Origin of the sequence: Nocardia concava NBRC 100430 (assembly GCF_000308815.1) — a bacterium.
GTDB classification, from domain to species: domain Bacteria; phylum Actinomycetota; class Actinomycetes; order Mycobacteriales; family Mycobacteriaceae; genus Nocardia; species Nocardia concava.
This window is the reverse complement of record NZ_BAFX01000088.1, coordinates 1-55,897: the sequence shown is the minus strand read 5'-3', so window position 1 is coordinate 55,897 and position 55,897 is coordinate 1. Positions and strand designations below refer to the sequence as shown.

The 55,897-nt window shown below is 68.2% G+C and carries 59 protein-coding genes (1 of these 59 cut by a window edge); 26 read left to right on the top strand and 33 right to left on the bottom strand.

All coding sequences use genetic code 11. The features are described 5' to 3' along the window. A protein-coding gene (locus ON43_RS20780) for an alpha/beta fold hydrolase (RefSeq protein WP_040809901.1) crosses the window boundary here: on the top strand, positions 1-681 show its 3' portion. It extends 183 nt beyond the left edge of the window; only the last 681 of its 864 coding nucleotides appear in the window; the start codon falls outside the window, past its left edge; its stop codon occupies positions 679-681. Here ON43_RS20780 and ON43_RS20775 read toward each other — a convergent pair. The 3 genes from ON43_RS20775 to ON43_RS20765 form a co-directional block, all read right to left on the bottom strand. Further along, positions 647-1,057, bottom strand: coding sequence for an ArsR/SmtB family transcription factor (locus ON43_RS20775; protein ID WP_051178803.1), 411 nt, complete (start codon positions 1,055-1,057; stop codon positions 647-649). The genes ON43_RS20780 and ON43_RS20775 overlap by 35 nt on opposite strands. Further along, positions 1,057-1,713, bottom strand: a complete 657-nt coding sequence (locus ON43_RS20770; RefSeq protein ID WP_040809899.1) for an SRPBCC family protein — start codon at positions 1,711-1,713, stop codon at positions 1,057-1,059. The genes ON43_RS20775 and ON43_RS20770 overlap by 1 nt, the downstream gene beginning before the upstream one ends. Positions 1,714-2,007: 294 nt before the next feature. Next, a complete protein-coding gene (locus tag ON43_RS20765; protein ID WP_040809897.1) occupies positions 2,008-2,985 on the bottom strand; it encodes a LysR family transcriptional regulator in 978 nt (325 codons plus the stop codon). Between the two features lie 137 nt (positions 2,986-3,122). On the opposite strand from ON43_RS20765, the gene ON43_RS20760 reads away from it, so the two are divergent. Both ON43_RS20760 and ON43_RS20755 read left to right on the top strand, forming a co-directional pair. Continuing rightward, positions 3,123-3,917 carry an alpha/beta hydrolase gene (locus tag ON43_RS20760; protein ID WP_040809895.1) on the top strand — a complete coding sequence of 265 codons (795 nt, stop codon included), beginning with the start codon at positions 3,123-3,125 and terminating at the stop codon, positions 3,915-3,917. Positions 3,918-3,932: 15 nt separating this feature from the next. Then, complete coding sequence (locus ON43_RS20755) at positions 3,933-4,718, top strand: SDR family oxidoreductase (protein ID WP_040809894.1); 786 nt, start codon at positions 3,933-3,935, stop codon at positions 4,716-4,718. A 20-nt stretch (positions 4,719-4,738) separates the two neighbouring features. Here the strand turns inward: ON43_RS20755 and ON43_RS20750 are convergent, their stop codons facing one another. Further along, positions 4,739-5,464 (bottom strand): TetR/AcrR family transcriptional regulator, encoded by a 726-nt coding sequence (locus tag ON43_RS20750; RefSeq protein WP_040809892.1) that lies wholly within the window; start codon positions 5,462-5,464, stop codon positions 4,739-4,741. Between the two features lie 95 nt (positions 5,465-5,559). On the opposite strand from ON43_RS20750, the gene ON43_RS20745 reads away from it, so the two are divergent. From ON43_RS20745 to ON43_RS20735, 3 genes are all read left to right on the top strand, one after another. Continuing rightward, positions 5,560-6,684 (top strand): FAD-dependent oxidoreductase, encoded by a 1,125-nt coding sequence (locus ON43_RS20745; protein WP_040809890.1) that lies wholly within the window; start codon positions 5,560-5,562, stop codon positions 6,682-6,684. A 115-nt stretch (positions 6,685-6,799) separates the two neighbouring features. Then, positions 6,800-7,408, top strand: a complete 609-nt coding sequence (locus ON43_RS20740) for a hypothetical protein (protein ID WP_157514126.1) — start codon at positions 6,800-6,802, stop codon at positions 7,406-7,408. Further along, positions 7,408-7,992 (top strand): hypothetical protein, encoded by a 585-nt coding sequence (locus ON43_RS20735; RefSeq protein WP_040809886.1) that lies wholly within the window; start codon positions 7,408-7,410, stop codon positions 7,990-7,992. The genes ON43_RS20740 and ON43_RS20735 overlap by 1 nt, the downstream gene beginning before the upstream one ends. Before the next feature lie 33 nt (positions 7,993-8,025). On the opposite strand, the gene ON43_RS20730 is transcribed toward ON43_RS20735, so the two are convergent. The 3 genes from ON43_RS20730 to ppgK form a co-directional block, all read right to left on the bottom strand. Next, positions 8,026-8,409 (bottom strand): hypothetical protein, encoded by a 384-nt coding sequence (locus ON43_RS20730; protein ID WP_040809884.1) that lies wholly within the window; start codon positions 8,407-8,409, stop codon positions 8,026-8,028. Between the two features lie 169 nt (positions 8,410-8,578). Next, the gene (locus ON43_RS20725) at positions 8,579-10,144 is read right to left on the bottom strand and encodes an RNA polymerase sigma factor (protein ID WP_373283466.1); all 1,566 of its coding nucleotides are present in this window, start codon (positions 10,142-10,144) and stop codon (positions 8,579-8,581) included. Between the two features lie 22 nt (positions 10,145-10,166). Beyond that, positions 10,167-10,925: a polyphosphate--glucose phosphotransferase gene (gene ppgK / locus ON43_RS20720; protein WP_040809880.1), complete on the bottom strand. Its 759-nt coding sequence runs from the start codon at positions 10,923-10,925 to the stop codon at positions 10,167-10,169. 111 nt (positions 10,926-11,036) lie between these two features. Between ppgK and ON43_RS20715 the strand changes: the two genes are divergently transcribed. Continuing rightward, a complete protein-coding gene (locus ON43_RS20715) occupies positions 11,037-11,978 on the top strand; it encodes an inositol monophosphatase family protein (protein WP_040809878.1) in 942 nt (313 codons plus the stop codon). Positions 11,979-12,153: 175 nt separating this feature from the next. Here the strand turns inward: ON43_RS20715 and cei are convergent, their stop codons facing one another. Continuing rightward, positions 12,154-12,831 (bottom strand): envelope integrity protein Cei, encoded by a 678-nt coding sequence (cei, locus tag ON43_RS20710; protein WP_063712585.1) that lies wholly within the window; start codon positions 12,829-12,831, stop codon positions 12,154-12,156. Between the two features lie 472 nt (positions 12,832-13,303). Between cei and ON43_RS20705 the strand changes: the two genes are divergently transcribed. After that, positions 13,304-13,606 carry a DUF4193 domain-containing protein gene (locus tag ON43_RS20705; RefSeq protein ID WP_033087954.1) on the top strand — a complete coding sequence of 101 codons (303 nt, stop codon included), beginning with the start codon at positions 13,304-13,306 and terminating at the stop codon, positions 13,604-13,606. Positions 13,607-13,680: 74 nt separating this feature from the next. Here ON43_RS20705 and ON43_RS20700 read toward each other — a convergent pair whose 3' ends face one another. Further along, the gene (locus tag ON43_RS20700) at positions 13,681-14,175 is read right to left on the bottom strand and encodes a DUF3093 domain-containing protein (RefSeq protein ID WP_040809987.1); all 495 of its coding nucleotides are present in this window, start codon (positions 14,173-14,175) and stop codon (positions 13,681-13,683) included. 79 nt (positions 14,176-14,254) lie between these two features. Here ON43_RS20700 and dut point away from each other — a divergent pair, with 79 nt between their 5' ends. Next, the gene (gene dut / locus ON43_RS20695) at positions 14,255-14,755 is read left to right on the top strand and encodes a dUTP diphosphatase (protein ID WP_040809872.1); all 501 of its coding nucleotides are present in this window, start codon (positions 14,255-14,257) and stop codon (positions 14,753-14,755) included. Between the two features lie 5 nt (positions 14,756-14,760). After that, on the top strand, positions 14,761-15,627 hold the full coding sequence (locus ON43_RS20690; RefSeq protein WP_040809985.1) for a DUF3710 domain-containing protein: 867 nt from the start codon (positions 14,761-14,763) through the stop codon (positions 15,625-15,627). A gap of 163 nt (positions 15,628-15,790) precedes the next feature. Here the strand turns inward: ON43_RS20690 and ON43_RS20685 are convergent, their stop codons facing one another. After that, positions 15,791-16,483, bottom strand: coding sequence for an alpha/beta fold hydrolase (locus ON43_RS20685; RefSeq protein WP_040809983.1), 693 nt, complete (start codon positions 16,481-16,483; stop codon positions 15,791-15,793). Positions 16,484-17,045: 562 nt separating this feature from the next. On the opposite strand from ON43_RS20685, the gene ON43_RS20680 reads away from it, so the two are divergent. From ON43_RS20680 to ON43_RS20670, 3 genes are all read left to right on the top strand, one after another. Next, positions 17,046-17,438 (top strand): OB-fold nucleic acid binding domain-containing protein, encoded by a 393-nt coding sequence (locus ON43_RS20680; protein ID WP_040809981.1) that lies wholly within the window; start codon positions 17,046-17,048, stop codon positions 17,436-17,438. A gap of 5 nt (positions 17,439-17,443) precedes the next feature. Further along, a complete protein-coding gene (locus tag ON43_RS20675; protein ID WP_373283465.1) occupies positions 17,444-18,310 on the top strand; it encodes a DUF3159 domain-containing protein in 867 nt (288 codons plus the stop codon). Positions 18,311-18,615: 305 nt separating this feature from the next. Continuing rightward, positions 18,616-19,197, top strand: a complete 582-nt coding sequence (locus tag ON43_RS20670; protein WP_083913579.1) for a sigma-70 family RNA polymerase sigma factor — start codon at positions 18,616-18,618, stop codon at positions 19,195-19,197. A gap of 120 nt (positions 19,198-19,317) precedes the next feature. On the opposite strand, the gene ON43_RS20665 is transcribed toward ON43_RS20670, so the two are convergent. Beyond that, positions 19,318-20,013: a potassium channel family protein gene (locus tag ON43_RS20665; RefSeq protein ID WP_040809868.1), complete on the bottom strand. Its 696-nt coding sequence runs from the start codon at positions 20,011-20,013 to the stop codon at positions 19,318-19,320. A gap of 1 nt (position 20,014) precedes the next feature. Continuing rightward, positions 20,015-20,680 carry a potassium channel family protein gene (locus ON43_RS20660; RefSeq protein ID WP_040809866.1) on the bottom strand — a complete coding sequence of 222 codons (666 nt, stop codon included), beginning with the start codon at positions 20,678-20,680 and terminating at the stop codon, positions 20,015-20,017. A 220-nt stretch (positions 20,681-20,900) separates the two neighbouring features. Here ON43_RS20660 and ON43_RS20655 point away from each other — a divergent pair, with 220 nt between their 5' ends. The 3 genes from ON43_RS20655 (at position 20,901) to ON43_RS20645 (ending at position 25,417) form a co-directional block, all read left to right on the top strand. Next, the gene (locus ON43_RS20655) at positions 20,901-22,892 is read left to right on the top strand and encodes an APC family permease (protein WP_040809864.1); all 1,992 of its coding nucleotides are present in this window, start codon (positions 20,901-20,903) and stop codon (positions 22,890-22,892) included. Further along, on the top strand, positions 22,889-24,517 hold the full coding sequence (locus ON43_RS42650) for a class I SAM-dependent RNA methyltransferase (RefSeq protein ID WP_051178801.1): 1,629 nt from the start codon (positions 22,889-22,891) through the stop codon (positions 24,515-24,517). The genes ON43_RS20655 and ON43_RS42650 overlap by 4 nt, the downstream gene beginning before the upstream one ends. Positions 24,518-24,610: 93 nt before the next feature. Then, positions 24,611-25,417 (top strand): hypothetical protein, encoded by an 807-nt coding sequence (locus ON43_RS20645; protein WP_157514125.1) that lies wholly within the window; start codon positions 24,611-24,613, stop codon positions 25,415-25,417. A gap of 9 nt (positions 25,418-25,426) precedes the next feature. On the opposite strand, the gene ON43_RS20640 is transcribed toward ON43_RS20645, so the two are convergent. Beyond that, positions 25,427-26,113 (bottom strand): SIMPL domain-containing protein, encoded by a 687-nt coding sequence (locus tag ON43_RS20640; RefSeq protein WP_245568678.1) that lies wholly within the window; start codon positions 26,111-26,113, stop codon positions 25,427-25,429. 149 nt (positions 26,114-26,262) lie between these two features. Further along, the gene (locus ON43_RS20635; RefSeq protein WP_040809860.1) at positions 26,263-26,874 is read right to left on the bottom strand and encodes a winged helix-turn-helix transcriptional regulator; all 612 of its coding nucleotides are present in this window, start codon (positions 26,872-26,874) and stop codon (positions 26,263-26,265) included. Positions 26,875-26,967: 93 nt separating this feature from the next. Between ON43_RS20635 and ON43_RS20630 the strand changes: the two genes are divergently transcribed. Beyond that, on the top strand, positions 26,968-28,179 hold the full coding sequence (locus ON43_RS20630) for a pyridoxal phosphate-dependent aminotransferase (protein ID WP_040809974.1): 1,212 nt from the start codon (positions 26,968-26,970) through the stop codon (positions 28,177-28,179). A gap of 81 nt (positions 28,180-28,260) precedes the next feature. Here the strand turns inward: ON43_RS20630 and ON43_RS20625 are convergent, their stop codons facing one another. The 3 genes from ON43_RS20625 to ON43_RS20615 are packed head-to-tail and all read right to left on the bottom strand — an operon-like array spanning position 28,261 to position 30,793. After that, positions 28,261-28,995, bottom strand: a complete 735-nt coding sequence (locus tag ON43_RS20625; protein WP_040809972.1) for a glucose 1-dehydrogenase — start codon at positions 28,993-28,995, stop codon at positions 28,261-28,263. A gap of 17 nt (positions 28,996-29,012) precedes the next feature. Then, positions 29,013-30,212 (bottom strand): NADH:flavin oxidoreductase, encoded by a 1,200-nt coding sequence (locus ON43_RS20620; RefSeq protein ID WP_040809857.1) that lies wholly within the window; start codon positions 30,210-30,212, stop codon positions 29,013-29,015. Next, positions 30,209-30,793: a TetR family transcriptional regulator gene (locus ON43_RS20615; protein ID WP_245568677.1), complete on the bottom strand. Its 585-nt coding sequence runs from the start codon at positions 30,791-30,793 to the stop codon at positions 30,209-30,211. The genes ON43_RS20620 and ON43_RS20615 overlap by 4 nt, the downstream gene beginning before the upstream one ends. Positions 30,794-30,905: 112 nt before the next feature. Here ON43_RS20615 and ON43_RS20610 point away from each other — a divergent pair, with 112 nt between their 5' ends. Next, the gene (locus ON43_RS20610; protein WP_040809856.1) at positions 30,906-31,517 is read left to right on the top strand and encodes a DedA family protein; all 612 of its coding nucleotides are present in this window, start codon (positions 30,906-30,908) and stop codon (positions 31,515-31,517) included. On the opposite strand, the gene ON43_RS20605 is transcribed toward ON43_RS20610, so the two are convergent. From ON43_RS20605 to ON43_RS20590, 5 genes are all read right to left on the bottom strand, one after another. Continuing rightward, entirely contained in the window at positions 31,518-31,865 is a 348-nt protein-coding gene (locus ON43_RS20605; protein ID WP_040809854.1) for a hypothetical protein, read from the bottom strand. Between the two features lie 41 nt (positions 31,866-31,906). Beyond that, on the bottom strand, positions 31,907-33,085 hold the full coding sequence (locus tag ON43_RS44925) for a DUF8017 domain-containing protein (RefSeq protein ID WP_157514124.1): 1,179 nt from the start codon (positions 33,083-33,085) through the stop codon (positions 31,907-31,909). Positions 33,086-33,165: 80 nt separating this feature from the next. Further along, positions 33,166-33,339 (bottom strand): hypothetical protein, encoded by a 174-nt coding sequence (locus ON43_RS45585; protein WP_167333447.1) that lies wholly within the window; start codon positions 33,337-33,339, stop codon positions 33,166-33,168. A gap of 17 nt (positions 33,340-33,356) precedes the next feature. Continuing rightward, positions 33,357-33,800 (bottom strand): DUF1707 SHOCT-like domain-containing protein, encoded by a 444-nt coding sequence (locus ON43_RS42640; protein ID WP_051178794.1) that lies wholly within the window; start codon positions 33,798-33,800, stop codon positions 33,357-33,359. A 92-nt stretch (positions 33,801-33,892) separates the two neighbouring features. After that, positions 33,893-34,870: a LysR family transcriptional regulator gene (locus ON43_RS20590; protein ID WP_051178793.1), complete on the bottom strand. Its 978-nt coding sequence runs from the start codon at positions 34,868-34,870 to the stop codon at positions 33,893-33,895. A 65-nt stretch (positions 34,871-34,935) separates the two neighbouring features. Here ON43_RS20590 and ON43_RS20585 point away from each other — a divergent pair, with 65 nt between their 5' ends. After that, complete coding sequence (locus tag ON43_RS20585; RefSeq protein WP_040809852.1) at positions 34,936-35,502, top strand: UbiX family flavin prenyltransferase; 567 nt, start codon at positions 34,936-34,938, stop codon at positions 35,500-35,502. Between the two features lie 22 nt (positions 35,503-35,524). After that, positions 35,525-37,015, top strand: coding sequence for a UbiD family decarboxylase (locus ON43_RS20580; RefSeq protein WP_040809850.1), 1,491 nt, complete (start codon positions 35,525-35,527; stop codon positions 37,013-37,015). A 104-nt stretch (positions 37,016-37,119) separates the two neighbouring features. Here the strand turns inward: ON43_RS20580 and glsA are convergent, their stop codons facing one another. Continuing rightward, positions 37,120-39,036 carry a glutaminase A gene (gene glsA, locus ON43_RS20575; protein WP_040809848.1) on the bottom strand — a complete coding sequence of 639 codons (1,917 nt, stop codon included), beginning with the start codon at positions 39,034-39,036 and terminating at the stop codon, positions 37,120-37,122. Between the two features lie 144 nt (positions 39,037-39,180). Between glsA and dxs the strand changes: the two genes are divergently transcribed. Both dxs and ON43_RS20565 read left to right on the top strand, forming a co-directional pair. Beyond that, positions 39,181-41,127 carry a 1-deoxy-D-xylulose-5-phosphate synthase gene (dxs, locus tag ON43_RS20570; protein ID WP_040809846.1) on the top strand — a complete coding sequence of 649 codons (1,947 nt, stop codon included), beginning with the start codon at positions 39,181-39,183 and terminating at the stop codon, positions 41,125-41,127. Positions 41,128-41,245: 118 nt separating this feature from the next. Continuing rightward, positions 41,246-42,049 carry an enoyl-CoA hydratase gene (locus ON43_RS20565; RefSeq protein ID WP_040809844.1) on the top strand — a complete coding sequence of 268 codons (804 nt, stop codon included), beginning with the start codon at positions 41,246-41,248 and terminating at the stop codon, positions 42,047-42,049. 48 nt (positions 42,050-42,097) lie between these two features. On the opposite strand, the gene ON43_RS20560 is transcribed toward ON43_RS20565, so the two are convergent. From ON43_RS20560 to ON43_RS20540, 5 genes are all read right to left on the bottom strand, one after another. Beyond that, positions 42,098-42,586, bottom strand: a complete 489-nt coding sequence (locus ON43_RS20560) for a hypothetical protein (protein ID WP_040809843.1) — start codon at positions 42,584-42,586, stop codon at positions 42,098-42,100. 49 nt (positions 42,587-42,635) lie between these two features. Continuing rightward, a complete protein-coding gene (locus ON43_RS20555) occupies positions 42,636-43,118 on the bottom strand; it encodes a hypothetical protein (protein WP_157514123.1) in 483 nt (160 codons plus the stop codon). A gap of 33 nt (positions 43,119-43,151) precedes the next feature. After that, positions 43,152-43,625, bottom strand: a complete 474-nt coding sequence (locus tag ON43_RS20550) for a hypothetical protein (RefSeq protein ID WP_040809839.1) — start codon at positions 43,623-43,625, stop codon at positions 43,152-43,154. Between the two features lie 121 nt (positions 43,626-43,746). Then, positions 43,747-44,991, bottom strand: coding sequence for a ribonuclease D (locus ON43_RS20545; RefSeq protein WP_040809962.1), 1,245 nt, complete (start codon positions 44,989-44,991; stop codon positions 43,747-43,749). Between the two features lie 202 nt (positions 44,992-45,193). Continuing rightward, the gene (locus tag ON43_RS20540; protein ID WP_083913568.1) at positions 45,194-45,820 is read right to left on the bottom strand and encodes a DUF3000 domain-containing protein; all 627 of its coding nucleotides are present in this window, start codon (positions 45,818-45,820) and stop codon (positions 45,194-45,196) included. 73 nt (positions 45,821-45,893) lie between these two features. Here ON43_RS20540 and hemE point away from each other — a divergent pair, with 73 nt between their 5' ends. Next, positions 45,894-46,961, top strand: a complete 1,068-nt coding sequence (gene hemE, locus ON43_RS20535) for a uroporphyrinogen decarboxylase (RefSeq protein ID WP_040809837.1) — start codon at positions 45,894-45,896, stop codon at positions 46,959-46,961. A 675-nt stretch (positions 46,962-47,636) separates the two neighbouring features. Then, a complete protein-coding gene (locus tag ON43_RS20530) occupies positions 47,637-48,983 on the top strand; it encodes a protoporphyrinogen oxidase (RefSeq protein WP_040809958.1) in 1,347 nt (448 codons plus the stop codon). A gap of 157 nt (positions 48,984-49,140) precedes the next feature. On the opposite strand, the gene ON43_RS20525 is transcribed toward ON43_RS20530, so the two are convergent. Further along, a complete protein-coding gene (locus ON43_RS20525) occupies positions 49,141-50,088 on the bottom strand; it encodes a threonine/serine dehydratase (protein WP_245568676.1) in 948 nt (315 codons plus the stop codon). Between the two features lie 75 nt (positions 50,089-50,163). Here ON43_RS20525 and ON43_RS20520 point away from each other — a divergent pair, with 75 nt between their 5' ends. Together ON43_RS20520 and hemQ are read left to right on the top strand one after the other, a co-directional pair. Next, on the top strand, positions 50,164-50,838 hold the full coding sequence (locus ON43_RS20520) for a TetR/AcrR family transcriptional regulator (RefSeq protein ID WP_040809833.1): 675 nt from the start codon (positions 50,164-50,166) through the stop codon (positions 50,836-50,838). A 61-nt stretch (positions 50,839-50,899) separates the two neighbouring features. Continuing rightward, the gene (hemQ, locus tag ON43_RS20515; RefSeq protein WP_040809831.1) at positions 50,900-51,595 is read left to right on the top strand and encodes a hydrogen peroxide-dependent heme synthase; all 696 of its coding nucleotides are present in this window, start codon (positions 50,900-50,902) and stop codon (positions 51,593-51,595) included. Between the two features lie 174 nt (positions 51,596-51,769). Here the strand turns inward: hemQ and msrB are convergent, their stop codons facing one another. The 4 genes from msrB to ON43_RS20495 form a co-directional block, all read right to left on the bottom strand. Beyond that, on the bottom strand, positions 51,770-52,225 hold the full coding sequence (gene msrB / locus ON43_RS20510; RefSeq protein WP_051178791.1) for a peptide-methionine (R)-S-oxide reductase MsrB: 456 nt from the start codon (positions 52,223-52,225) through the stop codon (positions 51,770-51,772). A gap of 9 nt (positions 52,226-52,234) precedes the next feature. Next, complete coding sequence (locus tag ON43_RS20505; protein ID WP_083913567.1) at positions 52,235-53,521, bottom strand: glycosyltransferase family 87 protein; 1,287 nt, start codon at positions 53,519-53,521, stop codon at positions 52,235-52,237. A 305-nt stretch (positions 53,522-53,826) separates the two neighbouring features. After that, entirely contained in the window at positions 53,827-55,389 is a 1,563-nt protein-coding gene (locus tag ON43_RS20500) for an alpha/beta hydrolase (RefSeq protein WP_040809827.1), read from the bottom strand. Positions 55,390-55,421: 32 nt separating this feature from the next. Beyond that, positions 55,422-55,897: dihydrofolate reductase family protein (locus ON43_RS20495; RefSeq protein WP_040809825.1), on the bottom strand; the 476-nt coding region annotated here is incomplete at its 5' end.

Here is a 55,897-nt window from a genome sequence, read left to right as displayed (position 1 = left end):
GGGTACTCGCCGGGTGCGCGGCCGCGGGGTCGCTACGCCTATCGCATGAGCGTTCTGGTCGGCGACATCGTCGCCTTGATCGAAGCGCTGGGCGGCGAGCCCGTCCATCTCGTCGGCCACGACTGGGGTTCCGCGGTGGCTTGGTCCACCGCCACCGCCCACCCCGAACTGGTGCGCACGCTGACCTCGGTGTCCGTCCCGCATCCCATGGCGTTCATGCGCACGATGCTGACCACGACGCAGTTCTTCCGCACGTTCTACATGGTTTTGTTCCAGGTCCCGTGGATCCCCGAGCTGGTGATCTCGCGAGTTCTTCGCGTCGCACGCCACCCCGATCGCCGTGCCCGCGCCCTCGCGCTCTCCGGCATGGATGCCGAGCAATTCGACCGGATCCTGCGCGACATTCTCGATTCCGGTGCGCTGAAGTATTCGATCAACTGGTACCGGGCGATGCTGATCACCAACCCGCTGGCGGCATCCCGAAAGGTCAGTGCGCCAACGACTCACGTCTCCAGCACCCGCGACCCGTTCATGGTCGCCAAGAACGCGACCCTCGCGGGCAACTACGTGACCGGCCCCTTCGCCCACGAGGTTCTCGACGCCACCCACTGGGTCCCCGAGGAACGCCCGGCCGAACTGGCGGCGCTCATCCTGTCGCGGACCGCCGCGTCGATTCGCTAGCCCGCCGTTCCCGCTTGCCGCACGCGACCTCGGTGCCGAGTGCGTCGAGCGGATTCGCGAAGTACCGCAACGGATCCGCGAGCGCGGTCAGCCACATGCTCGCCGTCTCGACCCCCGCCGGATCCAGGCTGTAGAACCGCCGCGTTCCCTCGGCGCGCACGATCACCAGCCCGGCCTCCCGCAGCACCTTCAAATGCTGCGAGACGCCGGGTTGGGAGATCGGGTGCCGGTCCCGGACCGTCTCGACGATCGTGCCCGCGGGCTGCTCGCCCGCGGCGACGAGTTCGAGGATGAAGCGGCGGATCGGATCGCCGAGCGCCTCGAAAATCCTTGGATCACCGCCTGGCTCGAAAGTCTGTGGGGGAGAAGGGGTCATCAGGATTCGGGGCTGTCCTCGGGTTCGATCGTGTAGAACCCGAACGTAGCCTCTGCCGCCGCCCGCGCGGCACCGGGGTCATCCCCGTCGGCGATCGCCGCGGCACCCCACGCGTCTACGGCGGCTCGAATGAAGGCGAGCCCCTCCGGAGTCTTGTGCAGGGTTTGCCCCACTTCGGGATCCACCGCCTCGCCGGTGGACACGTACGCGTCCAGCCCCAGGAATGCGAGATCCCACCCGACCCCCACCGCGCCGGGACCGAACTGGCCCCAGAAGACGGGATCGAACGGCATCTCGTGCCGCAACTCCAACTCGGTGCCTTCCCCGGCTGGGCGCAGGCTGACCTCGACCCAAGAAACCTGCCCCGCGAATTCCCAGGTGATGGCAAACGTTTTCGGCGCATCACACCGCTCGATCGTCCCGCCGGCCTGCCCCTCGAGCTGATACTTCCCGCCCTCTTCGAGCGTCCCGCTGATCGGCAGGAACCACCGCGGAATCCGTTCCGCACTGGTCAACGCCTCCCACAGATCCGCCTGATCGGTCGGATACTTGCGCCTCGCGACGGCGATCCGGGTCGGCCCGCCATCGCGCGTACTCGTCCGCACTTCGCGGGTAACCATCCCCGCCTGTCGCACAGGATCTGGCAACAACGTCACGACAACCTCCTTTGATAAGTTGCCACTTATATTACCCCGCGAGCCTGACGGATGCGGGGAGGGTCTATTTCGGCCGCATGCGGGCCGCTTCAATCCGGGTGGCGAGCTCCAGCAGGTCCGCTGCAGGACCGTTCGGCGGAGTCCGTCGATGCCAGATGGCGCGGAACTTTCTGGCCCCGATCCAATCGGTGACGGCGTCAGCGCAACCAGTCTCGGCTCTCTGGGAGTAGACACCCCCTACGTTCGCGACTACCAGCCCTGACCGCCACGCCGACGACCTCGCGCCCCGGCGATCTACTCCGGCCGGGTCTGTGGGGCATCGATCGGGGTATCGGGAGGGAACCAGGCGGGGGCGAATCGCGAAGAGGGTGAACACCACTGGCGATCACTGGCCGTCTTCTCCGCGATCTCCAGGAATTCGGCGACGGGAGGGGGGAGTGGTTCGTCGCGCCAGGCTATGGACCACGGATAGTAGGGCTGGAATTCCGACGGGCGGTGGGTAGGGACTCCCAACTCCTCGTATCGCAGTGCGTAGCTTTCGAATTCGAGGATGTGCGCGGGTGTGGTGGCGCGTTTCAGGGCGGCCAGGCAGTGGCCGAAGGTGCCCGGATTCCCCAGCCATCGCAGCGAAACACCGGCTTGGCGTTCGAATGTCGTCAGGTATTCGCCGTGGACGTTGTAGAGGCCGGAGTCCGGTCCGTCGGCGAAGGCCTCCAGCGGACGTTCGTGCAGCGAGACTTCCGGCCGCGGTGGATCGCCGGGGCGCCCGACCAGGAGCAGCGGTTCCAGGCGCAGGCGGCGGAAACACCATCCGGTCGGATGCTGTGCCGTCATGGCCGCGGTGACCCGGAGCATGGCGATGTCGAGGCGGTTCTCCAGCAGTGCTTCGAGCTGCCGGGTGCTGTCGAGGGACCGCTCGACAATGCGAACCGCGGGATGGACTGCCGCGAATTCGTCGGCCACGGTCCGGCTGGTCTGCAATTCGAAGATGTGCGCGATCCGCACCACATCGGAGTCGGCCGTCCCGCGCCCGATACGCGTTGCGAGCGCGATCATCTCGCGCGCGTCGGCGAGTACCCGCTGCCCGCGCGCAGTGAGTGTGACGTGGCGACTGTCGCGTTCCAGCAGCGCGCCGCCGAGTCGCTCCTCGAGCTTGCGGATCTGCTTGGACAGCGCGGGCTGGGTGATGAACAGCTTGGCGGCGGCCCGGCCGAAATGCAGTTCCTCGGCGAGGACGACGAAGTAGCGCAGCTGTCGCAGATCGAGATCCATTGCCCGCCCCCGCTTCTCCGCCGGTCCATCCGCAAGTCACCTGCAAGTATGCGGTTCCGGTTATCGATCGTGGTCCATTACGACTTGGACGCGCCGCGAGTCGCGATGCTGAAGTGAATGAGCCGAAAGGGAGTGATATGTCGCCGACACCGGTTCTCTTCATCCATGGACTCTGGCTGCACGCCACCAGCTGGGGGCCGTGGCTCGACCACTTCCGGGCCGCCGGTTACGCCCCCATCGCCCCGGGCTGGCCCAACGAGCCCGACACCGTCGCCGCGGCCCGCGCCCACCCCGAGGCCGTCGCGGACATCGGAATCGATGATGCGGCAGCGCATTTCGCATCGATCATCCAGACCCTTCCGTCCCCGCCGATCATCATCGGCCACTCCTTCGGTGGCCTGCTCACCGAGAAGCTGATGGGCCAGAACCTCGGCATCGCCGGTGTCGCCATCGATCCGGCCCAGATCAAGGGCGTCCTCCCGCTCCCGCTCGCCCAGCTGCGCGCCGGCCTGCCCGCCCTCGGCAACCCCGCCAACCTGCACAAGGCGGTGTCCTTGACCGAGAAGGAGTTCCGCTTCGGTTTCGGCAACGCGGTCAGCGAACAGGAGTCGGCCGAACTCTTCGAGCGCTGGACCATCCCCTCACCCGCCCGCCCCCTCTTCCAGGCCGCCGCGGCGAACTTCGTCCTGCACTCGGAGGCGAAGGTCGACACCGCGAACTCGAATCGCGGCCCGCTGCTGCTCATTTCGGGTCTCGAGGACCACACCGTCCCCGACGTGGTGACCCGCTCGACCCTGAAGCAATACCGCGACTCCACAGCGGTCACCGAACTGAAGCAGTTCGAGGGCCGCGGCCACTCTCTAACCGTCGACAGCGGATGGAAGGACGTGGCCGACGCGGTCCTGGCCTGGCTGGCCGACAAGGGTTTCTGACACCGAGGAGGGCGCATGGATCTGGGACTCACCGACACCCTCGCCGTGGTGACCGGCGCGAGCCGCGGCATCGGCCTGGCCATCACCCGCACCCTCGTCGAGGAGGGTGCGATCGTGGTGGCCGCGGCCCGCCACACCGGTGACGATCTGCGCGCCCTCGCCGACACCGGCCGCGTCCACCCGGCCGAAGTGGATCTGTCCACCGCGCAGGGCGCGACCGAATTGGGTGCCGTCGCAGCGAAATTCGGCATCACGGCGATGCTGTTCAACAATGTCGGCGGCGTGACACCCCGGCTGAACGGCTTCCTCGACATCGCGGACGAGGAATGGCTGTCCACCCTGACGCTGGACCTGCTCGCCGCGATCCGGGTGACGCGCGCGCTCCTGCCGGGCATGCTCGAGGCCCGGCAGGGCAGCATCGTCACCATCAGCTCGGTCAACGCCAAACTGCCCGACCCCACCGTGATCGACTACAGCGCCGCCAAGGCCGCACTCACCAACTTCAGCAAATCCCTGTCGAAACAGGTAGGCGCGCAGGGCGTTCGAGTAAACACCATCAGCCCCGGGCCGGTCGCCACAGATCTCTGGCTGGGCGAGCACGGGGTGGCACAAACCATCGCGGGCACCGCCGGCGGCGATCCGGACGCCGTGGCCCGCACCGCGGCAGCCCAGTCCGTCACCGGGCGATTCACCCGCCCCGAAGAAATCGCCGACCTAGCCGTCTACCTCTCCAGCCCCCGCGCCGCCAACATCACCGGCTCGGACTTCACCATCGACGGCGGCCTGATCACCACCATCTGACCGACCACCGTTTGCCGCGGTCACTTGGATTCGGGCTCCAGGTTGTTGATGAGCAGGCGGAGGGTGAATTCGAAGCGCTCGGGGCCGGTGCCGGAGATCAGTTCGGCGGCGTGGCGTTGGGTCTGGGGGAACTTCTCGGCGGGCAGCGCGGTGAATCGGTCCAGCAGTTCGTCCTGGCTGAGCACCCATTCCTGGTCCGGGGACCGGCGTCGTTGCTGGACCAGGGACTGTTCGAGGGCGTAGGCGCTGACGTAGAGGGACAGCGCGTCGCGGGCCCATCCGGCCGTTTTCGGGTCGATGCCGCCCGTGAGTAGGATCGCGAGGATTCCTTCGCCGACGCGCAGGGTCTCCAGGTTGGTCGAGACCATGGCCAGGGCCGCGCGCGATATTCCGGGGTACTTCAGGTACAGATCGCGGATCTGCGTGTACACGTCCAGCAGTTGTTCCCGCCAGGCGTCCGGGTCCGGTTGCGGGAGAACGACTTCGGCGTACAGCCGCCCGATCAACAGGTCGTCGATGTCGTCCTTGTTGACGATGTGCGCGTAGAGCGACGACGGACCGGTGCCGAGCAGGGTGGCGACGCGGCGAATGGTCAGTGCGTCGTAGCCCTCGGTGGCGACCACCTCCAAGGCGGCGTCGGTGATCCGCTCGGCGGTGATCGGCCGCTTGCGCGGTGCCGGCGTGGCGGCGTCTGCCCCGAGTTGGGCGTGGCGAGCGGCGCGGCGTTGGCGGGGAGCGGCGGTCATGACGGTCACTATAGCTTGACACGAACAATGTTCGTTAAGTAGAACTTAGATCGTCTGAACGAACTTAGTTCGTTTCTCTGTCTCGGAGGTGTGCGATGCGAGTTTCCGTTGTCGGAGCCGGTCTGGGTGGTTTGGCTCTCGCACAAGGTCTGCGCGGTACCGGAATCGAGGCCGAGGTTTTCGAACGTGACCCAGGGATCGTCGCGCGGTTCCAGGGCTACCGGCTCGTCCTGAACGAGATCGGTTTCCAGTCGGTGCGCGACTGTCTGCCGATGCGCTGGCACCCGCTGCTCGACGAGATCGTCATGGAGGCCTCCGCCGAGCAGCTGATCCTGGATCCGCAACTGAACGAGATCGGCAAGCTCGGCGCGGGCCGCACCGGCCTCGTGGTCGACCGGCAGGTGCTGCGGCACCTGCTGCTGACCGGCCTCACCGTGCACACCGACGCCGCGCTCACCGGCTACGACCTGCTACCCGACGGTCAGGTCCGAGCTCGCTTCGCCCACCGCGAACCCGCCACCGCCGACCTGCTCGTCGGTGCCGACGGCATCACTTCCGCGGTCCGCCGCGTGCTCTCACCTCAGACGACCCCGACCGACACCGGCGTCCGCTTCGTCATCGGCCGCACCCCGCTGACCGACGAATTCGCCACCCTGTCAAAGGCTTACGGCTCGAAGATCGCCGGCGACGGCGTCAGCCTCCTACTCGGCGCGATGCGCTTTCGCACCCCGCCCAAGCGGGCCGCCGAAGAACTGGCCCCCGAAGTCACCCTCCCCGACATCGGCGACTACGTCCGCTGGGCCATGATCCTTCCCCCGAACGGCTCCCTGGAAAACCTCACCGCCCAGGACGCCGTCCTCTCCAGAATGGAGGGCTGGCACCCGACCCTGTGCGCCCTGATCGAGCAGGCCGACCCCGACAACAGCACCCTGCTCTCGATCCGAGTGGTCAAGCCCGCCAACCGCTGGCCCTCCGGCCCCGTCACTCTCCTCGGCGACGCCATCCACGCCACCTCCCCAACCGGTGGCAACGGCGCCAACACCGCCCTCCGCGACGCAGACCTATTGCGCCGCAACCTGATCGACGCCTTCGCTGGCCGCCGAAACCTGCTCCCCGCCGTCTCCGACTACGAGCGACAAATGCTCGACTACGGCGCCGAAGCCGTCCGCACCAGCCTGGACAAGCTCCCCGCCTTCGCTCCCGAAGCCAAACTCACCTGAGCCCCGGGCCAACCCGACCGCTGACGCTTCCGGTACACCCGCATGTGCGAGACTCCTCGGGTGAGTTCTGCTGTGCCGCACAGCAATCGGGATCGGATAGAGCGCGAGGAGTCAGGTGTCGTTCGAAGAATGGTGTACAAGTTGGGAATCGGTGCCGGTTTCCGAGGCGGCGGAGCGCTATGACATTTGCCGAGCCAGTGCGGAACTCGTGGAGGATCTGGACGATCTGCTGAGTGAGGAAGCCGAGTGCTTCTTCGTTCACCGAGGTGACCTCACCATCGACGGGCCGCTGTCGCTGGGCAACGACCCTGGCGTGGCACCGGACACCGTCTACGTCATCGATGGGGACCTGACGGTCAACGGCCCCATGCGTTTTCTGAACGCGGACGTCTACACGCCGCTCTACGTCACCGGCTCGGTCACCGCCGGACACCTGATGTGCCTCATGGACAGCGTGCTGTTCATCGGCGGCTCACTCACCGTCGAGGGCCTGGTGCTGACCAAGCTCTACGACATGGGAATGCTTGTCGTACACGGTGCGGCGTCCGCGGAAGCGTGGCTCGAAGCATGGGACCGGGGCGATGTCATCGTCGAGGATCCGAAGGCCCGCACGCTGAGTGCCTCCGAGGTTGAATACCCCGAGGCCCTGGACGGTGACGGTGCCGCGGAAGCACTCTGGAAAGCCGCCCTCGAAGGTCTTCCCCTGTACACGAGGGGAGCATGATGGCTCAGGCAAGGCGTGCCACCGCGGCCGACAGCGCCCTGGACCCCGGATTCTTCGACTCCGAAGCCCAGCAGTCCGAGGCCTGGCTGGCCTGGAGCGACCGAACCGCGGTCGATGCCCGCATCGAGACGTTGTTCACCGAGACGCTGCCCCGACTGGAAGCGGCACAGGGCACCGAGAACCGCCCACTTCCCGATGACCGGTTCAGCGCCACCGCGTTCGACCGAATCGTCTCCCTCGTCGAAGCCGCCGTGCTCGACGAGAACGGCAGCTACACCCCCGAAAACGACCATCTCGCAGACCAATTCATCACCTACATCGGCGAATGGCTGGTGCGCCGCATCGAGGGCGTCTGGTTCAACTCACCGGACAACGGTGCCGCGATCTACGACGGGTACGGCCCGGCGATCGGCTACCCGTGGTCCCAAGAATCTGAAAACGACCTTCTAGCATTGCTTTTCACGATGGCCGTCCACAGCGACGACAGCCCGTACGCCTACTTCGTAGACCTGCTGTACAGCCGCGCCCTGCCATTCGCCGACGAGGAAGACCGCCCAGAACTGAAAGCCGAACTCCTCGCGTGAGAGAAATGGGCCGCGAAGCTGCAGCTTCGCGGCCTACAGCCAGCGCTGGACCGCGTCGGCCGCACCGGTGGGGCCATCCGGGAGGCCGATGCGCGCCCCTGGCGCGAGCTCGTGCACGAGGTTGAGCACCTGCTCGAACAACAGCAGTGCCTGGGGCCGGGTGCGCAGCCCCGCGCCGATCAACACCGCATCCCACTTATTCGACGTCAACCGCTCACGAACGACCTGCAAGTCGGTATCAGGCGTGATGTGGCACCGCTCGACGGCGTAGCCGAGCTCCCGGATCCGTTCATCCTCAGCGGCGATCCCGGCAAGCACCACCTCAGCGGTGAGCTGAGCCGCAACCATCTCGGGCGTCGAGAAGTCGACACTATTGGGATCGAACCCGACAACGAGAACCTGCTGAGCAGTTGACACAAACCCGAGCGTAGCGGCTGCACCGAGCGCCGCAGCCCCGAATGGCTTCGATCTCCCGATCGAGTGGACGGAAAACCCTCTCCTCCAACGTTTCTCCCGCCGCCCACCGGGACCCGATACGACAATGGGCCGCCAAGCTTCAGCTCAGCGGCCCATTCTCGGGTTGGAACTAATCCAGGTAGTCGCGCAAGACCTGGCTGCGGCTGGGGTGGCGCAGCTTGGACATGGTCTTGGACTCGATTTGGCGGATGCGTTCTCGGGTTACGCCGTAGACCTGGCCGATTTCGTCCAGGGTTCGGGGCTGGCCGTCGGTCAGGCCGAAGCGCAGGCGGACGACGCCCGCTTCGCGCTCGGACAGGGTCTCGAGGACCGACTGGAGTTGGTCCTGCAACAGCGTGAACGACACTGCGTCGACTGCGACAACGGCTTCGGAGTCTTCGATGAAGTCGCCGAGTTGGGAGTCGCCTTCGTCGCCGATGGTCTGGTCCAGGGAGATGGGCTCGCGCGCGTACTGCTGGATTTCCAGCACCTTTTCGGGCGTGATGTCCATTTCCTTGGCGAGCTCTTCGGGGGTGGGCTCGCGGCCCAGGTCCTGGAGGAGTTCGCGCTGGATGCGGCCGAGCTTGTTGATGACCTCGACCATGTGCACGGGGATGCGGATGGTGCGGGCCTGGTCGGCCATGGCGCGGGTGATGGCCTGGCGGATCCACCATGTCGCGTAGGTCGAGAACTTGTAACCCTTGGTGTAGTCGAACTTCTCGACCGCGCGGATCAGACCGAGGTTGCCTTCCTGGATGAGGTCCAGGAACGCCATGCCGCGGCCGGTGTAGCGCTTGGCCAGGGACACCACGAGTCGCAGGTTGGCTTCCAGCAGGTGGTTCTTGGCGCGGTTGCCGTCGCGCATGATCCACTGCAGGTCGCGGCGCGACTGCACGGGCAGCTTCTCGCCCTTGTCGGCGAACTCGCGCAGCTTCTCCGTGGCGTAGAGGCCGGCCTCGATGCGCTTGGCGAGCTCGACCTCCTCCTCGGCGTTGAGCAGCGCGACCTTACCGATCTGCTTCAGGTACGCGCGGACCGAGTCGGCCGATGCGGTGAGCTCGGCGTCCTTGCGGGCCTGGCGCAGCGCCTCGGATTCCTCTTCGTCCCAGACGAAGTCGCCGGAGGCCTTGTCCTTCTCCGAGGGTTCGTCGGCCTCTTCGGCCTCCTCGCCCTTGGCGTCGGCGGCCGCGGGGACGGCTTCCTCGTCCTCGTCGACCTCGTCGACGATCTCCTCTTCGTCGCCGAGGTCGTCCTCGTCGACTTCGAGGTCATCGAGGTCGTCGAGCTCCAGCGACTCGTCGTCGAGGACCTCGTCGCCCTCGGCGCCTTCCATGCCGGGCTCGGCGGCCTTCTTCGGAGAGGCCTTCTTCGCCGCCGCCTTCTTGGCGGTGGCCTTGGTGGCCTTCTTCGCGGCGGTCTTCTTGGCCGCGACCTTCTTTGCCGCGGCCTTCTTGGCCGGGGCCTTCTTGGCGGCAGCCTTCTTGACCGGCGATGCTGCAGTGGTGTCTGCTGAGTCGGCGGCTTCGGCCGATTCGGCGGTCTCTCGGGTATTCGTGGCTACCACGTACGCCCTTTCGTGACGGTCTCGTGCGGCGTCACGCCAGAGTGGTGATCCGGCGGAGCGGTTCTGTCGGGGGGGTAAACCGGCTCTCGTGCCGGTGTCGGTTTCCGGCTCACCGCCGGGCATGTGTTCCATTGTAACGATCGAACCAGCTTACTTATGGCGCGATACCGGCCGACACCGCCATGGCCGCTCCGACGATGCCCGCCGTATTGCGCAGCGCGGCCGGGACCACGGGGGTTCTGTTGGTGAGCAAGGGAATCCATTCCTGGTAGTCGCGGCTGATGCCGCCGCCGGCCACGAACACGTTCGGCCAGAACAGGTTTTCCAAGGTGATGAGCACCTTGGAGACCTCCTTGGCCCACTCCGGATAGGTCATGCCGACCCGATCCTTGACCGACGCGGCGGCCCGGTGCTCGGCCTCGCGGCCGTCGACCTCCATGTGCCCGAGCTCGCTGTTGGGCATGAGCACGCCGTTGTACATGATCGCTGATCCGATCCCGGTGCCGAAGGTGAGCAGCATTACCAATCCGCTGAGATCCTTTGCCGCGCCGTACCGGTCCTCGGCCATGCCCGCGGCGTCGGCGTCGTTGAGGACGGTCACCTCGCGGCCGCCCAGCGCCACCGAGAACAGATGCCGCGCGTCGATGCCGACCCAGGTCTTGTCGATATTGGCGGCGGTGCGGATCTGACCGTGCAGCACCACGCTGGGCATGGTGATGCCGACCGGACCGTCCCAGCCCGACTGCGCGACCAGCTTGGCCACCGCCTCGGCGACGGCGTTGGGTGTCGAGGGATGCGGTGTCTCGATCTTGATGCGGTCGTAGCACAGTTCACCGGTCGCGAGATCGACCTCGGCGCCCTTCACACCGCTGCCACCGATATCGATGCCGAACGCGTGCCCGGGATCGGACATGAACCACTCCTCAGTTCTCCAAGTGATTTGCCGGAAAGTCGCAGCTCTCCGGCCGATGAGCTGTGTTGTGCACGACAAGCCTAATGCGCGGGATGCCGGATCTGTGCTGCGATGGAGGTCGTGCCGGAATCGAATTTCACATCCACCGCCCCCGCCGCATCCACGAACACCGACACTTCAGACATACCCGAACTGCGCCGCGTCGCCGTGTATCTCGCCGAGACCGCCGCCGCGCATGTCCGCGCCCGCCGCCCCGAGGTGTTCGGCCCGGGTGCGCGCGCCGAGGATGCCGTGCAGTCCAAGAGCACCCCGACCGACCCGGTCACCATCGTCGACACCGAGACCGAACAGCTGGTCCGCAAGCTGGTCGCCGAACTGCGCCCCGGCGACCGCGTGGTGGGGGAGGAGGACGGCGGCAGCCTGGCCGACGATCCGGACCTCGTGCACTGGATCGTCGATCCCATCGACGGCACCGTGAACTTCCTCTACGGCATCCCGTCCTATTCGGTGTCGGTGGCCGCGGTGCGCGGCGGGCGATCCGTCGCGGGCGCGGTCGCCGATGTGGCGCACGCGGTCACCTACAGCGCCGGGCTCGGCCTGGGCGCGCAGCGCGCCGCCTCCAGCCCGGACGGCACGTCCCCGGGTGGCGAGCCGATTCCCTTGCGCGCCAACGCGGTCGACACGGCGGCCATGGCGCTGGTGGCGACCGGCTTCGCCTACGCGACGCCGCGCCGCACCCGGCAGGGCGAGCTGGTGGCGCAGGTGTTGCCCTACATCCGCGACATCCGGCGCTTCGGTTCGGCCGCGCTGGATCTGTGCGCCGTCGCCGAGGGCCGTACGGACGCCTACTACGAGCACGGTTTGAACCAGTGGGATTGGGCCGCGGGCGCGCTCATCGCCGCCGAGGCGGGCGCTCGGCTGATCCTGCCGCCCGCACCCGACTCGCCGGGCGCCGCAGGCGATTTGGTGTGCGCCGCCGCGCCCGGCATCGCTGACGAACTGTTCGGTCTGTTCAAGCGCCTGGACGTCACCACCCCTATCCCGGTTCCGTGACAGGGGACTGAACAGGTCCGGATGAACCGGACCCGCCGGACGAACCACGCAAAACGAATCGCCGCGACCGAAAGGTCGCGGCGATTCCGTCGTCCCGATTCATATATCTTGTTGCGCCGGAAAGGGTTTCGCGACGCCCCCGCGAGTCAGAGCCGGCGCGCTCGGAAAGAGATTCTCAACACTTGGCCTTACGCGCCGCTTCCAGCAGCTTCGGGTCGATGGCGGGCGCGGTGCCCGGTGTCGGATTCTTCAGCGACTTCAGCACCTCTTCGGCATCCGTATCCGGGCGGATATCGCGGAACAGCGTGCCCAGCACCAGATCCACCGTCTCGTCCTGGCGCTGATCCTCGATCAGCTCCGCACACGGCGCGACCAGCTGCACCGAAGCCGCGGCCGGGCGCCCCTTCACGCCGAAGCGAATCTGCCCGGTGCACTCCAAGTCCCCGTTCACATAGACCGGGTCATTGCCGATCTGCACGTCCGGCGCGCTGGCGAACCCGAGATCGCCCAGCTCGGAAGCCACGTGCGCGGCCTGGCCGCGCTGATTGTTGGCATTGAAGACGCGAACCCTCGACGCGCCGAGGGCGGCGGGCTCCACGTCCCGTAACCGCGAGTTCGACACCCGCTCCCCGAGCGGGGCGGGCTTGGCCGCGGACGTGCTCGAGGCGGGGCTGGGCGAGTTGCAGGTCATCGCGCCCTGGTCACCCTCGGTCGTCGTCAGCGCCTTGAACCACACGCCGACGCAGATCAGAGCGATGACCCCCACCATGGCCGCCCACGGTTCCCAGCGTCGCCGAATGAACGGCCGGCCGTTGGGATCGGTCGAGTTACCTTGGGTGATCAGTGAAACCACGCCCACACTCTACGAAAACGAAGAGGTCGGCGCGTGCACGGCCACCGGCAAGTCGGGCGGTGAGTCGGCGCGGCGCTGTCGCGGGCAACGCGGGGAAACAGGTCCCGGCCAGGTCTCGGAGCCTGCGAGGTAGATCTCGGCGAGTTCCCTCGTCGGTGACGATTCCCCCTCAGTTTCAACTCGCAAGGGTTTTGATTGCGACTTTTGACCCGGGGTCCGCTATTGTCTGGCGGCCCAGATCGTACAACCCAGGTGAAACTGGGGGTCGGTTTCGGGAACAACAAGGGCATGTCCTGCGTTGACCGAGCGCGATCCGCTGCGGATGAAGGACTATCCGGCTCGGATCTGTGACCGGTGTACGCGTGACGTACACCACGGGCGGGGCGGCATTCCCTCCCGATCCGACCCCGTGAGGGGCCGGTCAGGTGGGTGCCGTTCCGGGATATACGGAGTAAGGACGAGGGGAAACGACATGGCAACCGACTATGACGCACCGCGGCGCAGTGAATCCGATGAGGTTTCGGAGGACTCGCTGGAGGAGCTGAAGGCTCGCCGCAACGAAGCCGCGTCCGCCGTCGTGGATATCGACGAATCCGATACCGCGGAATCGTTCGAGCTTCCCGGCGCGGACCTTTCCGAGGAGGTGCTCTCGGTCCGGGTCATCCCGAAGCAGGCCGACGAGTTCACCTGTTCGAGCTGCTTCCTGGTGCACCACCGCAGCCGACTGGCCAGCGAAGCCGGCGGTCAGCTGATCTGCATGGATTGCGCTGCGTAAGGCACTGTCCGCGTAGCGGATCCGACAAAGAGGATTCCGTCAGCCCGCGCTCGGTTCGCCGAGCGCGGTCAGGATCAGGCTTGCTCGGTCGCGTTCTTCAGGCCGAGAGCGGCAATGATTTTCTCCGGATGGCGCGTACTGACCAGCCAGTACGGCGTCGGATCGTCCGGATCATCGAGCACGAGCAACACCATCGGCCCCACCCAGGCCCGATGCTGAACGAAGGCGGCGGGGTCGAGCTGGCGGCCCAGCGCCGCGCTCTTGGCACTGGCCGGCACCGGGGCGGCACGCTTGACGAAGGTCGCGGGCAGGTGGGCGCGATCGGTGCGCAGTTCCGGCACGCCGTCGGCGTCGACGGTCACCTCCACGCGATGGCGGGAGAACCACGCCAGCACCCACGCCGCGAAGGGGAACAGCAGCACGTAGGGCAGCCACGCCCGCACTCCCGGTGCGCCCATGTGGATTTCGGCTGCCAGCAGCCCGGTCACGACGAGGGCAGCGGGCACCCACCACAGCGGCACCCAGAGGCGCTCGGCGTAGATGGGTCGGGTCTGCTGCTTAGGTTCCATGGTCACCTGAGGGGGCTGGTCGGACACGACATCAGACTAGGTCAATGGCGACGGGGGTGAACGCGTAGGCTCGGCCTACGTGACCGGTATTCCACCTATTCCCCTGCTGCGGCTCGATCCCGGCATCCCCGTACCCAAGCGTGCCCACGAGGGCGACGCGGGCGTGGACCTGTGCACCACCGAGGACGTCATCATCGAACCGGGGGAGCGGGTGCTCGTCGGCACCGGCATCGCGGTGGCGCTCCCGATCGGCACGGTCGGGCTGATCCATCCGCGTTCGGGACTGGCGGCCAAGGCGGGTCTCTCGGTCGTCAATACCCCCGGCACGGTCGACGCGGGCTACCGCGGTGAGATCAAGGTGTGCCTGATCAATCACGATCCGCGGGCGGCCATCGAGCTCCGGCGGGGTGACCGGATCGCCCAGCTGCTGGTGCAGAAGGTCGAACTGGTTGACTTCGTGGAGGTCGAGACGCTCGACGAGACCGCGCGCGGCGCAGGAGGATACGGGTCCAGTGGTGGGCATGCCAGCCTGTCCGCTGGGTCCGGTGGGTCGGGTCAGGCGACCGGCAAGGAGGCATGACGATGGTGTTCGGACGGAAGAAAAAGGGCGGCGACAGAGATGACGCGCCGCAGTACGACGACGAGTACACCGAGTACGACGAATACGACGAGTACGAGGACGAGTACGACGAATCCGGCGTGGGCGCGGGCGAGTTCGACACCGCAAACTTCGCGCCGGTGACCGTCGCCGCCGACCCCAAGTCGGGACCCTACGACTACGAGGATGTCGCCGATCGGCTCGCGGCCATCGCCGAGCAGCGGCTGGATCTGGGCTCGGTGATCGTGCCGGTGCCGCCGGGCGGGCAGCTGCAGGTCGAGATGACCCCGGACGGCACGCCGCAGGCGGTGCACCTGGCCACCCAGCACGGGCGGATCACGGTGGCGGCCTACGCCGCTCCCAAGACCTCGGGCCAATGGCGTTCGGTGGCGGCCGATCTCGCCGAGACGCTGCGCAAGGACGGCGCGACCGTCTCGGTCGTGCAGGGCCCGTGGGGTCGTGAGCTGCACGCCGTCACCCAGGGCGCGGATCTGCGCTTCATCGGTGTGGACGGCTACCGCTGGATGGTTCGCCTGGTCGCGGCCGGTCCGACCGGCGCGGCCGACGACAACTCGCCGCTGGTGTCCGCCGCCCGCGCGGTGCTCAGCGAGACCGTCGTGCGCCGCGGCGACGAACCGCTCCCGGTCCGCGAGCCGCTTCCGGTGGTCCTACCCCAGGAGCTGGCCGACCAGCTAGCCGCCGCCCATCAGCAGCAGCTCGCCGCCCAGCAGCAGGCCATGCAGGCCCAGATGGCCGCCATGCAGGGCGGTCCGGCCTACCAGCCCGAGCAGCCCCCGACCGAACCGCGTCGCGGCGCGGAGGGGTCTGCCATGCAGCAGCTCGGCCTGAACTGACCGGTCCGGCCGACCGCCGGATCCGGCTGTAGAACAAGACAAATGGGGCACCGCCAGTGTGGCGGTGCCCCATTTCGCTCTCAGCGCAACAAGCCGGAAGCGCCGCCGCCCCGCTGACTGCGGGGCGGCGGCGCATACCAAGGGCGTTGTGGCAGAACCCAGGTCAGGGGGCCGGGACTCGGCGGGGGAGCAGGGCGGTGATGCCCCGGGTGCCGAGAATCGACGGGTCCGCGCCGAGGTCCTCGAGGGTGATGCGGTGCAGGGTCGCACGGGGCATGAGATCGGTCCAGCGTTCGGCGACCGCGATCGGGTGCACGGGATCGTCGACGGCTCCGATGATTTCGACCGGGGCGCTGACCTGGGCCAGGAGTTCGGGCTCAGGCCAGGCGTAGGCAGCGGCCTCCTCCAGCGCGGAGGGGAGATCCGGCCACTGGGCGGTCCAGGAATGGGTGAGCGCCTCGGCCAGCCAGGCGGGGCTGGAGGCCTGCATGCGGGCGAGGACCTCGTCGATGCCGTCGGCGCGAAGCTGGGCGGCGGTGGCAGCGGCACTCGCCGCGGCCGGGCAGCCGGTCGTGTCGGCACCGGTCCAAGCAGGCAGCGCGGCGACCACTCCGTAGACCGAATCCGGGTGCTGGGCGGCCCATTCCACGGCCACGGCCGCGCCGAGCGAGATGCCCGCGATCAGCACCGGCCCCGAACGGGCGGCGGTGTCGAGGGCCGCGCGATAGCTGTCGATCACCCGCCGCGGATCCGGCTCAACCGCCAGAAACGGCAGATCCAATGCGGCGCAGGCGGATCCGAAGGCGCGGCGGGCGAAAAGGGCATCGGAGCCGGTTCCGGGCAGGGCAACAGCCATCGCCGGACCCGGCGCGGCCTTGGCCGAGGTCGACGGGGTCACCGCCGGACCGGGCACGGCGACCGCCGGACGTGGAAGTTCGGGCACCGGCCGAGAGTAGCCGGGCCGCAGGGGCGCAACGGGAACCGGCACCGGCCTCCGGGACGGGATCGCGGCCTTCGCGTCGGGCACCCGCGCCGGCCGCTACGCGGTCCCCGCGGGCGGTGTGCTTCCCGGTCGGCCTGCCCCGCCACCTGAGCAGGGCGAATTCGGGGTGGGCCCGATCCCCGGCACCGGGCCGACGCCGGGGTCCGGGCGCCGGATCGGTCACGAGTTCGGGCGCCGGAGCGGTGGTGGGTCACGCGGCGGAGTCGATCTCATATGCCTGAGCGGGGCGGGGTTTGGGGAGCGGGTCGGAGCGGGTATGGCTGGTGACGGGCACGCGTGGCGGGTGCAGGACAGTGCATCTACAGTGGCCCATGTACGGCCATCGGCGGTCGGGTGGCAAACCACCGGATCGGCGTGGGAAAAGATCGAACGACGTGTGATCCACGCCGTGGAGCTCTACAAGAAAGCGTGCGAGATGCCATCCGAGGGTGGGAAGGACACCCCGTCAGGCTATTTCCGGCGGCTCAGCCGTCGCCTGACCGAGGACCTTGATCGTTTGGATGCCGAGGAGCTCGCCGAGACGTCGGAGGCGTCGGGGGCGTGCCGGGCATCGGAGTGTCGACGGGGTGAAGAGGTCACCATGGTCGGCAGACTGCGCAGCGTCGAGGCCTGTCCCAAGTCCGCGGGCGCCGAGGTGGAGGCCGAGTTCTTCGACGGCACCGATTCGGTGGCGCTGGTCTTCATCGGCAGGCGTCGCATTCCGGGAATCGAGCCGGGACGTCGTATCCTGGTCCGCGGCCGCGTCGGTCAACGCGACGGCGGCAAGGTGATCTTCAACCCCTACTACGAACTCCGCGGGAATACCTGACACTTATGCCGAACCCCACCAGCAGCAGCGACGAGAGCCGTACCCCGACCGAGGCTTTCGGCGCGCGGCCCGCGTTCGATCCGCCCACGGTCCAGCTCCCCGCCGCCCGCGGCGCCGACGAGCCACCGCTGCGCCTGGAGAACGCGATGCTGGATGAGGACATGCAGGCCCTGGTCGGCGCCGAACTGGCCGCGCTGGAGCGCGAGGCCACCGGTTCCGGCCACGACACCGACCAGGACACCGAGTCCGACGACGAGCCGGAGCAGACGCTGCTCGAGCAGATGGGCGGCATCAGCGGCCTGATCTACTCCTCGCTGCCGGTGCTGGTGTTCGTGCCGGTGAATTCGCTGGCCAACCTGACCGCCGCGATCTGGGCGTCACTGGGTGTGGCCGCGCTGATCCTGGTGTGGCGCTTGGTGCGTCGCGATCCGATCCAGCCCGCCATCTCCGGCTTCCTGGGGGTGGGCGTGTGCGCGTTCATCGCCTACCGGATGGGTGAGGCCAAGGGCTTCTTCCTGTTCGGCATCTACGCCAGCCTGATCTACGGCGGCGCGTTCCTGATGTCGCTGGTGGTGCGCTGGCCGCTGGCGGGCGTCATCTGGGGCGCGCTCAACGGGCACGGCACCGGCTGGCGCTCCGACAAGCGCGCCATGCGCCTCTACGACATCGCGACCGCGGTGTGGGCGGTGGTGTTCGTGGCCCGCTACCTGGTGCAGAACCACCTCTACGACTCCAACAGCACCGGTCTGCTGGCGGTGGCCCGCATCGGCATGGGCTGGCCGTTGACCGCGGTGGCGGCGCTGGTGACCTTCTGGGCGGTCCGCAAGGCCGGGCATCTGCCGAGCCAGAAAACCGCCGAACCGGCCGCGTAAGACCGTTCGGTCTGCGGTCGGTCGCTTGGTTTCGGGCACTTATCGCGCTAAAAGCCCAGGGCGCAACACCTTCGGGGCCATTGGGGGCCAAGAGGGGGTGACCAACCCACCCCTGGGGTACCTATTTCCGGACCCCCGCTGCGAGCACGATCTTTCTCAGAAGCTACGGAGAAAGGATCGCGGAGTTGGTTACCGACAGCAAGGCAGTGGCAGCGCAGGATCGGGGCGAGGGGCCCGTGACGGCGGTGCAGACAGTCGCCTCGCGCCGGCACCCGGCGGGGCGGGGGAGCAAGAGCACGAGCACGGTGGCGACGTCGGAGTCCCGGCGCGCCGCAGCGGAATTGGAGAAGCTGATCGGCCCGGCCGCGGCCGGTGACCGGGAGGCGGTCTCCGAGATTCTCAAGATCGTCTACCCGCTGGTGCGGCGCTACTGCGCGGCACGCATGAGCGGGGCGGGCCACCTGCACGTGACCGCCGACGATGTGGCGCAGGAGATCTGCCTGGCGACCGTGCAGGCGATTCCGCGCTACCGGGATCAGGGCAAGTCGTTCCTGGCCTTCGTCTACGGCATCTCGGCCAACAAGGTCGCCGACGCCTTCCGGCGGGCGCAGATGCACCCGGCCTACCCGGTGGCGGAGTTCCCGGATTCCCCGGGGACCGAGGCCGGCCCGGAGGAGCGGGCGCTGGCGATGGAGACCCGGATGGCCACCCGCGATCTCATGCAGGTGCTGTCCACCACCCACCGAGAGGTGCTGGTCATGCGGATCGTGCTGGGCTGGACCGCGGCGCAGACCGCCGAGGCCATCGGCACCAGCCCGGGCGTGGTGCGGGTCATGCAGCACCGCGCGCTGAACAAGCTGCGGGCCGAATTGCGGGCGGCCTCCTGATAATTCGGGGACAGCTCAACGATGAGTGAGAGGAATGTGGGCCGGGCACTGGGGAGTGCGCCCGGCCCACAGTCGTTTTCACGATCCGCCAGCGGTTTCAGTTCAGCGGTGGATATCCGATCAGGCGGTTTCGGCGTGCTCGGCCTGGCTGCCGAAGCCGTTGACGCCGAGCGCCTTTCGCAGATCGTCCTCGGCCTCGACGGAGGCCACGAACAGCAGCTCGTCCTCGCCTTCGAGCGGGTCGTCGGCCTGCGGGACGATGACGCGGCCGCCGCGCAGAATGGTCACCAGGGCGGCATCGCGGGGCAGGGTGAGGGTGCGAACGGCCTTGCCCGCCAAGGGGGTATCGGTGGGCAGGGTGATCTCGACCAGGTTGGCCTGACCCTGGCGCAGTGTCATCAGGCGGACCAGATCGCCGACGGATACGGCCTCCTCGACGAGCGAGGCGAGCAAGCGCGGGGTCGAGACCGCCACGTCCACGCCCCACGACGAGTCGAACAGCCACTCGTTGCGCGGATCGTTGACGCGGGCCACGACACGCCCGACGCCGAATTCGGTCTTGGCGAGCAGGCTGAACACCAGGTTCACCTTGTCGTCGCCGGTGGCGGCGATGACCACGTCGTAGGTCTCCAGCCCGGCCTCCTCGAGCGTCTCCAGCTCGCAGGCGTCGGCGTGGGTCCACACCGCGGTGGGCGCGACGGTCGGGTCGATGTGGTCGAGGCGGCGTTCCAACAGCATGACCTGATGGCCGCCGCGCAGTAGTTCCTGGGCGATGGAGCGGCCGACCGCTCCCGCTCCGGCGATGGCTACCTTCATCTCAGACCTCGCTCGCGGGGGGATTGCCGGCCAGGGCGACGGCCTCGCCGACCGTGCCGGAGGTGGCGGCGATGTAGACCTGGTCGTCGGCCTGCAGCATGGATTTGCCGTTGGGGAGCACGCCCTGCCCGAATCGGATGATGAACGACACCCGCGCCCCGATGGCCTCTTCCAGGGCCTGCACCGAATGCCCGTACCAGTCCTCGTGCAGCGCGAGTTCGGTGACCGCGACGGTGCCGGTGGGGTCGCGCCAGGTGGTGGTGGATTGATCGGAGACCAGGGTGCGCAGGAACCGGTCGGTCGTCCACGGCACGGTGGCGATGGTCGGGATACCCAGGCGCTCGTACACCGCGGCGCGCTTGGCGTCGTAGATCCGCGCGACCACGCGCTCGATGCCGAAGGTCTCGCGGGCCACGCGGGCGGAGATGATGTTGGAGTTGTCGCCCGAGGACACCGCGGCGAAGGCGCCGGCGCGCTCGATTCCGGCGCGGGTCAACACATCTCGATCGAAGCCGACGCCGGTGATGCACAGGCCCGGGAAATCGCGGCCCAGGCGCAGGAAGGCGCTCGAGTTCTGATCGATCACCGCGACCTCGTGTCCGATGCGGACGAGGGCGCGGGCGAGCGAGGAACCGACCCGTCCACAGCCCATGATCACCACGTACACCGTACGAACCCCATTCCCGAAAACCTTCTGTGCGGTTTGGTTGCCCTGTTCGGGTGGCAACCGTACCGCTCGAGTCGCATTGCGGGCATTTTCCCCCTCCGGAAGTAGTTCAAACCGAATCGGAAAAAGCTCACAGCCCTCGTCCGCCACCCTACGACCGTGAGGGTCGCGCGTCGCGCCGCGGGCACGGACGCTCCCGCACTGCCTTATGCTGCCTGGAGTGTCGAAGTTGACGACGGCCGCCAAGCGCATGCTGGTCGGCCGCCCATTCCGCAGCGATTCTCTCGGGCATACGCTGCTGCCCAAGCGGATCGCGCTCCCCGTTTTCGCCTCGGATGCCTTGTCATCGGTGGCTTACGCGCCCGAGGAAATCTTCCTGGTGCTCTCGGTGGCGGGGTTGTCCGCTTACACATATGCGCCATGGATCGGCCTCGCGGTCGCGCTGGTGATGGCGGTGGTGGTCGCCAGCTACCGGCAGAACGTGCACGCGTATCCGTCCGGCGGCGGTGACTACGAGGTCGCGACGAAGAATCTCGGGCCCACCGCGGGATTGACCGTCGGCTCGGCGCTGCTGGTCGATTATGTGCTGACGGTGGCGGTGTCGATCTCCTCGGCGGCGTCGAATATCGGCTCGGCCGTGCCGTTCGTCGCAACTCACAAGGTGTTGTTCGCGGTCTCCGCGATTGTGATTCTCACCGCCATCAATCTGCGCGGTGTGCGTGAATCCGGTACGGCCTTCGCGATTCCCACCTACGCGTTCATGATCGGCATGTTCGTCATGTTGATCTGGGGGTTCACCAGGATCGGGATCATGGGCGAAGCGGTGCACGCCGAGTCCTACGGGTTCGGGCTCAAGGCCGAGGAGTCCCATCTGGCCGGGCTGGCATTCGTGTTCCTGATCGCGCGTGCGTTCTCCTCCGGCTGTGCGGCACTGACCGGTGTCGAGGCCATCAGCAACGGTGTGCCCGCGTTCCGCAAACCCAAGTCCCGCAATGCCGCGACCACGCTGCTGCTGCTCGGATGCATCGCCGTCTCGCTGTTCATCGGCATGATCGTGCTCGCCCAGAAGGTCGGCATCGTGTACGCGCACGACACCTCGGATCTGACCGGCACGCCTGACGGGTACGAGCAGAAGACGATGGTGGCGCAGCTGGCGGGGGCGGTGTTCTCCGGCTTCCCGGTGGGCTTCTACTTCATCACCATCGTCACCGCGCTGATCCTGGTGCTGGCCGCCAACACCGCGTTCAACGGGTTCCCGGTGCTGGGTTCGATTCTGGCGCAGGACCGTTTCCTGCCGCGCCAGCTGCACACCCGCGGTGACCGGTTGGCGTTCAGCAACGGCATCCTGTTCCTGGCGGGTGCGGCGATCGCGTTCGTGGTGTTGTTCGGTGCGGAGGTGACGCGCCTGATCCAGCTCTACATCGTGGGCGTGTTCGTCTCGTTCGTGCTGAGCCAGACCGGCATGTTGCGGCACTGGACTCGACTGCTGCGCACCGAGACCGATCCGGCGCAGCGGGCGCGCATGAAGCGGTCGCGGGTGATCAACGCCATCGGCCTGACCATGACCGCGACCGTGCTGTGCATCGTGCTGGTCACCAAGTTCCTGGCGGGCGCGTGGATCGCCATCGTCACCATGGCGGCGATCTTCGGGTTGATGAAACTCATTCGCCGCCACTACGACACGGTGTCGCGGGAGCTCGACGAGAGCGAATGGGACGGGGTGCTGCCCAGCCGGACGCACTCCATCGTGCTGGTGTCCAAGCTGCACCTGCCGACCAAGCGGGCGCTGTCCTACGCCCGGGCGACCCGGCCCGACACGCTCGAGGCGATCACCGTGAACGTGGACGAGCCCGATACCCGGGCGCTGGTGCGGCAGTGGGAGGCGAGCGATATCGCGGTGCCGCTCAAGGTGATCGAATCGCCGTATCGCGAGATCACCAAGCCCGTGGTCGATTACGTGAAGCGGGTGCGCAAGGACTCCCCGCGCGACGTGGTCACCGTGTTCATCCCCGAATACGTGGTCGGCCACTGGTGGGAGCAGCTGCTGCACAACCAGAGCGCCCTGCGCCTGAAGGGCCGTCTGCTCTTCGAACCCGGCGTGATGGTCACCAGCGTCCCCTGGCAGCTGTCCTCCTCGGCGGGCAAGGCCAGCCCCGGCCGCGTGGTCAACGCTCCCGGTTATGTCCGCCGCGGCTTCGGAGACGAAGGATGAGCGGACCCGACTGGTACGGCTCCATTTTCGAGGTCCGCCTCGGCCCACCCGGCCACGGCGGCTTCTGCGTCGCCCGCCACGAGGGCCGGGTCCTCTTCGTCCGCCACGGCCTCCCCGGCGAGCTCGTCCGCGCCCAGGTCACCGAGGACCGAGGCGGCTCCTTCTGCCGAGCCGACGCCCTCGAAATCCTCGAACCCTCCCCCGACCGCATCCCCGCCACCTGCCCGGTCTCCGGCCCCGGCGGCGCCGGCTGCTGCGACTTCACCTTCGCCACCCCCGAAGCCCAACGCGAATTGAAGCGCCAAGTAGTCGCCGACCAACTCCGCCGCCTGGCCAACTGGGAACCCGACTTCATAGTCGAGCCCATCCCGGTGCCACTCGGCTTGCCGAGCGGCGTCGTGGCACAACAGGACTCACGCCCCGGCTCGCCCGCCCGCCCGGACGGCCCGGTCCGGCTCGGAGGTGTGGCAACCGGCCTCGCCTCGACACTGTTGGGCGCGCCCACCGGACCGTCCGCAGCACAGCGCGCCAAACTGACCTCGGAGCCCGCGCGGGAGGCGGAGTCCGCTGGGGCCCCGGCTGATGCCACCCCCGCAGCGCCGGGCCGAATCGGCGGCGTGGCGACGCATTTGGCGAGCGCATTGATCGCTCGCCCGGGTGAAGCGAGTCACGTCGCGCTGGGCGGTCAGGTATCGCCGGCCGCGTATACCGATGGGTGGCGGAGTCGGGTGCGGCTGGTGGTGGATGCGGACGGGCGGGCCGGGGTGCATCGGTATCGGAGTACCGAGGTGCTGGCGGATCTGCGGTGTCCGCAGCCGATGGCGGGGGCGATGGATGGGATCGCCGAGCAGAAATGGACGCCCGGCGCGGATCTTGTTGTGGCCGTGGATGGGGACGGGATGCGGCATATCGTCGAGGTGGCTTCGGCCGAGGGGGAGCGCGGCCAGGGCGACCGACGCGGCCGGGGCGGGGCGGGGCGGCGCGGTGGGGATCGGCGCAGTACCGCGGCTCGGCGGGCGGCGGCGCACGGGGCTCGGGAGGAGCGGGTGGTCGAGGGGACCGGGCGGGCCGTGCAGTATGTGGCGGATCGGCGGTGGGAACTGTCGGCTACCGGGTTCTGGCAGCCGCATTATGGTGCGGCGCAGGCATATTCGGATGTGGTGGGGGAGTGGGCGGATGCCGCGCCCGGATCGCTGGTGTGGGATTTGTACTGCGGAGTCGGTGTGTTCGCGGCGCGGCTGGCGGATCGGGTAGGGGATCGGGGTGCGGTGCACGGTGTCGAGTTCGCGCGCAGCGCCGTCAGCGAAGGTCGTGTGGCGCTGCGGGATATGCCCTGGGTGGATCTGACCGCCGAGCGAGTCGAGCGCTGGATCCACGACCAGCCCGCCACCGCACCGGATGTCGTCGTGCTCGACCCGCCGCGCGCGGGCGCGGGCAAGGATGTGATCAACGCGATGAGCGAGCGCTCCCCGCGCCGCATCATCCACATAGGCTGCGACCCCGCCGCTTTCGCGCGGGATGTCGGCCTCTACCGCGCCGCCGGGTACCAGCCCGTCGGCCTGCGCGTCTTCGACGCCTTCCCAGGTACCCATCACGTGGAATGCATCGCCGTACTGGAGCGCTGACGCGAAACCTTTTCACAATTTGGGCCAGTGGCGTGTCGATGCCAGCGGAAGGGTTGGCGGACGGGCGAATTGGCGGTACACCAAGATGGTGCCGTGACTACGTTGTCGGATCCGACGTTGGCGTCGGTGGTCGAGCTGATCTATGGGGATCAGTCGCGGTTTCACTCGCTGGAGGCGTTGCTGCTGGGGGTGGATCTCAAGCGGCCGGAGTACCGGGGCGAGTTGTGGGTGAATGCCGACAGCTATTGGGGGCGGCTGGTGACGCCGGTGTACGGGGCGCGGATGGCGGCGCTGGGCGGGAGCGCGGAGGCGGATCGGGCGCTGCTGGATCTGGTCGAGGTGACGGTGGCGCGGTTCCTGCAGGGAGAGCCGTTGCAGCGCAAGCATCTTCCGGCGTGGATGCCGAGATTGCGAGCGGCGCTGCTGGTGGACGGGTACAAACTGAAGATCGACCGGTTCGGTGTGGGCGCCGAGGGCGGGGTCAGATGCCGCTTGAAACCCACGGCGGCACTGCCCATCCGACTCGCCGATCGGGTCGCCCTACTGGCCACCGAACTGGAAGTGCGCGGCCAGCAGACCGCCCTCGATCACCTCCGACAAGCCCTCGAACACCATGAGCGTGGCCGCTTCCCGGCCTGTGAGAAGCGCCTCAGATCAGCCCTGCGCCACATCACGGCCTACGCGGCGGGCACCGGCGACCTCGATGTCACCGCCAACGTCCGCCACCTGGTGGACACCGGCCGCCTCACCATCGCCGCCGGCACCCGCCTCCTCCACGACCTCCGAGCCCTGGTCTCCGACAATCCCTTCCCGTACCGAACCCGCCCGGATGCCACCCGCTTCCGCATCCAGCTCACGGTGGCCCGGGCGTCGACTCTCCTTGCCGCAGTAGAACTCTGAAGCTCGCGATCAGTTGAGTTGCCAGGTGACTCGGATACTGGCGGAGAGTTCGGTTTCGCCGAGCTGGACGGGCACCGAGCCGCCGGGCGCCGACATCTTTTCGGCGGCGAACGCGATGCGGGGTTGGGGGACGGGATCGGAGATGCTCTCGGTGATCTCGATGACCGGGCCGAGTTTGCGGCCCGCACGGTGGACGTACTGTTCGGCCTTGCCGAGCGCGTGATCCCAGGCCGCATCGCGGGCGCGGACCGTGAGGGTCTCCTCGTCGGCGACCGTCAGGGTCAGCCCGCCCAGCCGCACATCGTCCCCTCCGGCATCCACCGCGTGCGCGATGATCGCGGCGGGCCCGCCCTCGGCATCGGACTTCGCCTCCCCGTCGGGTGCGGCGATGTCACGCAGGGTGACCGTCAGCGAGGTCCCCGCGATGTATCCGACGAGCTGTTCCCGATTCCCGTCCGTCCACACGGTTTCCGCCCGCACGGTGAGCCCGCTGGTATTGATATCGCGTCCCTGCACCCCGTCGCCCCGCAGCGACCCGATCACCGCATCGGCCCGCTCCCCGGCCCGCGCGTAGGCCGCCGCCACGGTCTCGGCCCGCGTCTCCACCGAGATCGACACCCGCATGATGTCGGGCGTCGCACTGGCACTGCCGGATCCGATCATCGTGATCGTGCCGTTGGCATTCTCGCTGGTCACGCATTCCTCCTCGATCGGATGGCCACAACCCAGCCGATGCTACCGACGCCACCCGACGCCGCGCCCGAGCCGCGCGGCGCCCGCGCCCTTCCGCCGCGCCGAGGGTGAATCCACCTGCCGCGTCGCGGCCGGATCCCGCCGCGCCGCGGTCAGGCGACCGATTGCCCCGGGTCCGAGGTCTCCCCGAGCACCTCGGCGAGTGTGCGTGTGCCCGTGGCGATCTCGCTCGCGGTGGCCAGGTCGAGGCGGAGCTCGAGGTCGGGCGCGGTGGCCGGGCCGTCGTGGTGGGTGAGGCCGGTTTCGGTGATCACGTAGTGGAAGGCGGTATCACCGATGCGGATGGTGACGGTGCCGGTGGTGAGGTGGGCGGCGACGGCGTGGCCGAGGGGGAGAGCGAACCAGTGCGCGCGGACGGCGTCGGTGGGGCGCTGATCGCCGAGTTGTCCTGCCCCCCAGACGGAAAGCGAGTCGAGGACCGGGCGCAAGGCGGCGCCGGATTCGGTGAGCTCGTAGAGGGCGGTGCCGGCGCGGGGGCCGGCGCGGGGGCCGGTGCGGCGCTTGGTGAGGATTCCGTCACGTTCGAGGTCCTTGAGCCGGGCGGCCAGGACGTCGGTGCTGATGCCGGGCAGGTCGGCGAACAGATCGCTGTATCGGCGCGGGCCCGAACACAATTCGCGGACCACCAACAGGTTCCATCGGTCGCCGACGATATCGAGGGCGCGGCTGACGGTGCAGTAGTGGTCGTAGCTTCGACGTGGCACGACCCCACTGTAACCAAGAACTTGGAAAAACAAAGTGCAAACTTGGAAATTCCAAGTAGAGTGTGCGGCAACCACACCGAGAAGGGGTCGTTCATGCAGGTGAAGCAGTCGAGCAAGCTGGCGGGCGTGTCCTACGAGATCCGCGGGCCCGTCGCCGAGCATGCCGCACGGCTGGAAGCCGAGGGGCATCACGTCGTGAAGCTCAATACGGGCAACCCCCTGCCCTTCGGTTTCGAGGCGCCGGCGGAACTGCTGCAGGACATGGTCCGCAACCTGCCGATGTCGAGCGGCTACTCCACCTCGAAGGGTCTGCTGTCGGCCCGGCGCGCGGTGGTGCAGTACTACCAGACGCTCGGGCTCGCCGAGGTCGACGTCGAACAGGTCTTCCTGGGCAACGGCGTCTCCGAACTCATCATGATGGCCATGACCGCGCTGCTGGAGAACGGCGACGAAGTCCTCGTTCCCGCACCGGATTTCCCGCTCTGGACCGCCTCCACCGCGCTCAACGGCGGCCGCCCCGTGCACTACATCTGTGACGAGGGCGCGGACTGGATGCCGGACCTCGCCGATATCGAATCCAAGATCACCGACCGTACCCGCGCGCTGGTGATCATCAACCCGAACAACCCCACCGGCGCGGTCTACACCCCCGACGTGCTGCGCGAGATGCTCGAGATCGCGCGCCGCCACAACCTGGTGGTGTTCTCCGACGAGATCTACGACAAGATCCTCTACGACGGCCTCACCCACACCGCCACTGCCTCGCTGGCCCCGGATCTGTTGTGCCTCACCTTCTCCGGGCTCTCCAAGTCCTACCGCGCCGCCGGATTCCGCGGCGGCTGGCTGGTGGTCTCGGGCCCGGTGGAGCACGCCGAGAACTACCTCGAGGGCCTGACCATGCTGGCCGGCCTCCGCCTGTGCGCGAATGTCCCTGCGCAGCAGGCCATTCAGGCCGCCCTCGGCGGACACCAGAGCATCTACGACCTCACCCTGCCCGGCGGCCGCCTGCGCGAGCAGCGCGATCGCGCGTGGGAGACCCTTAACGCGATCCCGGGCGTCAGCTGCGTGAAGCCCAAGGGCTCGCTCTACGTCTTCCCCCGCATCGACCTGGACATGTACCAGATCCACGACGACGAACAGTTCGTCCTGGACCTGCTCCTGCGCGAGAAGATCCACATCGTCCAGGGCACCGGCTTCAACTGGCCCCGCCCCGACCACTTCCGCATCGTGACCCTGCCCCACGCCGACGAACTGGAGGCGATCATCGAACGCATCGGCCGCTTCCTCGCCACGTACAAGCAGTAGTTCCATCGAGCGGCACACCCTGGAGGCCGATTCCGGAAGTACCGGACAAATCCCCTCCAGGATGTGCCGCTCGATGGGCTGTCAGCCGGCGGTCATGCCACCGTCGACGAGGAACTCGCTGCCGGTGCAGTAGCTCGACTCGTGGCTGGCGAGGAAGACGACGAGCGGGGTGACCTCCTCGGGCAGGCCGCACCGTTTGAGGGTGTTCTCACCGCGGTCGACGGTCGTGCCCTCGGGTGCGCCGATCATCGGGGTCAGAATCCCGCCCGGGTGAACGGAATTCACGCGGACGCCATGCGGTGCCAGCTCCAGCGCCGCCGACTTCGTCAGGCCTCGCACACCGAATTTCGATGCGGTGTAGGCATGTAGGCCCGGCACGCCCTGGATCCCGGCGGCCGAGGAGATGTTCACCACCGACGCCGACCGGGATGCCACCAGCGCATCACGCGCGGCGGTCAACCCCAGGAACGGCCCGGTGAGATTGATGGAAAGCGTTCTGTTCCACTGCTCTTCGGTATAGATCCCCAGCGGCCCGCCGTCCAGAATCCCCGCATTGTTGACCAGCACATCCAGCTTCCCGAACCGCTCCACCGCCGTGGCCACCGCCGCCTGCCAGTTCAGGAGGCTCGTGACATCGAGGTGGATGAATACGGCGGCATCACCGAGTTCGGCGGCCAGTTTCGCCCCGGCCTCATCCGCGATATCCCCGATCACCACCGCAGCTCCCTCGGCGACGAACGCCCGCGCATGCGAGGCCCCCATCCCCGACGCCGCACCGCTGATCAGGGCTACCCGCCCTTCGAGTCGTCCGCTCACAGGTCTTTCCTCCAGTTTCACGCGCGCTGCTTGCCATCGAAGTCGATGACGGTTGGATCCGGCCGGAACACGCAGCGGGTTCCGGTGTAGATGGTCGGCATGCATTTGTTGCAGTGCACGCAGGCCGAGCGGGTGCTCGCATCGGATTGGATGCGGCGCAACAGGTTCGGCTCATGCAGAAGGGCGCGCCCCATGGCGACGAAGTCGAAGCCTTCGGTCATGGCCAGGTTCATGGTGTCGAGGTTGGTGATGCCGCCTAGGAGGATCAGGGGCATGGTCAGTTCGCGGCGGAAGTGGCGGGCACGTTCGAGGAGGAATGCCTCTTGGTACGGGTATTCCTTGAGGAAGGCGCGGCCGACCGCTCGGAAGCCCAGGCGGGCGGGGCCGGGGAGGACCTGCGCGAATTCCTTGCGGGGTGCTTCGCCGTGGAAGAGCAGCATCGGGTTGAGAAGTGAACTGCCTGCGGTCAGTTCGAGGGCATCGAGGGCGCCGTCGGCTTCCAGCCAGGCGGCGACCTGCACGCTTTCCGGGACGGTGAGGCCGCCGCGGCGGCCGTCCTCCATGTTCAGTTTCGCGGTGACCGCGAGGCGATCGCCTACGGCTTCTTTTACCGCGCAGGCGATTTCGCGGGCCAGCCGGGCGCGGTTGGACAGTGAGCCACCCCAGCGGTCGCGCCGCCGGTTGAGCAGCGGGCTCAGGAACGAGCTCACCAGGTAGTTGTGGCCGAAATGGATTTCGAGCGCATCGAAACCGGCTTGCTCGGCCAGCCGCGCCGCATTCGCGTGTGCGGCAATGAGTTCCCGGATTTCGGCGTCGTCGGGGACCTTCATGGCCTGCATGCTCAGTGGGCTGAACAGTTTGCTCGGCGCGAGTGCGGGCACGCGATTGGATGCGGCGTTGGCCACCGGCCCGGCATGCCCGATCTGGGCACTGGCCGCCGCGCCCTCCGCGTGCACCGCATCGGTCAATTCTCGCAGTCCCGCAACGGCTTCCGGTCGCATCCAGATCTGGTGCCGGTCGGTGCGCCCGCCCGGTGCGACCGCGCAGTAGGCGACCGTGGTCATGCCCACCCCGCCCGCCGCGACCTCCCGGTGGAAGTCGATCAGCTCGGGGGTGACCAGCGCGTCCGGGGTGCGTCCCTCGAAGGTGGCGGCCTTGATCACCCTGTTGCGCACGGTGATCGGGCCGAGTTTGGCCGGTGCGAAGATCTCGTTCATCGTTGTTCTCCCGGTGCGGTGAGCCCGGCCACCACGAAGTCGCGCAGGGCCGTCAGCGCCGGTCCGGGCATCCCGTGCTTGTCGAGCTCCGGTGTGCCGAACCGCATGATGATCAGGTCGAAGGCCAGCATCCAGCGGCGCTTGGCCTCGGCGGGCGCGAGTTCGGGCAGCAGCGCCGCCCAGGAATCCATCCGGAACCACGGCCCGCGCCACGACGTCAGATGCCGCCCCAGTACGAAGCGCGCCAGCAACCGAAGATGCAAGCGCCCCAAGGGATCCGCTGCCAGCTCCAGGAACGGCGCGAGGATGGTGTCGACCACCGCGGGCACCGAATCCCGCCCGGCGCTCGCCCCCGCCAGTCCCTCGGCCCAGAGCGGACCCAGCCGATCCTCGATGAGCGCGCCGACCAACGCCTCCTTGGACCCGAAGTGGTAGTGCACCGCCGCTGGATTCGCGCCCGCCGCCGCGCAGACCGCCCGCACCGACACCTCGTCATACGGCTCGGTCAACAGCAATCGCTCCGCCGCCGCGAGCAGTCGTTCGCGGGTTCCCGCCGCCATCTTCTCGACCATGCCCAGCATCGAAACACGATTCAATCAGTATTTCAATCATTGATTGAATGGCTGTGACCGGCTATCGATCACCGGGTGTGTCGGCCGGTGCGGTGAGCTGTGGACGGTTAGCGTCAGCGACATGGACTCGGTCGTGCAGCGAATACTGAGCTTCCCGGCGGGCTGGACGTATCTGGTCGTCGCGCTGCTCGTGATCGCGGAGGAGGCCATGGTGTTCGGGCTGCTGGTGCCCGGTGACACCGCGGCCATCCTTGCGGGTGTGGCCGCGAGTCAGGGGCATTTGGGTATCGCCACCGTGCTGGTGCTGGTCATCGCGTCCGCGGTGATCGGGGCGAGCATCGGCTATTGGCTCGGGCGGATCTATGGCACCCGGATGATGCAGTGGGCGATCTTCGACCGATATCGCGATAACCTCACCCGCGCAGGCGATTTCCTGCAACGCCACGGTGGCTGGGCGATCCTGGTGGGCCGATTCAGCACGTTCTTCCGCACCATGCTCCCGGAGCTGGTCGGTATGTCGCCCATGCCTTTCGGTCGCTTCGTGCTCGCCAGCGCGGCGGGCGCGATCATCTGGGGTTCGGTGCTGGTGCTGGCGGGTTACCTGGTCGGCCAATCCTTCACGGTCATCCTCCGCCACATCGACACCGACCTGATGATCGTGGTCCCGATCCTCGCCGTCGTGGCCCTCGTGTACTGGAAGTGGCGTCAGCACCGCCGCGCCGGCGAGTCCTGACTACTCGCTCTGCGCCCAGCCCGCGACCGGAAGCGTCAGGTACACACCGATATTCGCGTCCACGAACTTCTCGACATCGGCCAGCAGCCGGTCGCACCGCTCCTGCCGATTCTCCGCCCGGCTCGCGAAGTACTTCGACCGCACCTCGATCACCAGATCCATCCCCGACCGATCGAACTTCCCCAGCTCGCGGAACCGGATCTCCACATCCCCGGGCTGTAGATCCCCGTCGTAGGGCTCTTCCGGGCACTCCACCGCCAGCGACACCAGATGCGGCAGCCATTCCCCCAACTCGCGCAACACGGTATCGGGTAGCTCCGGCTTGTAGGTCACCTCGACGAGCGGCATTCGATCATTCTATTTGCCTGCCGCGCCGCCGGATCGGCGCCTCAGGAGGTGCGGAGGCTGGCGATCATTTGTTTGGCCTGGTCGGCGGCGAGTTCGCCGGTGGTGCCGCGATCCACGAGGATGGCCATGGCGAGGGTGGCGTTGTGGGGGCCTTGGAAGGCGAAGGTGTAGACGGAGTAGGCGTTGGTGGTGCAGCCGGAGACGGTGGGCTTCCAGGAGCCGGAGGCTTCGACCTGCTGACCCTTGATGCCGGACTTGGTGGTGACCGGGGTGGGGGCGCCGGGCTTGCCGCCGGTGGGGTCGTCGTAGCCGCCCTCGATGGAGATCTTCGCCATCTTGGTGGCGGCGGCCCCGAGGTCGGTGCCGTCGACCTGGGCGACGTAGGCCAGGGAGCGGTAGGCCGAGCCGGGGCAGTAGTTGGTGCCCTCACTGGATTTGCCGTAGCCGAGAACCGAGCCGTCGGCGCCGGCCTGGGCCGAGGTCTCGGCGGGGGAGGCGATGGTCCAGCCGCTGGGGACGTCGTAGCTGATACCCAGCGACGGGGCGACCACGGTGCGGGAGCCGGACTTCGGTGCACCCGACGGGCCGCCGGACGGGCTCGCCTTACTGGTCGGCGCCGCGCTGACGGTGGTGGTCGGCGCGGCGGTGGTGCCGCCGGAATCGTCACGCGTCAGCGCATAGGCCGCGATACCGCCGCCGACCAGCACAACCACCCCGATAACCGCGGCCACAATCAACCATGTGCGATTCGACCCGCCCGACGGCGGCCCCGGCTGGCCATACCCCGGAACCGGTTGCTGCCCAGTGAAATCCACCCCAGGCTGCTGCCCCGGATAGAACTGCTGCGTCGGCTGATACCCCTGAGGCTGGTAGCCCTGAGCCTGATACTCCTGCGGCGCATACCCCTGCGGCTGATACGGCGGATACTCGACCGGCTGCGCCCCGGTCCCCGGATTCCCCCAACCCTGCTGCCCCGCAACCGGAGCACCCCAACCGAGCTGCGTGGGATCGGCTTGCCCCGGACCCGCCTGGTTCGGAGTCGCTGCGCCCCAGCCCAGTTGAGTGGGGTCGGTGCGGTTCCAACCCGGCTGGTTGGGGTCGAGGTTGGTCCAAGCCTGCTGCCCGGCGTCCGGGTGGGCGGGCTGGGGCGGGTTGGCTTGCGGCGGATTGGGATTCGCGGGTCCCGAGGGGTTCGGCCACTGCTCATGGTTGTCCGTCACGCGATGTCACCCCTGCTCGCGGCCGCGCCGATGCGCCTCGGCCTCTCGCCGGTCACCCTATCGGGTGCGCACTGGGCCTGCTAGGCGGGCGATTCCGGATCCGGGTCCGGGCGGGTCGCGGCGGGCGGGGACAGTTTGATCACGCCGGCGTCCAGATCGAGTTCCAGGCGCGGCCGATGCTGCTGACCGTCGCCGGCCTCGCTGCCGTCGTCTTCGAGCTTCTTGCCGGGGAATAGTTCGCCGATGACACCCACGCGATCCAGCGTAGCGCTCAGGTCCGGTAGTACCCCGGCCCGCGGGGCCCGAAGCGCGGCCCGCGCGGCCCGAACCCGCGCCGACCTCGGATGAACGCGAAGAACAGCACCGGGAACAGGAAGAACGGGAAGAAGTGGGTGGCCACCGCGAACGCGATCCCGAAGACCAGGATCACCGCCGCACCGATCGGAGCCAGCGGCAGCGCACGCTGCGGGACCGCGACCGGCGGGGTGAGGATCTGCGGGGCGGGCGGCTGCGGCCGGGGCAGGTCGCCGAACAACACGGCCAGCTCGCCCGCGGTCTTGGCGGCGTACGCGCGCCCCACCCGCTCGTCGTATTCGGTGACGTCGAGACGGCCGGCCGCGAAATGTTCGCCGAGTGCCGCGGCCGCCTGCTCGCGTTCCGCGGTGCCGACGCGGACATCGGGCGGCCCGTACACCGCGGGGTCGAATTCGGTCATGACATCCGCCTCATCGGAGGGAAGGAATCTCGTTGTCCGCCAGCGTAGGCGCGTTCTCGACGACGCGCCTGCACACGCGGACGTAATCACCGCTACGCCTGCTGACGTACGGCTCCACCCGCCGATGGATCACCGCCGATCCCCTGGGTGGCCGTACCGGCGCGGGCGACCGCGGCTTCGGCGGCGAGCCCGGCGAATTCGGCGACCCGCGGATGATCGTTGCTGGTCCGCCACACCAAAAGCACCCGCGCCGCGGGCATCCCCGTCAACGGCACGAACGCGACCTCGGGATGCGTGAAATACGTGGGCATGGCGGTGGTGGTCGCGAAGACCACATCGTTGTGGGCGACCGCCGACAGCATCTCCGGTTCGGTGCGCGCGGGCGCGGAGCGCGGGATCGGGCGGCCCGACGGCGTGGTTGCGGGCGGCCAGAAACTGCGCGCGAATTCGGCGCTCACATCCGGATGCGGTGCGACCACCCGCAATTCGGCCAGATCCTCGATATCGAGACTCTCGCGCGCCGACCACGGATGGCTGCGCGCGATGGCCAGCAGGCGCGGGAACGTCCCGAGTTCGGGTCCCACGGTCAAATCGGGTTGTTCCACCGGGGCCACACAGATCTGGACATCGACCTCCCCGCGCCGCAGCGGCCCGTAGATGTCGGTCCACGGAATCTGGGTCAGGGTGACCGGGCACTCCGGATGCCGCTCCCGGAATCCGGCCAGCGCCGTATCCAGTGTCGACCCGTACGGGCCGAGGAACCCGACCCGCAATCCGCGTGCGGCCGTCCGGGTTTCGGCCAGGGCGCGGTGCAGGTCGGCAAAGGCGGGCCGGACCCGCGCCAGCAGATGCTCGCCCAGCGGATTCAGCGCTACTCGACGGCTGGTGCGCTCCACGAGCCGTCGCCCGACCCGCCGTTCCAGGCTGCGGATCAGCTGGCTCACCCGGGGCTGTGACAGCCCGAGCCGGATCGCGGTGCGCCCGAAGTGCAGTTCCTCGGCCAGCACCACGAAGGCTTCCAATTCGGCAGGGTCGACCCGGGTTTCGCGAAAAGTATCTTCGATCAGCATTTCTTATCGATCATCCCGAATCTCGCCGTTGATGGCTATCCGACAGCTGCCCCATTCTTTTGGCTGTGAGCGAAGTACGGCGTTTGGTGGTCGGGATCAGCGGTGCGACCGGGATCGCCTACGGGGTCCGGGTGCTGGAGCTGGCCCGCAAGGCCGGGGTGCAGACGCACCTGGTGGTGACCCCGGCCGGGCAGCGGACCCGCGCTTACGAAACCGCCCTGAGCTCCGCGGATCTGGCGACCATGGCCGACGTCGTCCACCGGCCCGCCGATATCGGCGCGGCCATCGCCTCGGGTTCGTTCCGCACCGCGGGCATGATCGTGGCCCCCTGCTCGATTCGCACGCTGTCGGCGATCGCCTACGCCAATAACGACAATCTGCTCACCCGTGCCGCCGATGTCACCTTGAAGGAGCGCCGCCGCCTGGTGCTCATGGTCCGTGAAACCCCGCTCACCCTGGCGCATCTGCGCGCCATGACCGCGGTCACCGAGATGGGCGGCATCGTCATGCCGCCGGTGCCCGCCTTCTACCTGAACCCGGAATCGGTGGCCGACATCGTCGATCACACCGCCGGGCGTGCCCTGGACCTGCTGGGCATCGAGGTGCCCGACCTGCCCCGCTGGGGTGAGTGACCCGACTCGAAGGAAAACCCCTGTGCCACATCTGAAGAGCCTGCGCGAATTCATCGAGGCCCTCGACGCCCTCGGCGAGATCAACACCATCACCGCCGAGGTCGACTGGAACATGGAGCTCGGCGCGATCATCCGCCGCTCCTACGACCTGAAGGCCCCCGCGCCCCTGTTCACCAATATCACCGGCTACCAGGGCAGCGGTTTCCGCGTGCTGGGCGCGCCCGGCGCGCTGTCGGGTCCGGCGCATCGGCTGGCGAGAATCGCGCTGGCGCTGGGACTTCCGGCCGACGCCACCGGCCAGCAGATCGTCGAGGTGCTCGCCGACGCCCGCACCAAGCCCGGTATCCCGCCGGTCGTGGTGGATCGCGCCACCGCGCCGTGCAAGGAGAACATCAAGCTCGGCGACGACATCGACCTGTGGGCGTTCCCGACCCCGAAACTGCACGGCAATGACGGTGGCCGCTATATCCAGACCTACGGCATGAACATCGTCAAGACGCCGGACGGCTCGTGGACCAACTGGTCGATCAACCGCATGATGATCCACGACAAGAACACCCTCGCCTGCCTGATCCCCGGCCCGCAGCATCTGGGCATCATCCGCTCGAAATGGACCGAGATCGGCAAGCCGATGCCGATCGCCCTGGCCATCGGTGTCGAGCCGGGCCTGCCGTGGGTGGGCGGCATGCCGATCCCGGAGGGCGAGGACGAGTCCCATTACCTGGGCGCGCTCTTCGGCGAGGGCCTGGAGCTGGTCCCCGCCGAAACTGTCGACCTGCTCGTCCCCGCCACCGCGGAGATCGTGATCGAGGGCCACATCGCGCTCGACGAAACGGTCATGGAAGGCCCGTTCAACGAATTCCCCGGCTATAACGCCACCGAGGCCAGCCTGAAGCAGGTCTTCCACGTCTCGGCCATCACCCATCGCGACGGCGCGATCCAGCCGACCGTCGCCGCGGGCCCGCCGGTGGAGGAGGACCACACCATCATCGGCACCACCAGCGCCGCGGAGATCCTGTACCTGCTGCGCCGCGCCGGACTCCCGATCTCCTCGGCCTGGTACAACTTCGAGGCCGCCGTGCACTGGCTGACCCTCGCGGTGAAGCAGGACTGGCACGAGACCACGGGCCTCGGCTCCCACGAGCTGGTGGACCAGATCGCCAAGGTCATCTTCACCGGCAAGCCCTCGGTCAACGCCCCGAAGATCCTCGTGGTCGAGGACGACGTCGACATCACCAACCTCGACGAGGTGGTCTGGGCCTTCGCCACCCGCTCCCACCCCGATGTGAACCGCGGCGAATTCCACTACCCGCCCGCCGTTTCCGACCAGCTGGCCGTCTACCTGTCCCCGGAGGAATCCCACTCCTTCATGGCCGGCAAGGTCATCTACAACTGCCTGCTGGCCGACCACTTCCCCGAGGGCCGCCGCCCCGTCAAGGGCAGCTTCGAAAACGGCTGGCCCACCGACATCCAGCAACGAGTCCTCACCCGCTGGCAGGAATACGGCTACTGACCCGACCCCCAGTAGTCCGCCGAGTGGCACACCAGCGAGGGGATTTGTCTGAATTCCCCGCGCTGGTGTGCCACTCGATGATCGGGGGTGACCTCGAGGGATTGTCAGATGTTGCCGTGGGCCGCTACCGCGCGGACCGCCGCGTCGGCCTGGGTGTAGGCCGCGGCCGCCAGACGTTCGAGGAGAGCCAGTTTGATGTGCGGGGCCTGGTTGGTGAGTTGGTCGAAGCGGGCCGGGGGGAGGACCGCCACGCGGACGGTGGTTTCGGCGTAGACGTCGTTGGTGTAGGGCATACCCGCGAGCATCGACGTCTCGCCGAAGGACATGCCGGGGGTGAGGGTGATCAGGCGGTGGCGGCGGTTCTCGCGGTCGGTGAAGGTGAAGCGGACGCGGCCGTCGAGGATGAGGAACAGGCCGCAGCGTTGGGTGCCGCGGGCGACGATGAGTTCGCCGCGGGCGATGGTGCGGGTCTCGAATTCCTTTGCCAGGTGGGCGCGTTCGTCGTCGGGCATTTCGGCCAGGGCGGGATGCTGGTCGATGGTGTAGGCGACGGGGCATTCCTGGCCGGGCGGGCGGTGCCGGTCGAGGATGAGCTGTTCGCACCATTCGGTGGCGGCGTCGCGGTCGATGAAGACGCGGCCGCGGGGATCGCTGGGGTCGAGGCTGGACACCAGGTGCTCGAGCTTGCCGTCCGGATCCACCAGGGCCACACGGCAACCGGCGGCGGCCAGTTCGGCCTCCAGATCGTTGAACATGCGGATCGCGATCGGGCTCACATCGCCGACCTCGCGCAAGTCCAGGACGAGGGCCTCGAGCCCGACCGTGACGGCCGACCCCGCGGAGTCGTCCGCTCCGGTGGAGTTCGCGGCGGTGGTCTCCACGCTGTGGCGGGTTGTGAGCCCGGCCGCGTCCTCCACTGTGCGAACCGTGGATTCCGCACCGGCGAACAACAGGTCGCCGTGGAGTTCGAAGATGCGGGCGCGGTCGCCGAATTCGCGCAGGACTGTCAACTCGTCGGTATCGCGGCGCAGGCGAGAAGGCGCTTCCGCCACCGAGTAGGCGGCGCGGATCGCGGTGTGCGCCGCGCGGGTGACGTGCAGGAAGTGCAACCCCAGCCGGGTCGAGAGTTCCCGGCACGCCTTGACCCCGCGCACGCTGCTGCCGTGCGCGTCGAGCATGGGGGAGTAGACGGCGATCCCGATCTGCCCGGGCAGCACCGCCAGGATGCCGCCGCCCACACCGCTTTTCGCGGGCAGCCCGACCGTGGTCACCCAGTCGCCCGCGGAGTCGTACATGCCGCAGGTGGTCATGACCGAGAGCACCTGCTCGACCAGCGGCCGGGTCAGCGCCCGTTCGCGGGTCAGCGGATTCACTCCGTTGTTGGCCAGCGTCGCGGCCATGACGGCGAGATCGCGGCAGGTGACATCGATCGAGCACTGCCGGAAGTACCGGTCCACCGCCTCGTCCGGATCGATGTCGATGATTCCCGCGCCGCGCAGCAGATACCCGATCGACCGATTCCGATACCCGGTCCGCGCCTCCGAGGCGTACACCGCCTCGTTCATGCTCAGCTCGCGTCCCGCGAATCGGCTGTAGCTCCGCTTGATTCGGGCAAACCGGTCGGCCGCGTCGGTGCCCTTGATCAACGACGCCGCCGCGATCGCCCCCGCGTTGATCATCGGATTGCGCGGCCGCTGCGTCTTGGGGTCCAGACTGATCTCGAAGAACGGCTCCCCGGACGGCTCCACATCGATGCGCTCGCCCACCGCCTCGACACCTCGATCGGCCAGCGCCAGCGCGTAGGTGAACGGCTTGGAGATCGACTGAATCGTGAACGCGGTGTCCAGATCTCCGCTCCCGTACACCCGTCCGTCGGCGGTAGCCAGGCAGATGCCGAACGAATCGGGTTGCACCGCCGCCAGTTCCGGGATGTAGTCGGCGAGTGTTCCCGACGTGTCGGTCCGGCACAGCTCGTAGACTTCGTCGATGATGCGGGCCACGACGCCGCCGGAGGGGTCCACGGGGCCACTGTAACCGGCGTAACGTGTGGGGAGCCTCACATCCCCCGGGGATGTCGCAGGTGACAAATGTTCCTGGCATCGGGGGCCGGAACGGGCTCCGTAGACTGTTGCAATCACAGGAGACATCCGGAGGGAGCAATAGCCGTGGGAGTGCTTTCCCGGGTCGACACGCCCGAGGATCTGCGTCGGCTGTCGGTACCGGAGCTGCACGAGCTGGCCGAGGAGATTCGCGAGTTCCTGGTGCGGAAGGTCGCCGTCACCGGCGGGCACCTCGGGCCGAATCTGGGCGTCGTGGAGCTGACCATCGCGTTGCACCGGGTCTTCGACTCGCCTGCCGACCCGATCATCTTCGATACCGGGCATCAGGCGTACGTGCACAAGATCCTCACCGGCCGCAAGGACGGGTTCGATCGGCTGCGCAAAGAGGGCGGGCTGTCGGGCTATCCGTGTCGCGCCGAGAGCGCCCATGACTGGGTGGAGTCCTCGCACGCCTCGGCCTCGCTGTCCTATGCGGACGGTCTCGCCAAGGCGTTCGCGCTGACCCGGCAGAAGCGGCACGTGGTCGCGGTCGTCGGGGACGGCGCGCTGACCGGCGGCATGTGCTGGGAGGCGTTGAACAATATCGCCGCGGGCCAGGATCGTTCGGTCATCGTGGTGGTCAACGACAATGGCCGCTCCTACGCGCCGACCATCGGCGGGCTCGCCGAGCGGCTCGCGGGATTGCGTACCCAGCCCGCCTACGAGCACGCGCTGGATGCCACCAAGCGGATCGTGCAGAGCATTCCGCGCGTGGGGGATTCGGCGTACTCGATGCTGCATGCCATCAAGACCGGGATCAAGGACGCGGTCGCGCCGCAGGAGCTGTTCAGCGATCTGGGCGTGAAGTACGTGGGCCCGGTCGACGGCCACGATCAGGTGCAGTTGGAGGCGGCGCTGCGGCGCGCCAAGGACTTCGGCGGTCCGGTCATCGTGCACGCGGTGACGCAGAAGGGTCGCGGGTACAAACCGGCCGAGGATCATGTGGCCGACCAGATGCACGCCATCAACCAGATCGACCCGGAGACCGGTGAGCCGCTGGGCGGTTCGTCCGGTGTCAGCTGGACGTCGGTGTTCTCCAAGGAGCTCATCGCCCAGGCGGAGCAGCGCGACGACATCGTGGCCATTACTGCGGCCATGCCGGGACCGACCGGTCTGTCGCCGTTCGGGGACCGCTTCCCGGAGCGCATGTTCGATGTCGGCATCGCCGAACAGCACGCCATGACCTCGGCGGCGGGTATGGCGCTGGGCGGTCTGCATCCCGTGGTCGCCATCTACTCGACCTTCCTCAACCGCGCCTTCGACCAGCTGCTCATGGATGTGGCGCTGCTCAAGCTCCCGGTGACCCTGGTACTCGACCGCGCGGGCGTCACCGGTGACGACGGCGCCTCGCACAACGGCATGTGGGACATGTCGGTGCTCGGCATCGTGCCCGGCATCCGGGTGGCCGCCCCGCGCGACGCCGCCACGCTGCGTGAGGAATTGGGGGAGGCGCTGCACATCAGCGACGGCCCCACCGCCATCCGGTTCCCCAAAGGCGCTGCGGTCGAGGAGATTCCGGCCGTCGAGCGCTTCGAGGGCGTCGATGTGCTGCGGCTGCCGGACGTCAAGGACGCCGCGTCGTACTCGGTGCACGCCGACGTCCTGCTGATCGCGGTCGGCGCGTTCGCCGATCTCGCGCTCAAGGTCGCGGATCTGCTGACGGCCGAAGGGGTTTCGGTTACCGTGGTCGACCCGCGCTGGGTGCTGCCGGTCTCCGACACCATCGTCAAGATGGCGGGAAACCACCGCCTCGTGGTGACCCTCGAGGACAGCGGGCTGCACGGCGGCATCGGTTCCACGGTCTCCGCCCGGCTCCGCAGCGCGGGCGTGGACGTCCCGACCCGCGATCTCGGTGTGCCGCAGCAGTTCCTGGACCACGCCCTGCGCGCCAAGATTCACCAGGATCTCGGGCTGACCCCGGGTGAGATCGCCCAGCGCGTGCACGTGTGGCTGGGTGCCGCCGACGCCTCCGGCGCCGATATCGAGGAAGCGCTGCTCGACGCCGCCGAATAGTCTCGGCCGCATACCGACGGACCCGCGATCCACGATCGCGGGTCCGTTTTTCTATGCGGAGCTGGCCTTCTCGCGTAGATTCTGAAACAGGTTACAGTTTCGGGTCAGGAGTTTTCGGATGTCGTTCGTTCTTGTCGAGAAGCCGCGTCCCCAGATCGCGCTGGTCACGTTGAACCGGCCGGAGCGGATGAACGCCATGGCGTTCGACGTCATGGTGCCGCTGCGCGAGACCCTCGAGGACGTGGCGGCCGACAACGAGGTGCGGGTGGTGGTGCTCACCGGGGCCGGGCACGGGTTCTGCTCGGGCGCGGACCTGCAGCACGCGGGCAAGGTGCCGGGGGTAGAGGGGTTGACACGCACCAGCATCGCGCGCCGCAGCATGACGCTGCTCGACAATGTGATGCTCACCATCAAGCGCATGCATCAGCCGGTGATCAGCGCCATCAACGGCGCGGCCATCGGCGGCGGCTTCTGCCTGGCCATGGGCACCGACATCCGGATCGCCTCGGAGGACGCCTATTTCCGCGCCGCCGGCATCAACAACGGCCTCACCTCAGCCGAACTCGGCATCAGCTACACCCTCCCGCGCGCCATCGGCTCCACCCGCGCCTTCGAAATCATGCTCACCGGCCGAGATGTCGACGCCACGGAAGCCGAGCGCATCGGCATCGTCTCCCGTGTCGTCCCCTCCGACAAACTCCTCGAATCGGCCTACGACACCGCCGACCAGATCATCCGCTGGTCCCGAGTAGGCGGCGAACTCACCAAACGCCTCCTCTGGAACGGCCTGGAAGCAAGCTCCTTCGAATCCCACATGCAGAACGAGGGCCTGGCCCAGCTCTACGTCCGCCTCACCACCGACAACTTCGACGAGGCCATCCGAGCCCGCCGCGACCGCCGCTCACCCGACTTCAAGGACTGAGCGACGGCCGGGAGCGCCTCGGTCCCCCTGCCGGGCCGAGGCGCTCGCTCAGTGGCCGGCGCTGCCGGAGCCCAACAGGTCCGCACTGCCGGAGCCGAAGCTGCCGCCGCCACCGCAGCCGCCCTGCTGGGGCTGCTGTGCCACAGGCGATCCGGCGGGTGCGGCCACCACGGTCACGGTCACCGAATCCTTGAAACCCTTGGTGTCGATGGTGGACAGCGTGTGGGTTCCGGCGGTGGCCGGGACCCAGAAGACCGAGTAGCCGCCGCCACCGATGCAGGAGCCGTTGTCGTAGAAGCTGTTGGTGGGACCGGTGATACTGACGCCGTCGTACGGCCCTTCGATCCAATATGTCTGTCCGGCAACGATGGAAGCGGGTGTTCCGCAGTTTCTTCCGGCTGCGTCGCACTGCTCGACTTCGATGCCGTGGATACCGGCGGCGGCGAGGCCAGGGGACAGTGTGGTGAGAGTTCCTGCGACGCCGACAAGGCTTGCGGCCCAGGCGATACGGCGCGAAGAGCGGGATCCGGTGTGCATTGTTGTATTCCTCGTATCGGTGAAGAGATCTCGGGGGTGTGTGGTGTGCTCAGGAGCCGGTGCTGCGGAGCAGCCCGGCGCTACCGGAGATGAGCTGCTCGATCAGCCCGGCGGCGCCGACGCCGCAGCCGCCCTGCTTGGGCTGCTGCGCGATCGGCGCTCCGGGTGGCGCGGCAGTTACCGTCACTATCTGCGTCTCTCGCGGCGTGCCGACGTTCCCCACGGACAGCGTGTGACTGCCGCTGGTGAGCGGAACCCAGATGACGGAGTGGGTGCCGCCGCCGATGCAGGCGTCGTTGTCGTAGAAGTTGTAGGTGGGAATGGCCCCGTTCGTGCCGTCCCAGGCGCCGACGATCGCGTAGCTGTGCCCGACGACGAAAGAGGTGGCGGGCGTGCAGGTTCCGCTCGCGCAGTCCTCCACGTCGAAGTTGAACCTGGAGGCGGCGGCGAGGCCGGGGCAGAGGGTGGTGAGTGTTCCTGCGACGCTGATAAGGGCTGCGGCCCAGGCGATGCGGCGGTTTGTGGTGGACATCGATGACTCCTTGCTGCGTTCGGGCTTCTGGTGCTAGCTGCCGGGCCGCAGGTTCGAGCTGCCGGAGCCGAAGCTGCCGCCGCCACCGCAGCCGCCTTGTTGGGGCTGGTGCGGTGTCGGTGCTCCGGCCGGTGCGGCGACCACGGTCACCGTGATCGAAACCGATGTCTTCGCAAAGCCGAGGAGGTCGTAGGTGTGGCTGGTGAGGGTGTGGGTGCCGGTGGTGAGCGGTACCCAGGTGTAGGTGAGGGACCTGCTGCCGATGCAGCCGCCATTGTCATAGAGGTCATTGACGGCCTGGGTCTGATCCGTACCGTCATAGGGCGGGTTGACGGTATAGCTTTGTCCGACAACGAAAGTCGTTGGTGTCGTGCAGGTCCCGCTCGAACAGTCCAGTACATCCATGCCGAACCTGCCGGCGTTGGCGAGGCCGGGGGACAGGGCGGCGAGGGTTCCAGTGAGGCCGACAAGGGTTGCGGCGCAGGCGAAGTGGCGGGCGGCGGACATCGGTGGACTCCTGTTCGTACCCATCGGTTTGGGTTGACAGAATCTAACTTTCACCAACAGTGAAATGAGTCCACTTCAAAAAAGCGGGGTGCCCCGACTTTCTTGGGCGATGGAGCTGGGGTCAGGCCTTCGGGTAGAGGGCTTCGGCCAGCCGCGGGACCGCTAGTTCGCGTTGCCAGGGGCGGGCGCCGCCGGCGGCGAGGTAGTCCTCGATGAGGGTGGGGGCGTCGCCGTTGGTGGCGGATTTGGGGAGGCCGTCCCAGCACATGCGGCGGAGCAGATCCGGAGTCAGCAGGTTCTCGACGGGGATGGAGACCTCCGCGGAGAGGTCGGTCATGGCCGAGCGGGCGCGCTGGAGGCGGGCGGCGGCGGCCGGGTCGCGGCGTTCCCAGCGGTTGACGGGGGGTGGGCCGTCGAAGGGCTGGGTCAGGGGCGGGAGTTCGTTGTCGGGGAGGGCGCGGGCGCGTTCGACGGCGCCGAGCCATTCGCGGGAGTAGCGGCGCTGGCGGGGGCCGCCGAAGATCGGCAGGGCGCGCAGTCCGGCGATGGACTTGGGCTCGTTGGTGGCCGCGGCCACGATGGCCGAGTCGGGCAGGATGCGGGCGGGGGCCACATCGCGCAGGCGGGCCAGGCGGTCGCGGGTCGTCCATAGCTCGCGGACGATGGCGAGCTGGCGGGTGCGGCGCAGGGTGTGGATGCCGGAGGTGCGCCGCCAGCGGTCGGCCTTGGGGCCGGACGGTTCGGCGGTGCGGACGTGCTCGAATTCCTGTGCGGCCCAGTCGGATTTGCCCTGCTCGGCGAGATCGGCGGCGACGGCCTCGCGCAATTCGAGGAGCAGCTCGACGTCGAGGGCGGCGTAGTTCAGCCAGTCGTCGGGCAGTGGCCGGGTGGACCAGTCGGCCGCGCCGTGGCCCTTCTTCAGCTCGCGCCCGAGCAGCTTCTCCACCATGGCGGCCAGGCCGACGCGCTCGTATCCGGCCAGGCGCCCGCCCAGTTCGGTGTCGAAGAGCCGGGCCGGGTACAGCCCGAGTTCGGCGAGCCCGGGCAGATCCTGGTCCGCGGAGTGCAGCACCCACTCCAGATCGTTGATGGCCTCGGCCAGCGGTGCGAGATCCCCGTCCACCGGAATCGGGTCGATGAGGAAGCTGCCCGCACCCTCGCGCCGCAACTGGATCAGGTAGGCGCGATTGGAGTAGCGGAACCCGGAGGCGCGTTCGGCGTCGACCGCGAGCGGTCCGGTGCCGGCGGCCAATCGACGGGCGGCCTCGGCCACTTCGGAGGCAGAGTCCAGTACCGGCGGTACACCGTCCACTGGCGCGAGCAACGGTACCGCGGCAGTGGCTTCGGGTTCATCTGGTACGGACATGGTCTTGAACTCTACGGGTAGGGCAAGGGCGGGCCGCGTCACGGCGGTGAAACGACCGGCCGTGACACTGCGTCGGGCCATTGGGAATCGTACGTCGGCCGCCCCGATTTCGTTGCAGTACAGACGTTCTCGCAGGCGAGGGGCTATTTCCCGGCAGCGGGGGCGGGAATTCGGGATCCGGCCGCCCCGATCTCGGGTCCAATTATTCGCTGTCCTCACCGCGGCGCACGTCCAACCGGGTGACCCCGGCGGGCGGCAGTCCGGCCGCATAGGCGAGCACCTCGCAGAAGGCCTCCACGTGTGGCCGCATGGCGGTGTCGCCCACTGTCCAGGAGGCGCGCACCTCGAGTTGATGCGCGCGCGGCGGTCCGGCGATATCGCCGTAGCGCACCGAGCTGGTCGAGGTGACCGTGCCGCCGAGGGCGGTGAACGGTGTCCGCGAGTCGAGGGCGTCGACCAGCCAGCTCCACGCCACCTCCGGCAGCAGCGGATCGGCGGCGAGCGCGGAGTCGATATCGGCCTGGATGTAGGCGACCAAGCGGAACACCCCGTGCCAGGCCTCCTGCCCGGCCGGGTCGTGCAGCAGGATCAGGCGGCCGAACGCGTCACCGTCGGAGTCGACGGGCACCACATTCGTGTCGGGTCGCGTGACCTCCGCGCCGAGGGCATACGAGTAAGGGGCGAGGCGCTGCGGCGGACGGATCGGTGCGAGTTCGATTCGAGGGTGCACTGATGCGGATCCCATGGCCTCGACCGCGGCGCGGAACCGGGCTGGTTCTTCGGGCTCCGGGGTCGGGGCAGCGCCGTCGCGGAAGTCGAGCGGTGTCACGAAAGGCACCGTAGACCTTGCGGGTGCCGCGTGGTGCGAGGCGCGCCGCCGGGGGCCTTTACGATGGGCGGTGATGAGTACTCACGCCCGCCGCCAGCTGACCGATGCCCCGTTCCTTGCCGCCGCCACCGGTGGCGTGCCGCATCGGCGTCCGGTGTGGTTTATGAGACAGGCCGGTCGGTCCCTTCCGGAGTACCGCGAGGTGCGCGCCGGAATCGGCATGCTGGAATCGTGTTTCGATCCGGAGCTGGTGTGCGAGATCACCATGCAGCCGGTCCGCCGCCATGACGTGGACGCGGCAATCCTGTTCTCCGACATCGTGGTTCCGCTCAAGGCCGCGGGCATCGACCTCGACATCGTGCCGGGCGTCGGGCCGGTCATCGCCGAACCGGTGCGGACCGTCGAGGATGTGCGCAAGCTGCCGCGGCTGCGGCCCGAGGAAGTGGGCGCGGTCACGGCCGGTGTGAAGCTGCTGCTCGACGAGCTGGGCAACACCCCGCTGATCGGATTCGCCGGTGCCCCGTTCACTTTGGCGTCTTACCTGGTCGAGGGCGGGCCGAGCAAGAACCACGAGCGCACCAAGGCGATGATGCTCGCCGACCCCGAAACCTGGCATCAGCTGCTGGGCGTGCTCACCGACATCACCATCGAATTCCTGCAGGCGCAGATCGCGGCGGGCGTGGACGCGGTGCAGCTGTTCGACTCCTGGGCCGGTGCGCTGACCCAGGCCCAGTACCGCGAATACGTTATGCCGCACTCGGAACGGGTCTTCACCGAGATCGCCGACGCGGGCATCCCGCGCATCCACTTCGGTGTCGGCACCGGAGAACTGTTGGGCGCCATGGGCGAAGCCGGCGCGGACGTCGTCGGCGTCGACTGGCGCATCCCGCTGCCCGAAGCCGCCCGCCGCGTCGGCCCCGGAAAAGCCTTGCAGGGCAACCTCGATCCCGCCGTCCTGTTCGCGGGCCCCGCCGCCATCAACTCCGAGGTCCACCGCATCGCCCGCGAAGCCGACGAGGCAATCACCTTGGGCGCCAAGGGCCACATCTTCAACCTCGGCCACGGCGTCCTCCCCAACACCGAACCGACCATCATCACCGACACCGTCGCCCTCATCCACAGCCTCCCGACTCCCCTCTGAGACCGCGGCCGGAGATATATCTTCGGCGCGCGAACGCCCGGCGGGGTCAGCGGAGGCCATTAGGTACCGGCTGCCCGCATGGGCGGCCGAGCCAACCTCGCCCCGGTCGACGGTGACGGCCCGCGACCGCACTTCTCGCAGCGGTCACCACCGGTTCCGCCTCATCGGCGGCCCTGACACCCGGCCTGCTCTCCACCGACGGCTGTGTGGCCGGACCGCCGACCTGCTCCGCGCCTGATGGGGCGCCGTTCCGGCCGCCTCCGATCACCCCGGCGGCCGCGCCCCAGGCTCGGCGTCGGCGCTCCACCTACGCGCGGCCGTCAGCCTGCTGCCGCTGAGCATCGCTGGCCGTTGTCGGCCGCGGTCGGCCACGCCCGGATCGGGCCACCGGTGCCGGTGTCGTCCGGCTCGGCCGACCCTGTGCGGTGCGCGCCGGCCGGGTCGAGGGCGGCGCGGTGTCAATCACGTTTCTCGGTGGGGTGTTTCGGGTCGGAGGTGACCTAGTGCCCTATCGAGCCATGAAAATGCAGGTGAGAGTGGGTTGTCGGGTGCGTGGCCGGGATGTCGCGGGCGGGGGTCGGGCTTCGGTGGTCGCGGTCGGCGGGAGTAGGTTCGGCTGGGAGCGGCTCTACGTCGAGGCGTCGCGGCGAGGACTAGGTGACGAGGAGATTGGCGATGCGGGTCGCGGTTGTCGGTGGGGGGATCAGCGGGCTGGTGGCTGCCTATCGGGTGCGGCAGGCATTGGGGGAGTCGGCGGAACTGATCCTGGTCGAGCGGAGAGACCGGGTCGGGGGGATTCTGCGGACGGTGGAGATCGAGGGGGATCCGGTTGATTTGGGGGCCGAGGCGTTTGTGGGGCGGCGGCCCGAGATTCCGGAGTTGATGCGGGAGTTGGGGATCGAGGGGCAGCTGGTGCATCCGGCGGGGAAGCGGCCGTTGGTGTGGTCGGAGGGGGCCGGGCATCGGCTGCCGGAGCGGACGTTGATGGGGATACCCGCTGAGGCGGAATCGGTTGCGGGGCTGGTGGATGCGGCGACGGTGGCCTTGATCGAGGATGAGCCGAATCGGCCGTTGACGTGGGTTGCGGGCGGGGATATGTCGGTGGGGGAGTTGGTGCGGGATCGATTCGGGGAGAAGGTGGTTCGGCGCAGTGTCGATCCGCTGCTCGGGGGTGTGTATGCGGGACTTGCTGATTCGATCGGGGTGCGGGCCGCGCTGCCGACACTGGCCGCCGCGCTGGACCGTGGCGCGACCAGTTTGACCCAGGCTGTGTCGGAGGCGCTGCCGCCGCCGAGCACGACGCCGGTCTTCGGCGGTATCCGCGACGGCTACGGCGTACTGCTGGACGCCCTGCGCGCCGCCGCCGATGTGAAGGCCGAAATCGGCACTGCCGCAACCCGCCTCACCCGGACCGCCACCGGCTGGCACCTGGACCCGGTCGGCGAGGTGGACGCGGTGATTCTCGCGACCCCTGCCCCGGTGACCGCGGAACTCCTGCGCGAGGTGGCTCCCGAAGCCGCCGAACTCGCCGCGGGCATCGACCTGGCTTCCTCCGCCGTTGTGGCACTTGCCCTTCCGGCGGACACCGCCCTCCCCGACAACTCCGGCATCCTCGTAGCCACCGGTGAGCCGTTGCGCGCCAAGGCTTTCACCCTCTCCAGCCGCAAATGGCCCCACCTGGCCGCCCGTGACGTGGCGCTGGTCCGAGCCTCCTTCGGCCGCTTCGGAGACCCCACCCCACTGTCCTGGTCCGACGACGAGCTCATCCAGGCCGCCGTCGAAGACCTCACCACCGTCACGGGCATCGACATCCGCCCCCTCCACGCCGTAGTCCAACGCTGGCCCGGCGGCCTCCCCCAATACGCCCCCGGCCACACCACCCGAATCGCCGACCTACGTTCCGCCACAGCCGATCTCCCCGGACTGGCCCTGGCAGGCGCCTATCTCGACGGCGTCGGAGTCCCGGCCTGTGCTGCCTCCGGCACCAAGGCCGCCGCGAAGGTCGCCGCCCATCTCGGCTGACCTACCTCGTCATTCCGGCGTGCTCTTGGCCGGAATCCACACGCGCCGTTCATCACCATCGCAGTGTGGATCCCGGCCAAAAACATGCCGGGATGACGGAGGGAACATACCGGGATGACGGAGGGCGGGGACGGAGGGCTTCGCCCCGGGCGGCGGGTTAGCTGACCAGGTCGGAAGGGTCGGTGTTGGCGCCGCAGATGATGACGGCTACGCGTTCGCCGGGGGAGGGGACGTAGGCGCCGGAGAGCAACGCGGCCAGGGCGGTGGCGGCGGCGTGTTCTACGGCGAGTCTGCGGCAGTCCCAGAGGGTTTGGCGGGCGGCGATGATTTGCTTGTCGCTGACCAGGACCGAGATGACGTCGCCCGCGGCGGCCGCGGAGAGTGCCATCGGGGTGATTCGGCGCGCGCCTAGGGCGTCGGCGGCGACAGAGTCGACTCCCACATCCACGGGTTCTCCGGCCTCGAGGGCGGCGTTGAACGCGCGGCAGGTCTCGGGTTCGACGGCGACCACTCGCACGCCATGGTGGTTGGCGGACACGGTGATTCCCGTCAGCAGCCCCGCGCCGCCGACCGCCACCACGACGGTGTCGACCCCGGGCAGTTGCGCGATGATCTCCTCCATCAGCGTTCCGGCTCCGGCCGCGATGTAGGGATCGTCATAGGCGTGGGACCGCAGCGCGCCAGTGGCCTGGGCATACCGCTCGCATTCGGCGGCCGCGTCGGCGTAGGCCGCGCCGCCGCAGAGCACCTGCGCCCCGAGGGCTTTCAGCCGAGCCACCTTGACGGCGGGCGCATGGTCGGGCAGGAAGACGGTGGCCGCGGAACCGACCAGGCGGGCCGCCCACGCGCACGCCACGCCCGCGTTGCCGCCGGAGGCGATGGTGATGCCGGTCTTGGGCAGCAGCCCCAGTTCCCGCTGCGCGAGTACGAAATTGGCCGCGCCGCGCGCCTTGAAGGTCCCGGTGTGCTGCATGTGTTCGAGTGCGAACCAGACCTCGCCGGCCACCGGGACGGTGTCGGCGTCCGCCCGGGCGACCACCACGGGTCGGATGTGGCCGGAGATACGGTCGGCGGCCGATGTCACGTCGGCGTATGTCGGGTGCACTTGCGCTTCTTTCGTTTTCATCGCTGGGCTGGGGCCGATCTACCGCTTGGTTACACTGTAACTTACGCTGGACGCATGCCCAGGAAGTCGAAGTCGTTGGAGGAGGCGACTCCCGAGGCGATCGCCCGCTCCGGTCTCGACATCATCGCCACCCGTGGTGCGGGCGAGCTGAGTTTCCGCGCGATCGCCGCGCATCTGCGGGTGTCGCACACCACCGTGGTGCGCAGGGGCGGAGGCGATTTCAACGGCCTGCTCGAATTGCTGGCCGATCAGCTCGCCGACGATCTGCCCGAAATCCCGGCCGGTTCCGACGATTGGGACAAGGCCACCGAACGCCGCTTCGTCGCCTGGTATGACCTGCTGACCAGTTATCCGGGCCTGGTCATGCTGCGCGGCCCGCGCGTCTGGCTGGGCCCGCGTTTACTGGCCCGCCTCACCGAACCCCAAGTGGCCGACAACCTTTCCCAGGGCATGACTCCCCGCGACGCCTTCCGCGCCTACCGCGAGTGCTACCTCTACACCCTCGGCTGCGCGGGCCTGGTCGCCCAGCACGACCGCAAACCGGTCCGCCTGCGCGTCCGCTCCGACCTGGCCGCCCTCGACCCGGACCGCTACCCGGAACTGGCGACCCACCTGGACCTGGTCAGCGAACTGCTCACCAGCGACGAGGTTTTCCACGACGGCCTGCGCCGCCTCATCCACTCCTGGGCCCGCGACCTGAACCCGGCAGAGAGCGACCCCGAGACCTGAATCACCGTGTCGGCCATGCCCCATTTCGGGCGCCTCACCGCGCAATGGCACGATGGGTCCCATGGCGCGACTCGACTACAAGGCTCTCAACGACACCATCCGCTACCTCATGTTCTCGGTGTTCCAGGTGGAGCCCGGCGAGCTCGGTGACAATCGCGCGGCCGCGATCAAGGAGGCCAAGGCCTTCTTCGAATCGCTCGAGGAGCGCGGTGTGGTCGTGCGCGGTATCTACGATGTCGCGGGCCTGCGCGCCGACGCCGACTTCATGATCTGGTGGCACGCCGAGAAGATCGAGGACCTGCAGGCCGCCTACGCCGACTTCCGCCGCGTCACCGAACTCGGCCAGATCTCCAACCCGGTCTGGAGCCAGGCCGCCCTGCACCGCCCCGCCGAGTTCAACAAGTCCCACATTCCGGCCTTCCTCGCGGGTGAGGAGCCGGGCAACTACATCTGCGTGTACCCGTTCGTGCGCTCCTACGACTGGTACCTGCTCCCCGACGAGGAGCGTCGCAAGATGCTGGCCGACCACGGCAAGGCCGCCCGCGACTACCCGGACGTGCGCGCCAACACCGTCGCCTCCTTCGCCCTGGGCGACTACGAGTGGATCCTCGCCTTCGAGGCCCCCGAACTGCACCGCATCGTCGACCTCATGCGCGACCTGCGCGCCACCGAGGCGCGTCGCCATGTGCGCGAGGAGATCCCGTTCTTCACCGGTCCGCGCGTCGAGCTCGAGCAGCTGATCAACGCACTGCCGTAAGGCGTTTCGATACTGCCGTAAGGCGGTTCACGACATCGGGCCCGGCCGCGCACTGCGACCGGGCCCGAGTTGTGTCCGAATGATCAGGGCGTTCGCCGAATGATCGCTGCCCGCCCTGCCCGCAGAATTCGGGGCATGCACGGGATCCCGTCCGCCCCATAATATTTCTGCGACTCAGTCTGCTGCGCTGCCCGAGGGGTGTAGACGCAGCGAAATCGAGTTGATGCAGTAGCGCTTGTCCGTGGGCGTGGGATACCCCTCGCCCTCGAACACGTGCCCCAGATGGCTGTGGCATGTCGCGCACAGCACTTCGACGCGCCGCATGCCCAGGGATGTGTCCTCTTTCAGCAGCACGGCATCGGATTTCGCCGGATCGAAGAACGACGGCCAGCCGCAGTGCGAGTGGAATTTCTCGCTGCTGCGGAACAATTCGGTGCCGCAGGCCCGGCAGGAGTAGACGCCCTCGGTCTCGGTGTCTGTGTATTCGCCGGTGAAGGCCCGCTCGGTGCCCGCCTCACGCAGCACGCGGTACTCGTCCGGGGTCAGCTTGGTCCGCCATTCCTGCGGGGTCAGCTGGATGCGCGGGGCGGGTAGCCCCGCGTCCCCGGGGGTATCAGCATCGGAACTCATGGCTCCACGCTAGTACGCGACGCCGGCCTTGGTCCGGGGCGCGGCGGGGAGCTCGGTGTCGTCGGCGGTCCATTCCGGGTGCATCCAGGCCGGATCCAGCGACTTGCCGGTCTCGAGCCGGCCCTCGCGCTTGGCGGCCAGGTAGCGGTCGCCGAGCACGCAGAACACCACGATGAGCAGCAGGCCCCAGCCGAAGGTGGTGCGCAGGTACTCGAGATCGCGGCCGATGCTCTGCCAGCGGTCGGAGAGCCACTTGTCGTAGGACATGAATCCGAAGATCGCCACCCACGCGGGCCAGTTGCGCAGCAGCGAGTTTCGCTGCACCACGGTCAGCAGCATGGGGAACAGGAACATCGAGTAGTACATCTGGCCCAGCGAGCCCAGCAGCATGACCGCGGTGATCAGGATGCCGGAGGTGTTGCAGATGTAGAACACCTCGTCCTCGCGGTAGTACCGGTACAGCAGCCACAGCGAGATCAGGACCAGCACGCCCATCACGATGCGAATGGTCCAGGTCAGCCACTCCGCGACACCGTAGTACCCGGCATTGCCGACGATGGCGCTGTTGAAGTAGTCACGCGCCTCCATCAGGTACGGCAGCGTGTGGGAGAAGAATTCCTTGTAGTCCACGATCAGCGGCCAGGCGATCAGGTTCAGCGCCACCGGAATACCCAGGGCGGTGATGAACACCTTCCACTGCCCGCGCACCAGCGGAATCAGCAGCAGCGGCACCGTCAATGGGCCCTTCACCGCGATGGTCAATCCCAAAGCGACACCGGCCCACAGGTCTTTGCGCTTCAGCAGCAGGTGGATGTAGGCCATCATCGCCAGGAACAGGCACCCGTTGATATTGGTGAAGGCGAGGGTGTTGGTCACCGTCTCCGACACGAACATGGCCAGCAGCAGCGCGGGCGCGGCCACCGAGTTCAGCGTGAAGTTGAACAGCTTGAGCAGCAGATACCAGGCCAGCAGCAGCGCGATCGCGTTGACGAGGATGAACCCCCACCGCGATTTCTCCGGATCCAGAATCGCCAACGGCGAGATCAGCAGCGTCCCGCTCGGCGGATACAGATACGCCGGATCGGTCGAGTTGAAGTTCGCGTTGTACACCGCGCGATGGTTCAGGAACGCCAGCGAGGCGTTGTACACCGGCGTGAAGTCATTGGTGACGTGATAGTTGACAGCATTGATGAACACCCGATGTATCACGGTGAGGATCGCGAGCGGCCACAGCGCAAAGTTCAATACCTCAGCGGTAGTGCGAGCGGTCCGCGGCTCGAGCTGTCGAAGGAACACTCGGGCACGGTACACCGAATCCCCCGTTCACACCCACGCCGACCCGCCTAATGAGTTGCGTGGCGTACAGCCCACTCGCGATCACCCGCCGCCCCCTAATCAACCCCGAATGCCCAACCCCGTCAAGCGCACTCCACACCCGCCGCCATCGGTTCTCCGTATGCCAACGTGACAACTGATCTCGCAACGGTCGGGGTAACTCGTCGGGTACGCCCAAAATAGGTTCGGCATCCGAACCGCCGGCACGGATGCGAGACGGTCGACGGCACTCAGCCGCCCGCTGAAGTCGCGGAGAGGCGGGACAGTCAAGCGGGGCAGGCGGTGCCGTCGGCGGGGAGGGTGGCGGATTTGAGGTAGTCGGCGAGGGATTGTTGGGCGCAGCCGGAGTGGACGAAGGTGGGGTGGCCCCAGCCTTGCCAGACGACGGTGGCGGTGCGGGCGCCGGCCGCGCCGAGGGCGCCGGTGACGGTGGGGCGGCCGTCCTGGCCTACGACGGGGTCGGCGCTGCCGCCCATGACGAGGACGGGGAGGGCGAGTTTGTCGGGGAGGGTCATGGGGGAGGCGGCGGGCCAGGCGGAGCAGGCCATCAGGTCGATGGCGGCCACCTTGCCGAAGACCGGATATTGGGTGGCCCAGGCGGATTCGAGGGCCTTGGCCTTGTCGGGGGTGGACGGTTCGTGGTTGTCGCTGCAGCGGTTGACGAATTCGCCGTCGTTGGCCACCGAGGAGGCGGCGCGCAGGGTGAAGTTGGTGAGCGGGCCGCGGTCGCCGCGGCCGAGGGCGGCCAGCGCGTCGGCGAATTCGGTGACCTGCTGATTGCCTTGCGTGCGTGAGTCGCCCAGGAAGCCGCTGAGCGTGGTGACCAGGGCCGACGCCGAGAGATCACCGAATTGCCCGGCCCCGGCGCGATTCACGAGATCGATGACGGCCGCGCGCGGGTCGGCTCCCAGCGAGCAGTTCAGCGACGAGCAGCGCTGCGCGAACGCGGTGAGCGCGGCCTCCTGTCCCTTCACCTTCTGCTCGGCCCGCCCGTTGGCGTCGAGCCCGACGGCCTGCGGCGAATCCAGCACCAGCCGACCGAGATGCTGCCCGTACTTGCGCGCGTAGCTCAACGCCACATTCGCCCCGGTCCCGGTGCCCAGCAGCGCGATGTGCTCCACCCCCAGCTGCTTGCGCAGCTGCTCGATGTCGTCGGCGGCGTGCGGCGCGTCGAAGGTGGCCTGGGCGGGTGCCAGGAAGTCCAGGCAGGCGACGGTGGCATTGCGTCCGGCGGTGCTCATGGCGTCCACGGGATCGGTTGCGCCGCGGGTGAATTGGCCCTGGTCGGCGATGATCTTGCGCTGCGGGTCGGTCATGCAGGTCACCGGCTGTGAGCTGCCGATCCCGCGCCGATCCACCGCGATGATGGGCCGCGCCGCCAGCAGCGCGCTCGCGTTCCCGGCCGCCAGCCCGGCCAGGGTCGCCGTCGAGGACCGATCGGACCCGGAGGTCAGGATCAGCGGCGCGGCGTCCTTGGGCGTCCGGTCGTAGCGCGCCCGCATGGCCGCGTTGCGGAAGTTGCCCGCCACGTTCCCGGCGACATCCACCTGCGTGGTGTACTCGGCGCATTCCAGCACCAGCCCCTGCGGCGGCGCGCCGAGCGACAGCAGGCTGAACGTCGGTGCGGTGCAGTCCTTCCAGGCCAGCTCGGTCTTGGGGACCTCGGGCGCGGGCGGGACGGCGTCGGGCGCGGTGGTGGTGACATTCGCGCCGGCCTGATGCGGTTTCTCCACGGCGACCGCGGGCCGGTTGGACGGCCCCGCCCCGCAGGCGGTGGTCACCAATACCGACAGTGTCGACGCCAGCAGAGCGGCCCGAGTCCAGCGCATGCGCTACAGCCTGCCAGGTCCGGCACGCGGTTTCAGCCTCGGGTGTGCGCGCGTTCCCATCGGGTCAAGATCGTGCCGTCGCCGTCGAGCAGCAGGTGGCGGGGGAACATGGGGGTGGGCAGGGCCTTGGGGGACACCGCGATTCGGCCCGCGGTCCCGGCCACCAGCTGCGGTGACACGGTGAGGCAGAGGTCGTCGACGGCTCCCGCGCTGACGAATTCGCCGAACAGCGACGGCCCGCCCTCGCACAGCACCCGCCTGAGCCCGAGACCGTCCAGTTCCTCACGAATGGTCTCGGCCGCGCACTGACTCTCGCCCGCGATGATCACCTCGGCCCCCGCGTCCCGCAGCCGCTGCACACGATTGGACGGCGCGGTCGAGGTGGTGAGAATGATCGGCTTGGGCCCGGTATCGGTGAACAGCTTGCTCTCCGGATCCAGCGACGCGTGCGCGGTGACGACCGCGATCCGCGGCGGTGTCCCCGCCGAATCCCCGCCCAATCCCTCCT

Bases quoted from the DNA above. Each gene is read 5' to 3' on its own strand.
- ON43_RS20550 (WP_040809839.1), bottom strand. From the start codon at position 43,625: ATGTCCGCCGCCCGCCACTTCGCCTGCGCCGCAACCCTTGTCGGCCTC.
- ON43_RS20545 (WP_040809962.1), bottom strand. From the start codon at position 44,991: ATGTCCGTACCAGATGAACCCGAAGCCACTGCCGCGGTACCGTTGCTC.
- ON43_RS20520 (WP_040809833.1), top strand. From the start codon at position 50,164: ATGCCCAGGAAGTCGAAGTCGTTGGAGGAGGCGACTCCCGAGGCGATC.
- ON43_RS20500 (WP_040809827.1), bottom strand. From the start codon at position 55,389: ATGCGCTGGACTCGGGCCGCTCTGCTGGCGTCGACACTGTCGGTATTG.
- ON43_RS20555 (WP_157514123.1), bottom strand. From the start codon at position 43,118: ATGTCCACCACAAACCGCCGCATCGCCTGGGCCGCAGCCCTTATCAGC.
- ON43_RS20725 (WP_373283466.1), bottom strand. From the start codon at position 10,144: ATGGAACACATGCCCGGCGGTGAGCCGGAAACCGACACCGGCACGAGA.
- msrB (WP_051178791.1), bottom strand. From the start codon at position 52,225: ATGAGTTCCGATGCTGATACCCCCGGGGACGCGGGGCTACCCGCCCCG.
- ON43_RS20675 (WP_373283465.1), top strand. From the start codon at position 17,444: ATGCCGAACCCCACCAGCAGCAGCGACGAGAGCCGTACCCCGACCGAG.
- hemE (WP_040809837.1), top strand. From the start codon at position 45,894: ATGAGTACTCACGCCCGCCGCCAGCTGACCGATGCCCCGTTCCTTGCC.
- ON43_RS20680 (WP_040809981.1), top strand. From the start codon at position 17,046: ATGCCATCCGAGGGTGGGAAGGACACCCCGTCAGGCTATTTCCGGCGG.
- ON43_RS20765 (WP_040809897.1), bottom strand. From the start codon at position 2,985: ATGGATCTCGATCTGCGACAGCTGCGCTACTTCGTCGTCCTCGCCGAG.
- ON43_RS20755 (WP_040809894.1), top strand. From the start codon at position 3,933: ATGGATCTGGGACTCACCGACACCCTCGCCGTGGTGACCGGCGCGAGC.
- ON43_RS20700 (WP_040809987.1), bottom strand. From the start codon at position 14,175: ATGGAACCTAAGCAGCAGACCCGACCCATCTACGCCGAGCGCCTCTGG.
- ON43_RS20745 (WP_040809890.1), top strand. From the start codon at position 5,560: ATGCGAGTTTCCGTTGTCGGAGCCGGTCTGGGTGGTTTGGCTCTCGCA.
- ON43_RS20735 (WP_040809886.1), top strand. From the start codon at position 7,408: ATGGCTCAGGCAAGGCGTGCCACCGCGGCCGACAGCGCCCTGGACCCC.
- ON43_RS20620 (WP_040809857.1), bottom strand. From the start codon at position 30,212: ATGAACGAGATCTTCGCACCGGCCAAACTCGGCCCGATCACCGTGCGC.
- ON43_RS20760 (WP_040809895.1), top strand. From the start codon at position 3,123: ATGTCGCCGACACCGGTTCTCTTCATCCATGGACTCTGGCTGCACGCC.
- ON43_RS20530 (WP_040809958.1), top strand. From the start codon at position 47,637: ATGCGGGTCGCGGTTGTCGGTGGGGGGATCAGCGGGCTGGTGGCTGCC.
- ON43_RS20590 (WP_051178793.1), bottom strand. From the start codon at position 34,870: ATGCTGATCGAAGATACTTTTCGCGAAACCCGGGTCGACCCTGCCGAA.
- ON43_RS20665 (WP_040809868.1), bottom strand. From the start codon at position 20,013: ATGAAGGTAGCCATCGCCGGAGCGGGAGCGGTCGGCCGCTCCATCGCC.
- ON43_RS20610 (WP_040809856.1), top strand. From the start codon at position 30,906: ATGGACTCGGTCGTGCAGCGAATACTGAGCTTCCCGGCGGGCTGGACG.
- ON43_RS20565 (WP_040809844.1), top strand. From the start codon at position 41,246: ATGTCGTTCGTTCTTGTCGAGAAGCCGCGTCCCCAGATCGCGCTGGTC.
- ON43_RS20685 (WP_040809983.1), bottom strand. From the start codon at position 16,483: ATGGCTGTTGCCCTGCCCGGAACCGGCTCCGATGCCCTTTTCGCCCGC.
- ON43_RS20605 (WP_040809854.1), bottom strand. From the start codon at position 31,865: ATGCCGCTCGTCGAGGTGACCTACAAGCCGGAGCTACCCGATACCGTG.
- ppgK (WP_040809880.1), bottom strand. From the start codon at position 10,925: ATGTCCGATCCCGGGCACGCGTTCGGCATCGATATCGGTGGCAGCGGT.
- hemQ (WP_040809831.1), top strand. From the start codon at position 50,900: ATGGCGCGACTCGACTACAAGGCTCTCAACGACACCATCCGCTACCTC.
- ON43_RS20560 (WP_040809843.1), bottom strand. From the start codon at position 42,586: ATGCACACCGGATCCCGCTCTTCGCGCCGTATCGCCTGGGCCGCAAGC.
- ON43_RS20705 (WP_033087954.1), top strand. From the start codon at position 13,304: ATGGCAACCGACTATGACGCACCGCGGCGCAGTGAATCCGATGAGGTT.
- ON43_RS20615 (WP_245568677.1), bottom strand. From the start codon at position 30,793: ATGCTGGGCATGGTCGAGAAGATGGCGGCGGGAACCCGCGAACGACTG.
- ON43_RS42650 (WP_051178801.1), top strand. From the start codon at position 22,889: ATGAGCGGACCCGACTGGTACGGCTCCATTTTCGAGGTCCGCCTCGGC.
- ON43_RS20630 (WP_040809974.1), top strand. From the start codon at position 26,968: ATGCAGGTGAAGCAGTCGAGCAAGCTGGCGGGCGTGTCCTACGAGATC.
- ON43_RS20775 (WP_051178803.1), bottom strand. From the start codon at position 1,057: ATGACCCCTTCTCCCCCACAGACTTTCGAGCCAGGCGGTGATCCAAGG.
- ON43_RS20715 (WP_040809878.1), top strand. From the start codon at position 11,037: ATGGAGGTCGTGCCGGAATCGAATTTCACATCCACCGCCCCCGCCGCA.
- ON43_RS20750 (WP_040809892.1), bottom strand. From the start codon at position 5,464: ATGACCGCCGCTCCCCGCCAACGCCGCGCCGCTCGCCACGCCCAACTC.
- ON43_RS42640 (WP_051178794.1), bottom strand. From the start codon at position 33,800: ATGACCGAATTCGACCCCGCGGTGTACGGGCCGCCCGATGTCCGCGTC.